The sequence below is a fragment of the Actinosynnema sp. NPDC050436 genome, from assembly GCF_040655415.1.
GTDB lineage: Bacteria > Actinomycetota > Actinomycetes > Mycobacteriales > Pseudonocardiaceae > Actinosynnema.
Map to the genome: position 1 here is coordinate 1 of NZ_JBFAJV010000002.1, position 57,671 is coordinate 57,671.

49 protein-coding genes and 1 rRNA gene (1 of these 50 running past the window's edge) are annotated in these 57,671 nt (G+C 72.3%); 10 read left to right on the forward strand and 40 right to left on the reverse strand.

Translation table 11 applies throughout. From position 1 onward, the window contains the following. Positions 1–158: 158 nt before the first annotated feature. Positions 159–275 (forward strand): 5S ribosomal RNA (gene rrf / locus AB0I60_RS04175). 95 nt (positions 276–370) lie between these two features. Here the strand turns inward: rrf and AB0I60_RS04180 are convergent. After that, positions 371–1,306: an FAD-dependent oxidoreductase gene (locus tag AB0I60_RS04180; RefSeq protein ID WP_360725762.1), complete on the reverse strand. Its 936-nt coding sequence runs from the start codon at positions 1,304–1,306 to the stop codon at positions 371–373. Positions 1,307–1,428: 122 nt separating this feature from the next. Between AB0I60_RS04180 and AB0I60_RS04185 the strand changes: the two genes are divergently transcribed. Continuing rightward, complete coding sequence (locus AB0I60_RS04185) at positions 1,429–1,611, forward strand: hypothetical protein (RefSeq protein WP_360725763.1); 183 nt, start codon at positions 1,429–1,431, stop codon at positions 1,609–1,611. 18 nt (positions 1,612–1,629) lie between these two features. Here the strand turns inward: AB0I60_RS04185 and AB0I60_RS04190 are convergent, their stop codons facing one another. Genes AB0I60_RS04190 through AB0I60_RS04200 form a run of 3 tightly spaced genes read right to left on the reverse strand, consistent with a single transcriptional unit; the run spans position 1,630 to position 3,469 of the window. After that, a complete protein-coding gene (locus AB0I60_RS04190) occupies positions 1,630–2,220 on the reverse strand; it encodes a hypothetical protein (protein WP_360725764.1) in 591 nt (196 codons plus the stop codon). An 8-nt stretch (positions 2,221–2,228) separates the two neighbouring features. After that, complete coding sequence (locus AB0I60_RS04195) at positions 2,229–2,567, reverse strand: nucleotide pyrophosphohydrolase (RefSeq protein ID WP_360725765.1); 339 nt, start codon at positions 2,565–2,567, stop codon at positions 2,229–2,231. After that, positions 2,564–3,469, reverse strand: a complete 906-nt coding sequence (locus AB0I60_RS04200) for an AraC family transcriptional regulator (protein ID WP_360725766.1) — start codon at positions 3,467–3,469, stop codon at positions 2,564–2,566. The genes AB0I60_RS04195 and AB0I60_RS04200 overlap by 4 nt, the downstream gene beginning before the upstream one ends. Positions 3,470–3,540: 71 nt before the next feature. Here AB0I60_RS04200 and AB0I60_RS04205 point away from each other — a divergent pair, with 71 nt between their 5' ends. Then, on the forward strand, positions 3,541–4,335 hold the full coding sequence (locus AB0I60_RS04205; RefSeq protein ID WP_360725767.1) for an NAD(P)H-binding protein: 795 nt from the start codon (positions 3,541–3,543) through the stop codon (positions 4,333–4,335). Here AB0I60_RS04205 and AB0I60_RS04210 read toward each other — a convergent pair. From AB0I60_RS04210 to AB0I60_RS04265, 12 genes are all read right to left on the reverse strand, one after another. After that, positions 4,301–4,948: a class I SAM-dependent methyltransferase gene (locus tag AB0I60_RS04210; protein WP_360725768.1), complete on the reverse strand. Its 648-nt coding sequence runs from the start codon at positions 4,946–4,948 to the stop codon at positions 4,301–4,303. The two genes, AB0I60_RS04205 and AB0I60_RS04210, sit on opposite strands and share 35 nt — an antisense overlap. Positions 4,949–4,992: 44 nt before the next feature. After that, the gene (locus tag AB0I60_RS04215) at positions 4,993–7,104 is read right to left on the reverse strand and encodes a DEAD/DEAH box helicase (protein ID WP_360725769.1); all 2,112 of its coding nucleotides are present in this window, start codon (positions 7,102–7,104) and stop codon (positions 4,993–4,995) included. Further along, positions 7,097–8,416 (reverse strand): BREX system ATP-binding protein BrxD, encoded by a 1,320-nt coding sequence (brxD, locus tag AB0I60_RS04220; RefSeq protein WP_360725770.1) that lies wholly within the window; start codon positions 8,414–8,416, stop codon positions 7,097–7,099. The genes AB0I60_RS04215 and brxD overlap by 8 nt, the downstream gene beginning before the upstream one ends. Then, positions 8,416–11,043, reverse strand: coding sequence for a BREX-2 system phosphatase PglZ (gene pglZ, locus AB0I60_RS04225; protein WP_360725771.1), 2,628 nt, complete (start codon positions 11,041–11,043; stop codon positions 8,416–8,418). The genes brxD and pglZ overlap by 1 nt, the downstream gene beginning before the upstream one ends. Next, entirely contained in the window at positions 11,040–14,705 is a 3,666-nt protein-coding gene (locus AB0I60_RS04230; protein WP_360725772.1) for a hypothetical protein, read from the reverse strand. The genes pglZ and AB0I60_RS04230 overlap by 4 nt, the downstream gene beginning before the upstream one ends. A 127-nt stretch (positions 14,706–14,832) precedes the next feature. Beyond that, entirely contained in the window at positions 14,833–15,339 is a 507-nt protein-coding gene (locus AB0I60_RS04235) for a hypothetical protein (protein WP_360725773.1), read from the reverse strand. After that, positions 15,336–16,100 (reverse strand): hypothetical protein, encoded by a 765-nt coding sequence (locus AB0I60_RS04240; RefSeq protein WP_360725774.1) that lies wholly within the window; start codon positions 16,098–16,100, stop codon positions 15,336–15,338. The genes AB0I60_RS04235 and AB0I60_RS04240 overlap by 4 nt, the downstream gene beginning before the upstream one ends. A 7-nt stretch (positions 16,101–16,107) precedes the next feature. Continuing rightward, positions 16,108–16,419 carry a hypothetical protein gene (locus AB0I60_RS04245; protein ID WP_360725775.1) on the reverse strand — a complete coding sequence of 104 codons (312 nt, stop codon included), beginning with the start codon at positions 16,417–16,419 and terminating at the stop codon, positions 16,108–16,110. Then, complete coding sequence (locus AB0I60_RS04250) at positions 16,416–17,057, reverse strand: hypothetical protein (protein WP_360725776.1); 642 nt, start codon at positions 17,055–17,057, stop codon at positions 16,416–16,418. Before AB0I60_RS04250 ends, AB0I60_RS04245 begins: the two co-directional genes overlap by 4 nt. Before the next feature lie 91 nt (positions 17,058–17,148). After that, complete coding sequence (pglX, locus tag AB0I60_RS04255; RefSeq protein ID WP_360725777.1) at positions 17,149–21,033, reverse strand: BREX-2 system adenine-specific DNA-methyltransferase PglX; 3,885 nt, start codon at positions 21,031–21,033, stop codon at positions 17,149–17,151. 58 nt (positions 21,034–21,091) lie between these two features. Then, on the reverse strand, positions 21,092–21,265 hold the full coding sequence (locus AB0I60_RS04260; RefSeq protein WP_360725778.1) for a DUF397 domain-containing protein: 174 nt from the start codon (positions 21,263–21,265) through the stop codon (positions 21,092–21,094). Then, entirely contained in the window at positions 21,262–22,122 is an 861-nt protein-coding gene (locus tag AB0I60_RS04265; protein ID WP_360725779.1) for a helix-turn-helix transcriptional regulator, read from the reverse strand. The genes AB0I60_RS04260 and AB0I60_RS04265 overlap by 4 nt, the downstream gene beginning before the upstream one ends. A 127-nt stretch (positions 22,123–22,249) precedes the next feature. Between AB0I60_RS04265 and AB0I60_RS04270 the strand changes: the two genes are divergently transcribed. Then, positions 22,250–22,564, forward strand: coding sequence for a hypothetical protein (locus tag AB0I60_RS04270; RefSeq protein ID WP_360725780.1), 315 nt, complete (start codon positions 22,250–22,252; stop codon positions 22,562–22,564). Positions 22,565–22,636: 72 nt separating this feature from the next. Here AB0I60_RS04270 and AB0I60_RS04275 read toward each other — a convergent pair whose 3' ends face one another. The 7 genes from AB0I60_RS04275 to AB0I60_RS04305 all read right to left on the reverse strand — a co-directional run bounded on the left by AB0I60_RS04275 (position 22,637) and on the right by AB0I60_RS04305 (position 31,267). Beyond that, on the reverse strand, positions 22,637–23,416 hold the full coding sequence (locus AB0I60_RS04275; RefSeq protein ID WP_360725781.1) for an ESX secretion-associated protein EspG: 780 nt from the start codon (positions 23,414–23,416) through the stop codon (positions 22,637–22,639). Continuing rightward, a complete protein-coding gene (locus AB0I60_RS04280) occupies positions 23,413–24,684 on the reverse strand; it encodes a PPE domain-containing protein (protein WP_360725782.1) in 1,272 nt (423 codons plus the stop codon). The genes AB0I60_RS04275 and AB0I60_RS04280 overlap by 4 nt, the downstream gene beginning before the upstream one ends. Before the next feature lie 13 nt (positions 24,685–24,697). After that, entirely contained in the window at positions 24,698–25,270 is a 573-nt protein-coding gene (locus AB0I60_RS04285; RefSeq protein WP_360725783.1) for a DUF3558 domain-containing protein, read from the reverse strand. A 5-nt stretch (positions 25,271–25,275) separates the two neighbouring features. Then, positions 25,276–25,644: a PE domain-containing protein gene (locus AB0I60_RS04290; protein WP_360725784.1), complete on the reverse strand. Its 369-nt coding sequence runs from the start codon at positions 25,642–25,644 to the stop codon at positions 25,276–25,278. Between the two features lie 102 nt (positions 25,645–25,746). Next, positions 25,747–29,949 (reverse strand): BREX system serine/threonine kinase PglW, encoded by a 4,203-nt coding sequence (gene pglW, locus AB0I60_RS04295; RefSeq protein ID WP_360725785.1) that lies wholly within the window; start codon positions 29,947–29,949, stop codon positions 25,747–25,749. Positions 29,950–30,116: 167 nt separating this feature from the next. After that, positions 30,117–30,479, reverse strand: a complete 363-nt coding sequence (locus tag AB0I60_RS04300; RefSeq protein ID WP_360725786.1) for a peptidase inhibitor family I36 protein — start codon at positions 30,477–30,479, stop codon at positions 30,117–30,119. A gap of 47 nt (positions 30,480–30,526) precedes the next feature. Then, a complete protein-coding gene (locus tag AB0I60_RS04305; protein WP_360725787.1) occupies positions 30,527–31,267 on the reverse strand; it encodes a DUF72 domain-containing protein in 741 nt (246 codons plus the stop codon). A gap of 44 nt (positions 31,268–31,311) precedes the next feature. On the opposite strand from AB0I60_RS04305, the gene AB0I60_RS04310 reads away from it, so the two are divergent. Further along, entirely contained in the window at positions 31,312–32,046 is a 735-nt protein-coding gene (locus AB0I60_RS04310; protein ID WP_360725788.1) for an arylamine N-acetyltransferase, read from the forward strand. 16 nt (positions 32,047–32,062) lie between these two features. On the opposite strand, the gene AB0I60_RS04315 is transcribed toward AB0I60_RS04310, so the two are convergent. The 6 genes from AB0I60_RS04315 to AB0I60_RS04340 form a co-directional block, all read right to left on the reverse strand. Then, a complete protein-coding gene (locus AB0I60_RS04315) occupies positions 32,063–32,800 on the reverse strand; it encodes a DUF72 domain-containing protein (protein ID WP_360725789.1) in 738 nt (245 codons plus the stop codon). A gap of 159 nt (positions 32,801–32,959) precedes the next feature. After that, entirely contained in the window at positions 32,960–33,412 is a 453-nt protein-coding gene (locus tag AB0I60_RS04320) for a hypothetical protein (RefSeq protein ID WP_360725790.1), read from the reverse strand. A 145-nt stretch (positions 33,413–33,557) separates the two neighbouring features. Beyond that, a complete protein-coding gene (locus tag AB0I60_RS04325; protein ID WP_360725791.1) occupies positions 33,558–35,669 on the reverse strand; it encodes a 3-hydroxyacyl-CoA dehydrogenase NAD-binding domain-containing protein in 2,112 nt (703 codons plus the stop codon). Further along, on the reverse strand, positions 35,666–36,886 hold the full coding sequence (locus AB0I60_RS04330) for a thiolase family protein (RefSeq protein WP_360725792.1): 1,221 nt from the start codon (positions 36,884–36,886) through the stop codon (positions 35,666–35,668). Before AB0I60_RS04330 ends, AB0I60_RS04325 begins: the two co-directional genes overlap by 4 nt. 87 nt (positions 36,887–36,973) lie before the next feature. Next, complete coding sequence (locus AB0I60_RS04335; protein WP_360725793.1) at positions 36,974–37,423, reverse strand: ABA4-like family protein; 450 nt, start codon at positions 37,421–37,423, stop codon at positions 36,974–36,976. Next, positions 37,420–38,316, reverse strand: a complete 897-nt coding sequence (locus AB0I60_RS04340; RefSeq protein WP_360725794.1) for a hypothetical protein — start codon at positions 38,314–38,316, stop codon at positions 37,420–37,422. The genes AB0I60_RS04335 and AB0I60_RS04340 overlap by 4 nt, the downstream gene beginning before the upstream one ends. A gap of 86 nt (positions 38,317–38,402) precedes the next feature. Between AB0I60_RS04340 and AB0I60_RS04345 the strand changes: the two genes are divergently transcribed. After that, entirely contained in the window at positions 38,403–39,077 is a 675-nt protein-coding gene (locus AB0I60_RS04345) for a MerR family transcriptional regulator (protein ID WP_360725795.1), read from the forward strand. A 37-nt stretch (positions 39,078–39,114) separates the two neighbouring features. Here the strand turns inward: AB0I60_RS04345 and AB0I60_RS04350 are convergent, their stop codons facing one another. Together AB0I60_RS04350 and AB0I60_RS04355 are read right to left on the reverse strand one after the other, a co-directional pair. Continuing rightward, positions 39,115–40,365, reverse strand: a complete 1,251-nt coding sequence (locus AB0I60_RS04350) for a ribonuclease D (RefSeq protein WP_360725796.1) — start codon at positions 40,363–40,365, stop codon at positions 39,115–39,117. Positions 40,366–40,432: 67 nt separating this feature from the next. Then, positions 40,433–41,086 (reverse strand): response regulator transcription factor, encoded by a 654-nt coding sequence (locus tag AB0I60_RS04355; protein ID WP_181320591.1) that lies wholly within the window; start codon positions 41,084–41,086, stop codon positions 40,433–40,435. A gap of 317 nt (positions 41,087–41,403) precedes the next feature. On the opposite strand from AB0I60_RS04355, the gene AB0I60_RS04360 reads away from it, so the two are divergent. Next, positions 41,404–42,576: a dipeptidase gene (locus AB0I60_RS04360; protein WP_360725797.1), complete on the forward strand. Its 1,173-nt coding sequence runs from the start codon at positions 41,404–41,406 to the stop codon at positions 42,574–42,576. Between the two features lie 57 nt (positions 42,577–42,633). On the opposite strand, the gene AB0I60_RS04365 is transcribed toward AB0I60_RS04360, so the two are convergent. Next, positions 42,634–43,182: a DUF3000 domain-containing protein gene (locus tag AB0I60_RS04365; protein ID WP_360725798.1), complete on the reverse strand. Its 549-nt coding sequence runs from the start codon at positions 43,180–43,182 to the stop codon at positions 42,634–42,636. An 85-nt stretch (positions 43,183–43,267) separates the two neighbouring features. Here AB0I60_RS04365 and hemE point away from each other — a divergent pair, with 85 nt between their 5' ends. The 3 genes from hemE to hemQ are packed head-to-tail and all read left to right on the forward strand — an operon-like array spanning position 43,268 to position 46,449. Beyond that, the gene (gene hemE, locus AB0I60_RS04370) at positions 43,268–44,320 is read left to right on the forward strand and encodes a uroporphyrinogen decarboxylase (RefSeq protein WP_360725799.1); all 1,053 of its coding nucleotides are present in this window, start codon (positions 43,268–43,270) and stop codon (positions 44,318–44,320) included. Continuing rightward, positions 44,317–45,744, forward strand: coding sequence for a protoporphyrinogen oxidase (gene hemG / locus AB0I60_RS04375; RefSeq protein ID WP_360725800.1), 1,428 nt, complete (start codon positions 44,317–44,319; stop codon positions 45,742–45,744). The genes hemE and hemG overlap by 4 nt, the downstream gene beginning before the upstream one ends. Positions 45,745–45,756: 12 nt before the next feature. Next, positions 45,757–46,449 carry a hydrogen peroxide-dependent heme synthase gene (gene hemQ, locus AB0I60_RS04380; protein WP_360725801.1) on the forward strand — a complete coding sequence of 231 codons (693 nt, stop codon included), beginning with the start codon at positions 45,757–45,759 and terminating at the stop codon, positions 46,447–46,449. A 39-nt stretch (positions 46,450–46,488) separates the two neighbouring features. Here hemQ and AB0I60_RS04385 read toward each other — a convergent pair whose 3' ends face one another. From AB0I60_RS04385 to AB0I60_RS04420, 8 genes are all read right to left on the reverse strand, one after another. Continuing rightward, on the reverse strand, positions 46,489–49,734 hold the full coding sequence (locus tag AB0I60_RS04385; protein WP_360725802.1) for a S8 family serine peptidase: 3,246 nt from the start codon (positions 49,732–49,734) through the stop codon (positions 46,489–46,491). 245 nt (positions 49,735–49,979) lie between these two features. After that, on the reverse strand, positions 49,980–53,201 hold the full coding sequence (locus tag AB0I60_RS04390) for a S8 family serine peptidase (protein ID WP_360725803.1): 3,222 nt from the start codon (positions 53,199–53,201) through the stop codon (positions 49,980–49,982). Between the two features lie 166 nt (positions 53,202–53,367). Further along, positions 53,368–53,841 carry a hypothetical protein gene (locus AB0I60_RS04395; RefSeq protein ID WP_360725804.1) on the reverse strand — a complete coding sequence of 158 codons (474 nt, stop codon included), beginning with the start codon at positions 53,839–53,841 and terminating at the stop codon, positions 53,368–53,370. A gap of 27 nt (positions 53,842–53,868) precedes the next feature. Further along, positions 53,869–54,213, reverse strand: a complete 345-nt coding sequence (locus AB0I60_RS04400; RefSeq protein WP_360725805.1) for a hypothetical protein — start codon at positions 54,211–54,213, stop codon at positions 53,869–53,871. After that, positions 54,210–55,001, reverse strand: a complete 792-nt coding sequence (locus tag AB0I60_RS04405; RefSeq protein ID WP_360725806.1) for a DUF692 domain-containing protein — start codon at positions 54,999–55,001, stop codon at positions 54,210–54,212. The genes AB0I60_RS04400 and AB0I60_RS04405 overlap by 4 nt, the downstream gene beginning before the upstream one ends. A gap of 78 nt (positions 55,002–55,079) precedes the next feature. Continuing rightward, entirely contained in the window at positions 55,080–55,892 is an 813-nt protein-coding gene (locus AB0I60_RS04410) for a TIGR04222 domain-containing membrane protein (RefSeq protein WP_360725807.1), read from the reverse strand. After that, complete coding sequence (locus tag AB0I60_RS04415) at positions 55,849–56,760, reverse strand: TIGR04222 domain-containing membrane protein (RefSeq protein ID WP_360725808.1); 912 nt, start codon at positions 56,758–56,760, stop codon at positions 55,849–55,851. Before AB0I60_RS04415 ends, AB0I60_RS04410 begins: the two co-directional genes overlap by 44 nt. Before the next feature lie 35 nt (positions 56,761–56,795). Continuing rightward, a protein-coding gene (locus AB0I60_RS04420; RefSeq protein ID WP_360725809.1) for a TIGR04222 domain-containing membrane protein crosses the window boundary here: on the reverse strand, positions 56,796–57,671 show its 3' portion. 12 nt of this gene lie beyond the right edge of the window; 876 of the gene's 888 nt are visible here — the last part of the coding sequence; the start codon falls outside the window, past its right edge — the gene reads right to left on this strand; the stop codon is at positions 56,796–56,798.

Sequence of the window (57,671 nt, forward strand, 5' to 3'; positions counted from 1 at the left end):
AACGGCTGGAGTTGACCGGTACTAATAGGCCGAGGACTTGCTCACAAACATGCTACGCATCCACTGTGCGGTTCTGAAAGAACCGAACCGGACCACTCTCTGGTCCAGACGAACGGTCTGGGTTGGTGGGTGCCTACGGGTTGGTAATTTCATAGTGTTTCGGTGGTCATAGCGGTTGGGGAACACCCGGTCCCATTCCGAACCCGGTAGTTAAGCCTTCCAGCGCCGATGGTACTGCACTCGTGAGGGTGTGGGAGAGTAGGACGCCGCCGAACATTTCTTTCCCTCAGGGGCACTCGACACGTCGGGTGCCCCTGAGGGCTTTTTGCGTTACCGCTGCCTTGCCGTGTCGACCGCTGCGGGCAGGTGCTCAGGACAGGTCTTCGAGGATGGCCTCGGCCAGCAGAGTGCCGGACAGCCAGGCGGTCTCCACCTTGGGGCTGCCCCAGGCGTCACCCGCGATCCCGATCCGGTCCTGGCCGTAGTGGAACGGGGCCGCACCGGGTTCGGCGGGACGGGCGAACGTCCAGCGGTGCACGTTCACCGACTGCGCCGGCGGCAGTTCCAGCAGCTCGCGGACGGCGGCCTCGATGTCGTCGTCGGCGGCCGTGGCGTCGGCGACGAACCGGTCGGCGAACTCGGCGGTCGTGTGGGCCACCAGCACGGGAGCCCCGTCGCCGCGCCGGCTCCCGTCGTCGAACAGGGTCGTCAGCACCGGGTGCTCGTTCACGAACGCCCCGGCGAAGTCCCAGCCGCGCTCGGCGAACCGCAGGGTGGCCACGAGGGACGGCAGCCACGCCTGGCCCAGCGCGGCTTGCGCGGTCGGGCGCAGCCCGGGATCGATCAGGCGCACGGCCTGCGGCCCCGGCATCGCCAGCACCACGGCGTCGGTGAGCACGCCGTCCACCCGCGGGCCGGCGTCCACCCACTGGACGAGGTGACCGGTCCGCACGTCGAGCCCGTCCGCCAGGTCCTCGACCAGCGACCGGAGCCCATCCGGGGCGGCCCACCGCTGCGGGCCGGTGGTGCTGCCCCACCCGGACGGCGAGCGCACCGCCATGGTCGACGTCCACGGCCGCGCCAGGCCGGACTCCTGCCAGCGGTCCACCACGGCGGAGAACCGAGGCGACGACACCGTGAAGTACCCCGCGCCGATGTCGGTGGCGCGGTCGTCGTACCGCTTGGTCGCCATCCGCCCGCCGCACACGTGCGCCCGTTCGAGGACGCGGACCGTCGCTCCCCCGGCCGCCAGCGCGCGTGCGCAAGCCACTCCGGCGATTCCCGCACCGACCACCGTCACCTGCACGAACCCATCCTTGCAGAGGCGGTCACGGGTGCGGTTGCCCGTACCGCTGTCCGAGCGACGCGGCCGGCGCGACCGGGTGACGGCGGGGTCCGGCCGCTTGCGGCGTCCATAGCGTGGGCCGCATGGACAGTCGTGGCTGGGACGCTGTGGGTGCGGGGGTGGCTGCGGTGCGCTGGCGACCGCGCAGGAGGACGGGCCGGCACGCGCGGGCGAGGCCGTCGCCGACCTCGCCCACGTGGATCTCCGCGTTACTCGCGCTGATCCTGTTGGTGTCGTTGGTGCTCCTGCTGCTGACCTACCTCTAGCCCCCGTCCGGGCGGCCCTCAGCGGGACTGGAGGGCGTCCACGGCCACGGCCTGCGCGATCACCAGGCGGCGGTCGACCGAGGGGTCCTGGATGCGGATCAGGTACTGGTCGCGCAGCCACGTCTTCTTGTCCACGGTGAAGACCGGTGCGCCGTCGCGGACGAAGTCGAAGTGGTAGCGGAACGGGAACGGCAGGTCGTTGACCAGCGGCAGGAATCCCCAGATGCGGCGCAGCACGGCGATGCCCTGGTGGCGCTCGCGGCCGGTGGCGGTGCCCGCGCCGGGCTGCTCGACGTGCCAGGTGGAGTTCACCAGGGACTTGCCGAAGTCCTTGCGGAACAAACCGATCGGCCGCCCGTCGGCCGCCGTGACGTCGTAGCCGCTGCCGAGGTCGATCACCTTGCGGGCCTTGAAGCCGGCGAGCACCGCGTGCTTGTCCGCGTCGGTGAAGATCGTGACCTGCTCCTTGAACGCCATCCGCTTCTGCTCGACGAACGCGACCAGCCGGCCGGGTGCCCCGTTGCCGTCGTCCGCGAACGCCTCGTAGCGGTTGACCATGACGGTGATCTTCTGGTGCAGGTGGAGCGTGTCCAGGGACTGGAGGTCCACGGTTCCCCTCACTCGACTGGCCGGAGGTCTCCGGTCGGGAAGCGCCGCTCGTTGCGGTCGATCTTGGCGAACGCGGCCTCCACGAGGTCGACGTCCAGCTTGTCCGCCAGGCGCACGAGGTAGTGCATCACGTCGGCGAGCTCGTCGCGGACGTTCCAGGCGAGTTCTTCGTCTCGCATGGCGTCGGCGGCTTCCTCGGGCGTGAGCCACTGGAACAGGTCGGTCAGCTCGCCCACCTCGCCGGACAGCGCCATCACCAGGTTCTTGGGCGTGTGGTAGGTGTCCCAGTCGCGTGCGGCGGCGAACCGGCGGAGCGCGTCGCGCAGGTCTTCGAGGCTGTTGCTCATGCCCGCAGGGCTACCACACGGTGGTCGCTGGGCCGAACGCCGCGTACCCGTTTGAACGCGGTGCTGAACGCGAAGCCGTCCCGGTAGCCGACCGCGCGGGCCACGGAGTGCACGGTCGCGTCGGGTTCGGCGAGCAGGTCGGCGGCGACGGACATGCGCCACTCGGTGAGGTAGGTCAGCGGTGGCACGCCGACCTGGGCGGTGAACCGCTTGGCCAGCACCGCGCGGGAGACCTTGGCGCGGTCGGCGAGGTCGCCGACCGTCCAGGAGACGGCCGGCTCGTCGTGGATCGCGCGCAGCGCCGGGCCCACGACCGGGTCGCCCAGCGCGCGGTACCAGCCGGGCGTGTTGGCCTCGGGCCGGTCGAACCAGTCGCGCAGCGCGAACACCAGCAGCAGGTCCAGCAGGCGGTCGAGCACGCCCTCCTGGCCCGGCTGGTCCTTCGCGATCTCGTCGGACAGCAGGTCGACTGTGGGGCACGGTCCGCACGGCACGACGAAGGCGCGGGGCAGCGCGTGGAGCAGCCGGTCGGAGACGCTGCCCTCGACCTCGTAGCTGCCGGTGAGGATGGTCGCGTCGCCCTGCTCGCCGAGCCGGTAGGTGCGGGTGCCGACGGCCCACTTGGCGCAGCCGGGCAGGGTGGTGTCGAGTTGGAGCGGCGTGGCCGGGTCGTCGGCGAGCACGAACGGCAGCGGTCCCCGGACCAGCCCGATGTCGCCGGCGCGCAGCCGCATCGGCTCGTGGTCGTCGGCGATCAGCCAGCCGTCGCCGCGCGAGGCCATGACGGCGGTCAGCGAGGCCGTTCCGGCGAAGCGCACGGACCACGGCGGCGCCGCGTACGAGCGGCACAGCAGCGCGCTCTGCGCGCGCACCCCGCGAAGCAGGTCGGTGAGAGCGTCCACGAAGACGATTGAACATGCGATCGGGCGTCTCGGCCATGTCCCGCCGGTTCCGGTGTTGGTTGGCTGGGTGCATGACAATCCTGGTCCTCGGAGCGACCGGCAAGACCGGTCGCCGCGTCACCGCCGCCCTAGGCTCCGCCGCCCGCCCCGCTTCCCGCTCGTCCGCGCTGCGCTTCGACTGGGCCGACGAGTCCACCTGGGACACCGCGCTGGCGGGCGCGTCGGCGGTCTACCTGGTGCCGCCGGCGCTGAACCTGGACGCCGCCGAGGTGGCGGCGTTCGTGGCGCGCGCCGTCGCGGCCGGCGTGACCCGGATCGTGCTGCTGTCGGCGCGCGGCATCGACCCGGAGGACGGCCGGGAGGCGGCCGTCCGGGAGTCCTCTGTGGACTGGACGATCCTGCGGCCGACCTGGTTCCACCAGAACTTCACCGAGGACTTCCTGCTGCCGATGGTGCTGGCGGACGAGGTGACGCTGCCGCTCGGGCCGGGCGGGCACCCGTTCATCGACGCGCGGGACATCGCCGACGTGGCCGTCGCCGCGCTGACGCGGGACGGCCACGCCGGTCGGGTCCACGAGCTGTCCGGGCCGGAAGCGCTGTCGTTCCCGGACGCGGTCGCGCAGGTGGCCGAGGCGTCCGGCCGGGACGTCGCGCTGGTCGACGTGCCGGGCGCGGCGATCGCGGAGGCGTTGCGGGCGGGTGGTTTCTCGGAGCAGTACGCGACCGTGCTCGGCCACGCCCTGGAGGCGATCCGGGACGGTCACGACGCCGGGCTGTCCACCGGGGTCCAGGACGTCCTGGGCCGCGAGCCGCGCTCGTTCGCGGACTACGTCAAGGAGTCGGCGTCGTCGGGCGCGTGGGCGTAGCCAGCACGAGCAGGTGCTCCTCGTCCGGCTGGCCCTCGCGGTCAGGCGAGAAGACGGCGCGGTGGGTTTCGAGGACGTCCAGCCCGGCCTGCTCCACGTGGCGGAGCAGGTCGGGCGCGGCGAAGCTGGTGACGTGCACGGTGTGGCCGAGGAACGGCACCTCCAGGCCCTCGACGTCGACCGGCACGGTGATCAGCGCGACCAGGCCGTCGGGCTTGAGCCAGCGGGCGGTGTTCCCGAGCACCTCGACGGCGTCGGCCCGGGTCATCTGGAGGAACGGGAAGAACGCGACGACGGCGTCCCACGAGCCGTCGGCGGAGTCCCACTCGCGGATGTCGGCGTGCACGAAGTCCGCGTCGGGCACCTGCTCGCGCGCGATGGAGACCATCTCGCCGGACACGTCGACCCCGAGCACCCGGTGCCCGGCGGCGGTGAGGTCGGCGGCGACCGGCTTGCCGGTGCCGCTGCCGATGTCCAGCACGCGGGCGCTGTCGGGCAGCCGGTCGAGCAGCAGGCGGATGCCGGTCTCGACGATGGGCGGCCGGCCGAACGCCTCCTCGTAGCCACGGCCCACGGCGTTGAACAGCTCGGCGGCGGTGAGGGGTCGATCCACGTCCGGTACCTCCCAGGGGTGGTTGCGCAGTCCAGTATCGCCGATCATGGTCCCGCTGACTCCCGGACGTGGGTTCGAGGTGCCTCGAGCGAGGCTCGTGCCCCGGCCAGGTCGACCAGGCGCTCCGCGACGGTGGCGATGGCGAGGTCTTCGGGGAGGGCCGCGGCGAACTTCAACCCGGAGACGGCGCTCGGGTTCACCTCCGGCGGGCGTAGCTCGCGTCTCGCCAGGCAGCGGTTCACCTCTTCGACGGTCAGGTCCGGACGGAACCGGAGTGAGTGGTCGCCGATCCGTTGCCGTGGGTCGACCAGTTCGGGCAGCGACGCGTGCAGCGTCCGGTTGGCGGCTGTGCCCGCCCACGTCCACCAGTGCACCTCGCCGGTTGCGGACCAGTCGACCACGGTCCCGTCGGGCGCGGTGTGGGCGCTGTGCCGTTCACGCAGTTCGGCCAGCGCCGACACCGCGCGGCGGGTGAGGTGCACCCCGGCCGGGTCGTGGCCGAGGACGACGTTGCGCACACCCTGGGTGACGTCGTACGACATGCCGCCGCCTCCGCCGCCCCACCGGGCACGGCCCGGCAGATCGGTCGGCTGCACGTGGCACCGCCGTCGTGACCAGTCGATGTGGGTCACCAACCACGTCCGCCCGGCCAGCAACAGCACCCGTGGGCCGTCCACGTCGGCCAGCAGGACCTCGTCGCCGACCTGACCGATCTCCTCGCGTCCGGACAGCACCAGGAACTCCGGCGCTGCGGTGAAGACCGCCGTGATGTCGGAGAAGTGCCGACGGCCGAACCTGCGCTCGGCCTCCGGGCCGACGAAGGCGAGGTCGCCGTCGCGGTCGAGGTAGCCCGCGTCGAGCAGGTGGGCGAAGATCCGGGACGAGTCGTCCCCGAAAACCCGCAGACCCGCCCACCGCTCCCGCCACGTGTGCAGCCCGATCGTGTTCTCCTGCAACGCCGACGCGATGAGCTGTTGGGCGACGATGTGCCTCGGCGAGGGCGGCGCGGTGATCGGCTCCACCCAGCCCGCCGCCCACCGTTCGAGGAGTCCTGCGGCGGTCAGCGCGGACTCCTGGCCCAAGCACAGGACCAGGCAGTTGCGGGTGCTCCCGGGTCGCCGTCCGGTCCGCCCCAGCCGTTGCAGGAACGAGGCCACGGTGCGTGGTGAGTCGATCTGGACGACCCGGTCCAGGTCGCCGACGTCGATGCCGAGTTCGAGGGTCGAGGTCGCGACGATCACGCAGTCCCGCGCCTCGGCGAACGCTTCTTCGGACCGACGCCTCTCGCCTGCGGACAGCGACGAGTGCGAGAGGAACGTGGTCACGTCGTGCGTGCGCAGGGCCGCGCCGAGTTCCTCGGCTCGTCGGCGGCTGTCCACGAAGACGAGCCGTTTTTCGCCCCGGTGCAACGAAGAGATCACCTTCGCCGCGTTGTCGACCGTGCCGACGTGGTCGAGCGTGACCTCCGGGGTGACGGACGAGGTGGCCACGGGCGCGACCACCTCGCGCGGTCGGTGCCGGGCACCGCCCTGGAGCCAGGTCAGCAGTTCGTCCGGGTTGCCGACCGTGGCGGACAGCCCGATGCGCTGGAGTTCACGGCCCGCGAGCCGAGCCAGTCGTTCCAGCAGCGCCAGCAGGTGCCACCCTCGGTCGTCGCCCGCGAAGGCGTGCACCTCGTCCACCACGACGGCCCGTAGGTCGCGGAAGGTCCGCCGGCTGTCGACGTTGACCGACACCAGCATGGCTTCGAGCGACTCGGGTGTGGTGAGGAGGACGTCCGGCAGGTCCCGCAGGATCCGGCGCCGCTGACCCGGGCCGACGTCGCCGTGCCAGACCTCGGCACTGCGCCCGAGCCACCCGGTGTAGCCGGCCAGCCGCGGTGCCAGGTTGTTCAGCAGTGCCCGCAGCGGGCAGACGTAGAGCACCGAGATGCCGGACCACCGTTCCGACGCCATGCGGGTCAACGTCGGCAGCATCGCCGCCTCGGTCTTGCCGCCGGCGGTGGGGGCGAGCAGCAGGCAGTCCGCTCCGGCCAGCACCGGCCCCACCGCAGCCGCCTGGAACGGTCGAAGACCCGGCCAGCGCAGGGTGTTCACCACGTGGTGCTGGACAGCGGGGTGGAGCGCGGCGAGCGCTGCGGTGTCCGGGTCAGACATCGAGGTCGATGTCATCCGCCGACGTGGCGGCGGCTTCCCGCTCGGTGCTGGTCAGCTCGGCTCGTTCGATAGCGACGGTGTAGTCGCCGCGCGGGTCGAAGTCGGGGTGCAGTTCGACGGTGTCGAGCACGTTCAGCACGAGCTTGCGCAGGAACAGCCTCGGGGCGACACCGACTCGCCCCCCGAGGCCGCCGGCCACCGACGTGGCGAAGTCCCGGAGGTAGGCGTCGTCGACCAGGTCCATGATGCGTTGTCCCGCAGGGGACCCGTTCGCGTAGAGGGCGCGTACCCGACCACCCAGTTCGACCAGGCGGTCGAGGGTGAAGCCGGTCAGCCGGACCTGCGGGGCGCGTGCGTTGTCGAACCGGTTGTCCGCGCCGAAGTCGGTGTGCAGCCGATCCGCGAGCGGCGGGAGCAGTTGCACGCCTTGGCGTCCGTCGAAGAAGGCCGGTGTTCCGGTGACCATCAGGTACAGGCCGGGGAAGCGGCCTTTGTCGATCTCGTCGATCAACTGGCGCAGGGCGTTGAGCGCCTTGGCCCGCGCATCACTGCGGACCCGTTGCAGGGTCTCGACCTCGTCCAGCACCAGTAGCAGCCCGGGGTGTCCCGCGTCGCGTAGCACGGTGAGCAGCCCTTGCAGGAAACCCAGGGCCTGGAAGTGGTCGATGTCGCCCTTGACGGCGGCGGCGCGCTTCGCGGACGAGGCCACGTGGGGCTGCCCGGCCAGCCACGCGGCCAAGCCGTCGGCGGTGTCCGTGTCGCCCTCGGCCACCGCTCGGCGGTAGCCGCGCAGGCCCGCTGCGTAGCCGGGGGTGGTCCGGGCCAGTCCGCCCAGCCTCAGCTCCACCAGGTCGTCCACCGCCGAGCCCAGGCGCTGCGCGTCGGACGCGTCGACCTCGCCCTCGGCCAGCACGTCCTCTTCCAGCGCGAACAGCCAGCTGTCCAGCACGGCGCGGAACGCACTGGGTGGTGCGGCGGCCGTCGTCAAGTTCTCGCACAGGCGCCGGTACACGGTTTCCAGCCGGTGCAGCGGTGTCTCGGTCTCCGAGATCTGCACCTCGCTCACCGCCATGCCCGAGGCTTTGGCGCGTTCGGCCAGCCAGCGCGCCAAGAAAGTCTTACCCGCGCCGTACTCGCCGCGCACGGCCTTGAACTCGGCGGCACCCGCCGCGCACGCGGACAACTCCTCGTCCAAGGTGGGTGTCAACCCGTCCAAGCCGACCGCGAACAGGTCCAAGCCGCTTTCCGGCACGGTTCCACGGCGCAGCGCGGCCAACACCGCACGCCTCCGTGCCGGACTGACCGTCGTCATCAGCGCCCCTCGGGAAACTGCTCGTCCAGCAGCTTCTCATTGATCACGAGCGTGCGCCCGCCGTCGATCAGGTCCACGACCGGGAACTGGTCGATGTTCAGCACCCGGCCGAGCGCGGCGACCAGACCGCGGGGATTGCGTCCTGGCGTACCGGCAGCCTGGAGGGCTTCCGCAACCGGCAGTCGGCCGCCGGCTCCGAGCACCGCGTCCACCACGTCGCGGAACACCTCGGCCTTGAGCACCCGGTTGGCTGGCTGCCCGCGGTGGGTGTTGACGAACGTCTCGCCGGCGATCAGCCGGGCACCGCGCGACTCGTCCCGTGCGAACAGGTCCGGCTGGGCGGGTGCGGGCTCTCGCCTGGTCCGGGCCGGCCGGCTGGGCTTGCGCGGTTCCCGGCCCGTCCACCAGTCCGGCTGGCCCTGTGAGTGGACGGCCCAGCCGTCGAGTTCGTCGGTGCCGGGCGGCAACAGCACCACCAGCGGGATGGCGACCTCGGCGAGCGACGCCCCGCCGTGGTAGCCGTGGGACCGGGCTCCGTAGCGGACGGCCTCGGTCGCGGCGAGCACCGCCGTGCCACCATCGACGAGCACTCGTGGCCCCGTCAAGACCACCTCGTCCTCCTGGACCGGGTTTCCCGGCCGCCTCCAGCGGGCCGTGCCGGTCGAGTCGGGGCGGTGGCGCGAGGCGTGTTCCAGCACGTGGCCGTGGTCGCTGGTCAGCACGACGACCCAGCCGTTCTCGGCGGCCCGTTCCAGCAGCGCCGGCAGGTGCGCGACGTCGCGGTAGTCCCATCCCGGGTCGTCGGACTGCCGGCCCCTGGCCAACGCGTCGTCGACGGTGTTCAGCACGACCGCCAGCACCTGGGGTTCCGCCCTCGGGGCGAACTCGGCGTCGAGGTCCGATCCGAGGTCCAGGCCCGAGGTGCCGGCGACCCCGGCCTTGTGCACGACGACGGCCCTGGTGCGAGGTGGCCAGAACGAGTGCTTGGGGAAGGCCCGCCGTTCGGCGTCGGCGTTGCCGCTGGACAGCGAGGCGGTCAGCAGCGACGTGCGGCTGTAAGCCGTTTCGGTCGGGAACGCCGCGAGCACCGCTTCCCGTCCGCCGTCCGCCGACCGCACGACCTCGGTCCAGCCGAGCCTCGGGTTCTCCGCGATCGACCAGGTGATCTCCGCCGCCGCCGCGCCCGACATGCCGTCCACCACGATCAACAGCACTTTGTGCCGGCGCGCGAGCGGGGCGATGACCTCGGGCAGCACGGTCTCCACACCCAGCACGTCGCTCGGCACCGTGTAGGCGGCCTCGGGAAGGGTTGCAGCGAACCGGCTGTCGAGTTCTGCGCGGCGCTTCCCCACCCGGGACGCGATCCGCTCGAACGCCTTGGCGACTTCCGGGGACGACGAGCCGTGGCGGACCCTGATCAGCTCGGCGTCCACCCAGGCCAGGTCTCTCGCGTGCCGCCGCAACGCGTCCGCCGTGGTGGTGACCTCCGGCGGTCGGGATCCCCACCAGCGGTGCAGCCGCACCGCCGCGTGCAGCCTGCGCACCTGTGCGGACTTCTCGTGGGCGTCGTGGTGCGCGCGGACGGCTGCGAGATCGCGGTCGTCGAGAGACTTGGCCGCCCGTTCCAGTCGGGAGGTGAACCCGCTGGGCAGCACACGGCTCACGTAGGCGATGGCCGAACCGTTGAGCTGGGCGAGCAACGTGTCCGCGTGACGGATCCGTGGCCACACGTCCGGGGAGTCGGTGCCGGTGGCGATCTCGACCGCTGCTGCAGCGGCTGCCGCGATCGCCGCACGGCTCGGCCCGTCGGGGCCGAAGCGGGAGTGGGTGAACGCACCGAGCGCGTGTGCTGCGGTCAGGTCGTCCTCCGGGGCGCCGGTCAGCACGTCGGCGACCAGGAGTTCCGCGAGCACGTCGTCGCGCGCTGCGGCCAGCCGCAGCACCACGTCGGCCGCACCGCCCAGCCGCTCCACGAGGTGGGCGGTGATGCCCGAGCGCTCAGCGGGGTCGAGGGCCTGCCAGCGCGTCCGGTTGCTAGCCACGTCCGCTGCCGTGATCAGGGAGGTGAGGTCGAGCGCCGTGGAGTCCACGGACAACCGGGCGCGCACCACGTGCCGGAGGGCGACCTCCCTGCCGAACGACAGCCCCGTGGTGTTCGGCAACTGGCCCGTGCGGGCCAGGTCGACCAGCGCGTCGACCAGCCAGGTGTTCTCCCGACCGCGCAGGCGGGCGTCGAGCTGCCGGACTTTGAGCAGGTCTTGGAGCAGGGTGTACTTGCTGACGTCGTGCAGGTGAGCGCGGTGGAACCGGGCCATGACGGCCTCGCCGAGTTCCCGCTCGCCCCGGTCGGTGAGCACGACGAGCACCTCCTGCCCGGAGCTGCCGTCCGGCGGTGAGGCCAGGGCGTCCAGCACCGACAGCACGGAAGGGCACGGGACGTACCGGACGGGACGGCCTCGGACCTCCCCGGCGCGCGCTCCGTGCCACACGGGCTCGCGGCGGGTGCGCACGCCGATGACGACCCGGCGGCCGGCCGCGTCCGGGTCTCTGTCGAGACCGTCCACGATGTCGGACACCCGGCTGACGACCGCGTTCTCGACAGCGGAGTCGAGGTCTGCCGGCGTCATCGGCGTCCCACGATCCGGTAGGTCACCTCGATGGTCACGTCGGGGTGCTCCTCACCGAACCTCGTCAGCTCCGCCATCACATCGGTCAGCCTGCCGGTCGCCTGGTGCACGCCGTCACCAGGACCAGGTGGGGTCGGGCCCGGTGCCGGAGGTGCCGGCGGCGGGGTCGGGGTCGGTCTGCTGACGAGGGCGATCAGCCTGCGTTTGGCCTGGTCGAGTGCGCGTCGCAGCGAGGTGGCGTGCTCGTTGGCGTTCACGCCCTGCCGCAGCTCGGCCGCGATGTCGGCCGCGGCCGGGTCGTCCAGCACGTCGAAGATCGCCCAGTCCGCGCCGCGCAGCGCCGCGGACACCTCTTCCGCCGTTTCCAGCGAGCGGCTGATCACCATCGGTTCGACGTCGCGCAGGTCGATGGCCGCGATCGCGGCCACCAGCCCGGTCGGATCCGTGACGGTGTGCAGTTCGGTCACCAGGTCGCTCGCGGCCACGGCCGTGGCGTAGCGGCCACGGGGCGCCGACCGGTCCAGGCCCAGACGTGCGCTGTGCTGGTCGAGCAGTTCGACGAGGCCGACGGCCGGCAGGCGCAACTGGTCGACCTTCGCGCGGACCACGCGGGCGAACCGGGCCACCGCCCGAGGCGAGATCACCGTGGTGCGCAGGTCGGTGCCGGTCAGCGCGGCGGCGAGCGCACACGCCCGGTCCCACTGGTCGGGGGTCGGCAGCGCCTGCCGGTAGAGCACCATGTCGTCGGCGACGGCCTCAGGGCTCTCCGGCGGCTCGACCAGGCGTTCGCGGTGTCGCCACGCCCGGTGCGTCAGTTCGGCGAACGTGGCGATGACGAGGTTCTCCACCCGGCGTTCCATGCCCAGGTCGCGCAGCCAGCCGCGCACCACGCGCACCGGCAGGTCGGCGTCCTGCTCGTGTTCTTGCGCGGCTCGCCGCTCCAGCTCATCCGCCCAGTGGCGGCTGAGCACGAACGGTCCGTTGTGCTCCTCGCCGAGCTTGAGCGGGTGGGCGATCCGGCGCAGGGCCTCGCGGTGCGGTCGGTCGACCTCGACCCGGCCTTCCGGGGCGTCGGCGGCGCGTCGGACGATGGTGAGCGTCGTGCGCAGGTCCGCGTCCCGGACGAGCTCACCCTTGCGCTGGGGGTCGAAGTCGGGGTGGTCCGGGTAGGTCATCGAGTGCACCTGGTCGACGAGCGACTTGAGCGCGTCGGCGAACGAGCGGCCGGCGTCAACCCGGGGCGTCACGGTGGCGTCGAGGCTGACCAGGTGGTCGTGCCAGTCCTGGACGATCTCCTCCTTCGGCCTGGTGACCAGGCCGTAGGCGTTCTTGAGCGCTTCACGCAGCTCCGAGTGCAACGACGTCCGCAGGTTGCCCAGCAGGTCCCGGGCGCGTTGCCGGTCCTCCGCCCCGATCGTGCGGGTGTGCTCCTCCAACCTGGTCCGGTCCTGGAGCAGGTACTCGACCTTGATCAACCGGCCGAGCTTGTCCAGCACGTCCGAGGTGAAGAAACCGGGCAGCCACGCCACGGCGGACCGGTTGCCCTTCTCTTCGCGCAGCCGGACCACCCGCTGGTAGTCGTCCGCCGCCGAGTGGCGGTCGGCGTCGAACGGGTAGTCCAACAGCACGCGCCAGCGGTCGTCGTAGGACGGCTCGAACAGGTCGTCCCGCATGTCCTGCTGGTCCCGGACGTTGCCGTAGACGATTTCCAGCGTCCGCCTGCTGCCCCGCCACGCCACCGGGTGCTCGATCGGGGTGGTCCCGGTGTCGGTGACACCCAGCTCGGCGAACAGCAGTTCCCGCACGAGCCTGCGGCGGGCCGGCTGCTGGTCGAGCGTCGTGACCCGCTCCAGGATGGCGTTCACGTTGACGCCGACCAGGTTCAGCCGCACGCTCGGGTCCGCGCCCTCACCCAGCTGGAGTTCGGCGACCCGGCTGGCCCAGCTGCGCAGCCTGCGCACCACCTCGGCGACTTCCTGACCCGGGATGGGAGTGGTGATCGTCCCGTGGTTCAGCGCGGCCAGCCGGCGGGCGGTCAGGTCGCGCAGTGCGTCCACGTCGGGGGCGAGCGCCGCCAAGAGCAGGGTCTTCACCAAGCGGTCGTCGCTGCGGAAGGCCCGGAGGACTCCGGCGTCGGCTTCGGCCTGTCCGGCGACCTGCTCCTCGCGCAGGTCGCGGTCCCTCAGCAGCATCGGTCGCAGGGTGCGCTGGTAGAGCAGCCTGGCTTCGTCGAACTCGTGCTTGAGCTGTTCGGTGAACGGCTGGTCCGCACCGTCCGCGACGGCGTCGAACAGGTCACCCAGCGGGACCAGCTGCCCGAGCTTGATGTCGTCGCGCCGGTTGACCAGGATCTGCCGCATCAGCAGCAGCGCCGTGCGTTCCCGCTGCAGGGCCGACGACACGTGCACGAGGGTGTCCATGAAAGCCGGGCTGAACGGGTAGGTGCGCTCGAACGAGTCACCGTCCCCGCTGCCCAACAGCACGTCCCGCACCGACCCGGGCAGTGCCCCGGTGCGCTGGAACGCCTGCCGGACCTGCTCCTCACCGCCGGGCAGCCTGCGCAGCACCCGCTCCCGCGCGATCACCGGCAGGTTGCGGTCCTCCAGCGTGATCCGCTCGATGCGGCCGTCCCAGTGGTTGAGGCGGTCGTGGAAGGACTGGAGCTCCGCGCCGGTGCGCTCCGCGCCGATGCCGAGTTCCCGCAGGTCGCGCTGACGCGCGATGAAGCTGATGATCGGCGCGGGCCGGTGCGCGTCGCCGGCTTCGACCAGCTTGGCGACCTTCTCGGTCTCCCGGCTGATGAACGCCTGGTCGCCGATCTTGCCCGCGAGCCACAACACCAGCTCGTCCAGGAACAGCACGATGCCGTCGTAGCCCAGCGACTTGGCGTGCCGGCTGATCTCCGCCAGGCCCTGGTCCAAGGGCTTGAACGCGCTGGCCGCGCCGCGCACCGAGTCGACGTAGTTCGGGAAGTACGCCTGCACGACCTTGGTGATCAGGTCGTTGGAGGCGGCGCTGTCGATCGGCGCGTCGAACCCCTCGTCCAGCTTCTCCGGGGTCATCGCCGCGCCCAGGTCGCCCCAGCCGGTGTCGGCGTCGTTCGGGAACCCGGAGAGGAACTGCTCGTCACCGAGCTTCTCCCGCAGCTTCCGCGCGTCATCCAAGAGTCCCTGTGCCCGGTAGACCTGGGGGATGGGAGCTTTCGGCTCGTGCCGGCGGACGTGGTCGACGTAGCCGCCGAGGATGGCGGCTTCCAGGCTCTCCGAGCCGGTGAGGTGGTAGGGCACGAGGAGGAAGCGCTTGTCACCCAGCCAGCGGTGCCGGGTCGTGACCTCCGCCAGGTCGGGTCGGTCCAGCGCCCGGGGGTCGCCGTCGAGCAGGGCGTGCAGGACCGCCATGAAGTGGCTCTTGCCCGAACCGAACGAACCGTGCAGGTAGGCGGCTTTGGAGCTGTGCTCGTCCAGCGCCGACTTGATCAGCTTCAGGGCCTCGCCGTAGGCCACCCTCAACTGCGGGGTGACCACATAACTGCGGAGCGCGTCGTCGCGCTTGGTGTCGACACCCTCGGTGAGCTTGAGGACGAAGTCGCCCCGGTGGACGCCTTCCGGGATGTCGATGAGTTCACGCAGCAGCGGCGCGGTACCCGACGCGGCGGTGGTCACGCTGTGGATCCCCCTGGTTCGTTCGGTGGCGAAACCGACGGTAGCCGTTCACCGTAGCGTTCCGCCCACCGGTCCACGGCCATCGCACTGTCGATATGGGACCGTCGGCAAGGACCGTTTCACAGAGTCACCCGATCGGCGTAGAAGGGCGGAGCGTGGTGCGCCCTGCGGCGAACGCCACGCTTCCGAGCCCGATCACTACCAGCAGGAGCAGGAGGTAGACCCAGTTGGCCGGGGAGATGGGGCCGAACCCGCCGTTCGACGCGAGGCTGATGCCGGAGAGCCTGGCCGCGGCGGCCAGGCCAGAGGACAGCAGGGTGCACGCCCACAGCACCGCAAGCCCTCGACGGGCCTTGCGGGCACCAGCCAGATCGAGGTGCTCGCTCCGGACGTGCACCCGGGCGTTCACCAGCACAGCACCTGCCGAGACGAGTGGGAGGACGCTGCTCGCCCCGAAGATCCACGCTGTGGCGTCCAAGGCATTGCGAGGGGTGCGGAGGCTGAGCCCGACCGCCACCAGCAGCAGCGCCAGGACCACGGCCGCCGCGATGACCACCACGCCGAGCCGGGTGCAGGACGTGCGCATCTCCTGCGCGCGTGACGGGGAGAGCCGGTGCCAGGTCGGGCCGGTCACGACCCGGGCTGCCAATCGGACGGGTCGCCGTCCGCGGCGCTCGCGTCGGAGATGGCGCTGCCATCCGGGGTGGACCAGGTGGTGCCGAGGTCGTGGACCTTCTGCCGGATGGCCGCCTGTTCCATCTCCACGGTGTTCGTGTGCGACTCCATCGTCATGACGGCGGTGACGATCAGGCCGAGTGACACCGACACGACCGTGGTCAGCGCGCCGATGGCTGCCGGGATGCCGACGATCGTGCACGCCAGCGCGATCGCACCGACCGCGCCGACGAGGAACACCGTGAAGGCCAACTTGATCGCGAGCCAGAAACTGTCGATCGCGTTGGCCAGGCCGGCCAGCGAGGTGCGGACCTGGTTCGCCACGTCTTTGATCGAGTTCAGACCGGCGACCTGCGCGGGGATTGCGTCGCGGTAGGCGCGGGACGCGCGACCCTCCCACTCCGCAGTCGTGCGGAGCTTGTCCAGGCCGAGCGTGCCGGCGATGTCGCCGAGCACGTTCCCGACCTCCGAGACCCACTTCTCGCCCACCTGCTTGAGCCGTTCCGAATCGCCCGGCTGGTCCCACAGCAGCCTGACGCGTTCCCAGAACTCCCGAGCCAGGTCCGCCAGTGCGCTCATCCCGCGCTGGATGGGTGATACGAGGTGCTCGAAGCCGACCGGGACCCAGCTGAGCACACCGTTCACCTGCTCGAAGAACTCGCGGATCCGCGCGTCGATGTCCCGTGACTGCTGGTTGGCCTGCGCCGCTAACTCGTTCACGGTGTCCTCACTCGGTGATCTTGTCCAGCGCGTGCATGGTCTCTTCGTCCTCGCGTTCGTACGTGTCGGCGGCGGCTCGCAGCTGGTCGCTGATCAGGAGGAACGTGGCCGAAGCCTGGGCGAGCAGGCTCTCCACCGTGCGGCGGGCGTCGTCATAGGTGCGGTCCAACCCGGCGTCCACGGCCCACTTCGAGATGTCCGCTCCGGTGAGCGCGAAACCGTCGATCGCCGCGCGCGGACCGTCCACGCGGTCGGCCGCCGATTCCCATGCCCGGGCGTCGAACCGCATGGCTTCGAGGGCGACAGCGATATCGGTCATGACGACAGCCCCAATCCGCGCAATAGGGTGTTCGGGTCGCGCGCCAGCGCGTTGAGTTCGGCGATCGCCGGGCTGTCGGGACCTGCGGCGAGGTGCGCGGGCACACTGCGGGCGCGCAGCGCGACGAGCACTTCCCTCAGCTCGGCGATCAACTCGGAATCGCGTGCCTGGTTGGCCCACTGCGGGTCCACCCGCAGGGCCGTGACCCGGCCGCCGTGAGACGTGCCGTGCACGTGACCGCCCCGGCTTTCGATCGACACCGGACCTGTCGCCTCGGCGAGGCGACGCGTGAACGCGGTGAGGTCGGCCGCGACCTCGTCGAGCAGCCGCACGGCGTCCTGGCGGGTGATGGGCCGGTGCGGCGGAGGTGCCGGCGTAGCAGGGGTTTCGGGTGGCTGCTCGACCTGCTTGGCCAAGGCGCGCATCGTCGCCTCGTTCGCTGCGGCCAACGCGGCGTCACCGAGCCGACGCGGGTCCACCAGTCGCCGCCACCCCGAGTCGAGCAGGACCTCGTGGATGTCGGCGGACTCGTCCACGGTGACGGTCACGCCGTCCGCGTGGCCGCTGAGCGGTTCTGCCGGGCGTGAGGCCGTCGGTGGTGGCGGACGGTCGTTCTCGTCGTCCTCCTCGAATCCCAAGCGGAGAACCTCGCCCACACTTCCCCCTGCTGTCGCGTCGAGTAGTCGTTCGACTGCTGACTGTATCGACGGCAGGGGGAGGAGCGCAGCGTTATCGGGCGGAAGGCAGTTCGTAGCGGGTTCCCCGGCGCTGACCGGTTTGGATCAGGTCCCCGCGTTCCACGAGCTGCTTGAGCAGCTCGCGGGCCAGCGTCGGGGACAAGCCGGTGACCTCGGCGGTCTGGGGAGTCGTCAGCGGACCGCTCGCGGCGAAGTCCAGCACCGCGGTGAACTGCTCGGCGGTGAACGCCCTGTCCACCTTGGTCTGCCCGGTCTGCTTGGCGATGGGCCGGCGGGTGCTGCGACGTGGAAGTGGCGAGACGTCGACCTTGGTCGCGGGCCGCCACGTCGCCAGGTCGCTGCGGGCGATGCCGGACTCACCGAGTTGGTTCTCGAGGAAGCCCTCGTAGATCACGTAGGGGGATTCGCCGAAGACCGGGTCCACGTCGCCGTGCCACTGCTTCACCCAGGGCAGCACCTCGTGCAGCCCGGCGAGGAGTGGCGCGAGGCGGTCGCGGTCCCAGCCCTCCTCGGTGTGGCGGTGGCTGATCAGCACCGCGAGCGCGTGCGCCTGCTCGCGGTGGTCCCAGCCCGCCCAGCCGAGCAGGAGGCTGCCGTCGCCGTCCCGCGTCGCGCCCGGGTAGGAGACGAAGCGCTCCTTCGGGACGTCGAGCTTGCCCCGGTGCCGCCAGTAGGAGTTGCGGAGGAAGTCGCCGGAACCGTACTTGGGCGGCACCGGGATCGTGCCGAGTCGGGTCTCGACCTCCTTGCGGACGATCGGGTCCGTGACCTCCTTGCCGAGTTCGGCGGCGATCTCGTCCTCTTGGCGCTGGAGGTCCCAGACGTGCTCCCAGTCGGCGCGCTTGCGGAGACCGGCGGGCTTGTACCGCAGGACGGGGAGGAAGGGGACGTGCTCTTCGTCGACAAGAGCGGCGACGACCTCGGCGAGGTCGACATCCTGGTTGCCGAGCGCATCGGCGGCCCAGATGCGCGCCACATCGGTGAAGGCGGTATCGAGGCGGAGCAGGTCGGTCAGCTCGGAGACGGAGCGCATGGTCGGCTGCTCGGCGCCGTTGACGTCCTCGGCGTACCACAGGTGCCGGGATTCGAGGTGGTCTTGCAGCCACTCGCGGAGGGCGCGTTCCTGCTGCTTGTCCCACGGTTCCACGGACCAGCGGCGCTTGCACTCGGGACGTTCGATGAGCGCGATGTCACGACGCTTGTAGATCAGGTCGATACGTGCCTCGACCACGCGGCGGTAGTCGTCGGGCCAGTGGGTGGGAAGTTCGGTGATCGGGGTGGAGTTGTGGCGGGCAAACCACTGGGTGTCGGTCTCGCCGGCGGCGACGGAGCGCGCCAGGACGATTTCGAACGCCCGTTCGCCGAGGTTGAGGGCGGGGACGGTGGAGGGGTCTGGGATGACGACCTGGGCGGCTTCGGCTTCGGAGAGCAGGCCGTAGCGCTGGTAGACGTCCCAGTCGAGTTCTTCCTGCTCGGCGATCATGCGGGAGCGGAAGGTCGTGTAGTCGTCGTGGGCTTGGAAGAGGAGGTCGCGGGAGGGGGTTTCGGTTTTGGCGACGGCTTGGGGAGTGCTGTCGCTGAGTTGCCGGGCGAGCGTGTCGAGGCGTCGTGCCCGATCGAGCGGTAGGTCGACGGGCAGTGGGAACTGCTCCAACTTGGTGCTGCTGAATTGGTAGAAACGTTCCCACGCCTGAGACTTGAACCCTTCGTTCACTCCTTGACTTCCCTTATCGTGACTCACTTCCTTCAGCCAGAAACAGGCGAGAGAAGTGTTAAGGGTGCCGAGTGTGGCGAGGTAATTATCTTCGTCGTGTATCTTAAGCTTGATCAGAGGTGCTGTCTGCTTGTAAACACTCCCTCCGTGGTCGAGCAGGAAGTGATTATGGGTGGCTACTTCAGCAAACGCTATGGAGAGGGGGGTGGCAATCTTCAGCGGATATAGCTCTCGGAATTCCCACCATTTGAGCTTCGCTATCTCGTCAATAAAGACTCCGAATCTTTTGCGGTGCCTCAAGTTCGTTCGGCTTGCCCACAGGTATTTGATCAGAGGGTAGACGAGGGTGGCATCTTTGCGCTTCAGTTCTTCAGTGTACATCCAGGGAACGTATGACGAAGGCGTGCAAATCCAGTCGCGGACCGAGTCGCCTTTTGCGAATTTTCTAACCGGTGCTACCCTGACGCGATTGAACTGCTGCCTGGCCCCTTCGAATGCCTCGTCTTCTCCGGTGATAGCCGCAAAACCGATTGATTCTGCAATGTCGGCCAGATTTATATTTGTGGAATGCTGTATAGCTTCCTTCAGTATGTTCGCTCCGCCGCCGCTAAGCGACCATGGGTGGAGGTGAAGAGCAGCGCGGGCGAAGTCGGTGACGCTGACCCAGTCCGACTCGCTGCCCACCTGCTCGATCTGATTGGCGATCGCCGTCCACACGATGCCGTTCGCCGGGTCCGCCGGCTGCGAAGGCTCACCACGGATGCCGAGCACCGCTCGTACTGGCTGGCTCCGGTCCGGGGTGCGGCGGCGGCCGACCAGGATCACCGTGGGCGTCCCATGACCGGGGATGAAGGCACCGGACGTGTCGATCACGTGGGTCAGGTCGACCGTCGGGAAGAATTCCTTGATCAGCTTGGTGCCGAACTCGCGTTTCATGAAGCCGTTCGACGTGATCTGGCCGACGTACCCCGACCCCCGGCGGTCCGAGCCGGCCCTGCGGGCCAGGTCGAAGAAGCGCTGTGCGAACGGCACGGTCAGCTGGAACTGCCGGTGGCACGCCGAGTAGTACCGGCGGTATTCGGCGTTCAGCTTCGCGTCGCTCACCGTGATGTACGGCGGGTTGCCGACGACCACGTGGTACGAACCTTCGTCCAGCAGCGTCGGGTAGTCCTCGACGTCCTCGGACTCCAGTTTGATCCCCACGAACTGGTCGAGCCCGGCCAACGTGCCGCTCTTCTTCGCCAGCAACGAATCTCCGATGGCGACGGTGACCGCCCAGCGCTGACCCGCCGCCTGGTCGATCGTCCGCACGCCCGCCAGTCGCCATGCGGCCAACGTCAACCGGAACCGCGCGATGGCCACCGCGTAGGGGTTGATGTCGACGCCGTGCACCGAGTCCAGCGCCTTGCGGGCGATCTCGGTGTCGCTCAGGTTGAGGTCCTGTTCCCGCCACGCCTTCGCCAACCGCTCGAACGCGCCGAGCAGGAAGTGGCCGGAGCCGCACGTCGGGTCGATCAGCCGGAAGCCCTCCAGCCCGAACTCGTCCAGGGCCGGGGTCAGCGTGTAGTCGAGGATGAACTCCTCGACGAAGTCCGGCGTCTGGAGCAGCGCGTACTTGTCCTTCGCGGCCTGTGACATGTCCTGGTACAGGTCACCCAGGAAACGCGTGTCCCACGTGTCGTCGCGGAACTCGTGCACCAGCGAGCCGTCCGGCCTGCGCGTGCGCCAGAAGCCGATCAACGCCTTCGCGCCGTCGTGGGACATCGGGATGAGGTACGCGGGGTTGTGCTTGCGGTCGAACAGTGCCTCGCCCGCATCGCTGCGACGCAGCGAGTCGAAGGTCTGCTCGACCCAGTCCGCGTCGGTGGCGTGCGGTTGCTGCCGGAAGAACGCGCCCTGCGCGTCCTCCGCCTCCGCCAAGCGGTCGCCCGGGCCCGACAGCATCGGGCGGACGAGGTTGTTGTCCTCGCTCCACCGCACGAACACGGTGCCGAGCACCCATGCGACGGCTGCCTGGGTGACCTGCTCGCCGATGAACGTGCCCAACGTCGCCGATGTCAGCGCTGCCTCGTGTCGCGCCGTGAGGTCGGCCAGGACCCCGGGCTCGCGGTCGACCTGTTCGCGGAGGTCGTTCTCCAGGATCAGCACCTGCTTCTGCAGGTCTGCCAGCAGCACGGAGCGATCGAGATAGGGCGTCGTCACGAGGAGCCAGAGTAGGGGAGCGGGGTGGGCCGGGTGCCGGAACCACCCCGCAGTCCGCTCAGTCCCTCTTGAGCGACCGTACGAACGCGCGGAAGGCCGGCGCAGAGATCACGATGTGGCCCGAATCCGGGTGCTTCGAGTCCCGCAAACCGGTTGCCGGCCCGGGTGACACCTCCACGCAGTTGCTGTCATTCCCGCTGTAGCTGCTCTTCCGCCATTCGGACGCGGTCATCGGAGTTCCTCCTCGCTCGCGGTGAACTCGCGCGCGATGGACGACATCAGGTCGACTGAGCCGGCCTCGTCCAGCGCCACGGTCGTCAGCTTCTCAACTGTCAGCCTATAGAGCGCGACCAGTGCCGGGTCGTCCAAGAACAAGCCGGTTGTCCGATCTTCGACGTGCACTACCGGTCGGTCGGCCGGGAAATCGAGGATGACGAACTGGCCCAGCAGGCCGGCGTGCCCGGCCACCGCCGCCGGGATCACCCGGACGGAGGTGTTCGGGCGCTCGGACAGATCGGCCAGGTGGCGCAGTTGCCGTGCCATCACCTTCGGGCCGCCGATCGGCAGGCGGAGCGCGGCCTCGGTGAGGATCAGGTTGACGGCGGGTGGCGTGCTGCGGGCCAGGATGGCCTGGCGGGCCATCCTCCTCCCCACCCGGACCTCGATGCTCGGCTCACCCTCGTCCACCTGGATGGCGGAGATGATCGCGTGCGCGTACTCCGGTGTCTGCGCGAGCCCCGGGACGAGCATCAGTTCGAAGTCGGTGATGACGCTTGCCCGGGTCTCGAAGTTCAGGTAGGTGCGGCTCTGCACCGTCGGGTTGGCGGCCTCGACCAGGCCCGAGCCGTCACCGCCGCGAGCGCGGTCCAAGAGCCTGGTGCGAGTCGGGCCGATCACCCCGAGCACGGCCAGGATCGCGGAGACCTCCTCGGGCGTTGCGTCCCGCTTGCCGTTCTCCAGCCGGCTGACCGTGCTGATCGAGACGCCGAGCGCGGTGGCGACGTTTTGCAGGGTCAGCCCGGCGTCCCGGCGCAGCCGTTCGAGTTCGAAGCCGATTCCCCTGGTATTGACCCCGGACTGTTGCTTCACGAGATCTACTCCTTTGCAAGGGTTGAGAAAATATGGGGATGAAATAGTTCTCCGGTCCGGAAATCTCACCCGATGGAATGAGCGTAGCGCCTTGCGCGCGAGAATCGTCGGTGCAACTCTCGAAATCATGAACGGAATAGCGGTGGACGAACTGATCTGTGAACACCTGGCCGTGGTGCTGATCGGCGTCACCGACGGCTCGGACGATCTGGCCCTGGCCGTGGCACGGTCGGAGACCAACCGACTGGTGGAGGCACTGGCCCTGTGCCTGAACGGCCACCCGCTCGACGGCGCGGGTCGCTGCGGGACCTGCGGCACAGCGGACTGCGTGCTGCGCCAGGACATCCGGTCGGTGCTGCGGCCGGTGGGCGACGGTCCGCGCACGTCGGCCGAAGAAGACGTGCTCTGGCTCGCCGCGTACGGTCTCCGCGATGACGCCTGAGAAACCCCTCGGTGAGATGGAGGTGGCGGAACTCCTGGCCAACCAGGTCGACCAGGAGCCCGCCGAACGCGCTCAGCCGGTGGCGGACAGCAGTTCCGACACGGAGTGAACCAGCCGTTGGTGGTCGGCCGGGCTCAGGGTGGACCAGTCCCGACCGTCACCTGACGGGCGTCGGGTGAACTGCCAGCGACCTTCTGCGGTGTCGTAGAACGACACCGCGTACGGACCCCGGACCCGTGGTCCGGGGCTGCCGTTGCGCAGCGGCCGGACCGCCGTGCCGAACTGCCCCATCCGCGTCACACCGCCCAGGACCGAAGCGATCTTCTGCGCGTCGGGACGTGGAACGCCGTTGTCCCGCAGGGCCATCTCCATCCTGGACGCCGACGTGCCGGCGACTGAAGCGGCCTTCTCCAGATCGGCCGCGAGCACGCTGATCGAGCGTGAGCGGGGAGCCTGGTGCGCCGGTAGCAGCGACACCACGGCGTCGGCCAGACCGCTCTCGTCGATCCGGTGCAGGGCCAACGCTTCCGTTGTCAACGTCGCGAGTACGGCGTGCCCGCGCCGGGCCGCTGCAACCGCGCGGACCCGCGGGCCGTCGTCCAGGCGGAGTCGGGCGTCGACCTCCCGGTCGGGGCGGGCCAGCAGTTCCAGCCACCCCGCCAGCCTCGGGTCGAGGTCGCCGCGCTCGACCAGACCCCGTGCGGCCAAACCTCGCCACGCGTCGGCCAGCAGCGTTCGGCGCTCGTCGGAGGTCGCACCGTGCGAGGGGATCGTCAAGATCGTCGGGTACTCGCCCAGCTTCAGGTGCTCCCAGCACAGGTCGAACTCCAGCCGGGACAGGGCGAATCTCACCGGTGGTCGTCCCCGATCACCGGGGGCGCGACGTTCGGCAGGCTCTCCTCGCCCCAGACGTCCGCCAGTTCCTCCAGGTAGGGGGCGGTCTCGTGCTCGATGTCATCCTCACCCCGGCCGCGCTGCGGGGCCCCTGCCACGCCGCCTGCCACCGGCGACACGCCTGCCGCTGCACGAACGTGGCCGCCGGCCGTGCCCGCGCGGGGGGATTGGGTGTCCGGTGCGACGCCCGACGAGTGGCCGGGTCCGAGCGGCTGGCCCGGGGGCGTGGGTGCGCCGCCACCGAACCGGGGCGTGCCTCCGGTGTGCGAGCCGCCTGCGGGCGGGATGTGTGGCGTGCTGCCCGGTGGTCTGCGGTCGCGGGTGTAACGGGGAGCATCAGCGGGCGGACGTGGCGGATTCGGCCGCACGACCTGTTGTTCCCGTCGCCCCGGAGGGCCGGGCAGCGGCCGGTAAGCCGGCGGCTCCCCCGGCGGCGTCGGTCCGGGCGTGGGGAGAGGTGGTGTCGGTGACGGCGTCGGCCGGGGCGCGACTTCGGAGGGAGGCTGGGCCACCGAGGTGTGCACGTCGTCGCCAGACGAGAAGGTCGGCGGCGCAGTGATCTGGGGTTGCGCAGACTGCCGTTGCGAGGCGGAACTCGTGTCCGTCGAACCCAGGTCGGAGAAGCGCGGCGCGTACTGGTCGTGCGCCTCGGGCTGTGCGAAGGTCGGCTCGGCCACCCGAGTGGCGACCTGAGGTGGTGGCACGAACTCGCCGAGTGCGTCGACGGCGGAGGCGGCGTCGTCCCGGTACCCGTTCATCACCCGGACTGCCTGGCGCTTGGCTTCGTTCGCCGCGCTCTCCTGGACGTCCTGGTCGGTCAGCCCGCCGACGAGGTGCTGGAACCCCGCCGGAATGCCCCAGTAGTCGTCGTTGGCGGTGGACGTCACCTGCACCGGTTCCGGCATCGCCGTCTTGGCGCCTCCGTAGTAGGAGGTCTGTGCGGAAAAGGCGTCGTGCGTCTTGACGCCGGCCGTGCGCAGGTCCTCGGCCCACGTCACCAACGGCGCGGAACTCGCGCTGAACTGCTCGCCGGCCGCACCGATCCAGACCGCCCGCGCGTCGCGGATCGCCGACTCCAGGTTCGACTTGGCGTTGCCCATGACCGCCCGGAAGCTGTTCCACGCGTCGTCCACGGTGCGGGCAGCGGAGTGCCCGGGACCGGCGTGGATCTTGTCGTAGAGCGCGCGGTGCGACTGCGCGTCGAAGTTGTGCTCACCGATTCCCATCAGCGGCCCCCTCTCACTTCAGCAGGTTCTGCATCGCGGCCTCGGCCAACCGGCGGGCTCGATCACACGGCTCGGGGAAATTCTCCGGCTTGTCGGTGACCAGGGAGAACCCGGCGGCCAGGTACTGCCCGGCGGCCGTGTCGACCAGCACGTCGCACCGGTTGGGGTTCAGCGTCGTGGTCAAGGTGACGGCCCTGAAGCCCGCGATCGGGTCGATGTCGGCCGGCTTGCCGACGTGGTTGCCCTCCGTCCACACCTCGATGCCGTCCGCCGTGACCGGCACGATCAGGTTGGACGCACCGTTCACCGTCCAAGCGCAGCCGGTTGCCTTGAGCGTCGGCACGTCCAGGGGCTGACCGGGGCGGTCGATGCTGAAGCTCGTCAGCTGTGCGGGTGTCAGCAGGTCGCACGGCTTTCGGCCGTCGAGCGTCACATCGCGAGGCCGGGCGTGGGACGAGGTCGGCGTGGACGACGTGGTGGCTGTCGTTGCGGTCGGGTCGGGCCGGGGTGTGCCGCCCTCACCTGAACAGGAGCCGAGCACGAGCACGCACGCGAGAGCCGGTACCGCGAACAGAGATCGTCGCATGGTGGTCAGAGCCCTCGGTTCCGCTCATGCATGACATCGGTGTTGACGTCTTCCACCAGTCGATATGTTCGCGCGGCGCTTTCGAGCTGTTCGATGTTGCGGGTGAGTTCGACCAGGAACAACCTGGTGACCTCGACGGCAACCGCTGCGTTGCCCACGAAAGTGCCTGCGGCATCCACGGACACTTCGTCGGTCGCCACCGCCGTCTGGCCGATGAGACTCCACTCTTCCCGGGTGAGGAAGTCCTGCACCTCGTCCCGGACCTCTTCGTACTTGGCCTTCAGCGCCAGGACCTGGTCCGGTGCGACCTGCATGGCCACCGGGGCGGCGGCTGGAGCGCCCGCTCCGCCGCCGCCGTCCGCCACGAACGGCATGATCCCCTCTTCCTGCGCCGGTCACGTAGTGCTCAGCAGTTGTCGCTGTGCGTGTGCACGAGCGGGCGCGCAGGAGTCACGTGCCAGAGCGGCACGTGACTCTCAGCCCGCTTGCGGGTGCAGTATTCCGGTCGGCGGCCAAGGAGATCGGGCGATGATCCATTCCTCCGGTGAATTCACCCTGATGACGTAACCATTGATGTGAGGGGCCTTCGTCTCGTCTTCCGCCGGGCACAGCAGCACCACCGTGTCCGGACCGGCCGGGCCACCCGCCGTCCGGCCGTAGCGTGCGCGGTCGCAGAGCTTCTCCAGCAGCGCCTGGGCGGCCGGGTAACGACCCAGCGGCGTCAGACCGTCCAGCGCCAGCACGTGGCGGCCCGTCCAGTCCGCTTCCAGCCGCTGGCACGCCTGCTCCACCACCCGGTGGAGGTTGAGTTGGTCGTTGCTGCCCGCCTCCGCCGCGTCCGCGCGCAACACCCGGTCGAAGTCCGGGATGCGCAACTCCCGGGCGACCTCGCGCAGAGCGGCCACGAACGCGGTCGTCGCGTCCACCACGGGCAAGCCGAGGGCGAGTTCCACCGCAGCCCGGGCACGAGCCCACCGCTTGAGCCGGACGGTGACGACGCGGATGCCGCCACGCCGGGCGACGTCGGCCAACCGCGCGTCCACGTCCCCTGCGGCCGTGCCCTCGACCAGGGGGCGGCTCACCGAGCCCGTGGACGACGTCAGGTCCGGTGTGACGGCGGTGAGCCGGGGCTCGGGCGGACCGAATCGCTCGCCGTCCCACCGCACCGAGAAACCTGCTTCGACCAGCAACTCCTTCAGCGCCCGCCCGGTCGGCAGCCGGTCGAGGCCGGGGAACCGGTTGTCGACCCGCCGCTGCACCGCTTCAGCGCTCAGACCGTCCGCCGGCAACCCGGCACCGGCCTGTGACAGGCGCAAGGCCCGCACCGCCGGCAGGTCACGCGGGTACAGCTCCATGCGCACGTTGGACAGAACCGCCCCGGACCCCGCCGCGGCCAAGCGCACCAGCCGCTTCTCGTCGAACGCCTCACCGAACCGCTCCCCGCACGCGGCCAGTTCGCGCACCACGGCGGTCGGCGTGGGCAGGGGGTCCTGCGCGGCGAGAGCGGTCGCCGCGTCCGCCAGAGCGGTGGCCAGGCCGAGCAACGCCTCGTCCGACGGCGTCTCGACCGGCTCGTCCTGGCCGACCTGCAACGCCACCAGCAGGCGGTCGTGGTGCCTGCGCAGCACCAGCCTCCTCTCCTCCCGGATCGAGTCCACCTCGTAGACGGCGCGGAGCACCGCGTACGCGTACGCGGTGCGCAACCCGGGGTCCGTCATGTCGGCGAAGCCGTGCTGGGCGAGCAGCAGCTCGGCGAGTTCCTCTGCGGCGGCCACCCGGCGCAACGACGTCAGCGCGTCGACCACCTCGTCGAGCACGCCTTCCAGCACATCCAGCTCCGACCACGCCTTGCGGCGAGCGGTCAGCACCTGGGCAATGCGCCCCGGCGTCACGTTCGTGCGGTCGGCCACCGCCCGGTTGGTCGGCCACCGGGTGGCGGGCAGCGTTCCGTCCGTGTCCGGCAGTCCCAGCAGCAAGCGGCTGATCGCGGCCTGCGTGTCGTTGCGTCGCTTGGCCGTCGGCAGCAGCAGCGGGACGAGTGCGTCGAGCGGGAGGCGGGCGGGATCCCCGACCTCCGGCAGCGGCAGCGGGCGCATCGCGCTCGGGTCGGACACCAACCGGGTGCGCCACGCGGAAATCCGGTCGAGCAGTTCGGTCCGCGTCTTCCGGCTCAGCCCGCGCGCTCGGCGCACCTCGTTCAGCCGCAGGTCCAGCAGGTCGCCGACCGTGTTCGCGCCCAGCCTGTTCGCCACGGCCACCGCGCGCAAGGTCAAGCCGGCCGCGTCGAGCGCGGTGTCCAGACCCGCCCGTTCGGCGGCTTCCTGCCGCAGCTCGGCCGGGTCGTCCGAACCGGACGACGAGATCGCGGCGGGACCGGTCTCGTCCAGCGCGGTGAACACCTGCCGCCACGCCTCGCGCATCTGCGAGGCGGAGGTGAACCGCTGCTCGGCGTCGCGGTGCAGCGCCTTGCCGAAGAAGGTTCGCAGCGGCTCGCGGAGGCCGGCTTCGAACAGCTCGCTCGCGATCGTGGCCGGGTGGCCGTGGAACTTCGGGTTGGTGCCGTCGTCACCCCACGTCGGCAGTTCCAGGCTGGCCATCTCGTGCAGCGTGACGGCTGCGGCGTACCGCTCGCCGTGTGCGTCGTAGCCCGGCCGCCGGTCGGTGCCGAGGAACGGGTCCAGGTAGCCGCGCGTACCCGCCTGCACGTCGTTCGGCGGTGCGCCCGCCAACGAGAAGTCGAACAGCACCAGGGCCTGCCCGGTCTTCGGGTGACTGCGCAGGCCGAGGTTGTCCGGCTTGATGTCGCGGTGCACGACACCCTTGCGCTCCAGGTAGGACAGCGCGTCGAGCAGTTGGTCCCCGAGCAGTTGGAGCTTGTCCGGCAACAGGGCGCCCTCGTCGCGCAGCACCTGGGCCAGCGAGCGCTCCCCGGCGTAGTCGATCTCGATCGCGTGCCGGCTGCCGAGGGGGAACAGGCTCCGGCGCAGCACGACGATGTGGTCGTGGCGCAGGTGCTCCAGCGAGTGCGCTTCGTCGACCAGCCGGTCTTCCGCCTCGGCCGACCGGGACACCTTCACGACGGTGTCGATGCCGTCGTGGTCGACCAAGTACGCACGGGCGGTCGCGCCGGTCCCCAGCACCTTGCGCACCACGTAGTCGGAGTCCGCGAGGCGCTGGCCGAGGCCGGCGTCCCACGGGTCCTCCCGTTCGGTGCCGGTGACGTCGATCCGGGTGGCGTCGGCCAACTCCTCCAGGAACAGCGCGAGGTCGGGGAACCTGTCGGCCACCACGGGGGTGGTGGCCAGCGCGATCACCGCGTCCAGGTCGTCGGGGATGCTGTCGTCGGCGGCTTGAGGGTGCAGGCCGTCGTGGCCCTGGGCCCGGTCGGCGGGCGCGGCGGGGGCCTGCCCGGTCAGCACCAGGTAAGCGATGGCCCCGACGCCGAAGACGTCGATCGCGACCGTGCCGTCCGGGTCGTCGGTGAAGTCCGGGGCGAGGTAGGGCGTCGCCGCGGACTCGATGTGCGCGGCGGCACCGCTGCTGGGGCGCAGGCGGTGACCGGTGGTCGGCCCGGACAGTCCCCGTGCGGCTGCCTGCCACTCGCCCACCTGGAGTTGCGGCCGGAGCCAGTCACCACCGGTCGGCTGGACGATCACCGCGCGCGGTGACAACGCCCGGTGCACCAGCCTGCGCTCGTGGGCGTAGTTCACCGCCTCGGCGAGCTGTCGCACCAGGTCCAGGCGGGTCGGCAGGTCGAGCGCAGCGTGGTGCTGCGCGATGTAGTGGTCCAACCGGATCGCCTCCGGTTGCTGCTCCAGCAGCAGCGCCGGCCCCAACTCGTGCGCGACGAAGTCGACCGGTCGCAGCAGGCCGGGGTGCCGGATGCCCTGGCAGGCCCGGAACTCGCGCTCCGCCGCAGCCCGGATCGACTCGCGCTTGTCCCGGTCAGCCTCGCGCTCGTAGAGGTAGATCCGCACCCGGCGGTACTCGCCAGGCATGTCCTCCCGGGTCGCGTGGTGGTCCTGCCAGGTGGGGCCGCTCTCGTAGGGGCGCGGCTCGATCTGCCACGCGCCGACGGTGACGCTGCGCCGCGTCGGGTGGATGCCGATGCTCCGGAGCAGGCGGGGCAGCGCGATGAAGAACTCCGGTGGCACGGGCGAGCGGCTGACCTGGCCGGTGAGCAGGTCCGAGCCGATCCTCGCCAGGGGCGTGCCGTGCTCGGGGCCGTAGACCCCGTGCCGCTGCGACTCGCTCAGGCGGCAGTCCAGCCCCGCCTCGGACAGGAACACCGCCGCGGCGACGTACGGCACGTGCACCCCGTCCCGGCGCGCGGCCTGGAGCAGGAGGCTCTTCAGCTCCATGGCCTTCTGGTTCGCCAGTGCCAACGGGTTGTCGAACGTGCGCACCCGACCGTTGGGGCGGTGCTGCACCCAGATGTTGTTCTGGTTGGTCAGCTTGCCCTGGAGGCTCTTGATCTCGATCAGGTGCAGCCCGCTCGGTGTGGTGACCAGCAGGTCGACTTCACGGACGTGCCCGTGCTGGGAGGTGAAGGTGAAGTTCGACCACGCTTCGAACGGGTGGCGGTCCGGGAGCAGTTCGCGGACCTGACGCAGTGCGGCGCGCTCGTGGCCGAACGCCGACTGCGTGATCTCGTGCCACCGCTTCGAATTTTCATCCACTTGGGCTTCGCGCCTCCCTGCCCGCCGATCAGTCCGGCCCATCGTGCCAGGTCCGCGCTCGAACCGGGTCCGTCATCCGAACGGAGGAGGCACAGAGACCCACCGAGCTCGTGCACCTGACCACCGGGGCCGGGCACTTACTCCTGCTGGGTATGCCGAGTCCGACCTCACGGGCCCCAGACCTGGATCGCGCGGACCACGAACGGGGCGTCGGGGACGTAGGTGCCCTTGCCCGGGTAGGTGGTGAACTCCGCCTCGGTGGAGCAGGTGGCCCCTTGGAACACCGAGGCGTCGCGGGTCAGGTTGTTCACGAACGAGCGGGCCACCAGGTCGTCCTTCAGGGGGATGCACTCGTTCGGGTTGGCCGTTTCCAGGTCCAGGCGTTGCAGCGCGCCCGTGTAGTTCGTGCCCGACCACGCGCAGAACTCGCCCCGGTCGCAGGTGGGGGCCGGTTGTTGGGCTGTGGCGGTGCCGCTGGAGACCAGGGCGGCGGTCGTGATCGTCAAGGCGGTCAGCAGGCTCTTCGTCATCGCCGGGCACCTCCGACCCGAATTGTGGGGCGGACCGCCGGGATCGGCTACTCGGGGGCCAGCCGCGCGGCCAGCGCCTTCGCGTCGCGCGGGGCCATCGCCTTGGCGTCGTTGTCGAAGTACGCGTACACGTCGCGGGTCTGCGACCAGGCGCGGATCTTCGCAGCCCACCGGTCCAGGGACTCGTCGGTGTAGCCGCTGGTGTACAGCTCCTCGTCGCCGTGCAGGCGGACGTAGGCGAAGTCGGCGGTGACGGCGTCCAGCTCGATGAACGTCCGCGCCGTGTCCGCGACGACCGACGCGATGCCGTGCTCCTCCAGCAGCGGGAGGAAGCGCGGGTCGCGGAAGGAGTCGTGGCGGACCTCCAGCGCGTGCCTGAGCGGCCTGCCGTCGTGCGCGCGGGGCAGGACCGCGAAGAAGTCGGCGAGCAGGGCCGGGTCGAACCGGAGGGTCGGCGGGAGCTGCCAGAGGAACGGGCCCAGCTTCGGGCCCAGGGTCAGCACCCCCGACTCCAGGAAGCGGGACAGGGCGTCGTGGGGGTCGCGCAGGCGCTTCATGTGGGTGATGAACCGGCTGCCCTTGATGGCGAACACGAAGTCGTCCGGGGTCTGCGCGGACCACTTCCGGAAGCTCTCCGGCTTCTGCAGGGCGTAGAACGTGCCGTTGACCTCCACCGAGTCGAACTCGCCCGCCAGGTGCGCCAGCTCCTGCTCGTGCGGCAGCCCCTTCGGGTAGTACACCCCGCGCCACGGCGGGTACGTCCAGCCGCTCGTGCCGATCCGGATCACAGAACCATTGACCTCCACGGGGGTGCGGGGTGCAAGTTGGCCCCATGGACACCGCCACCGTCGACGCCTACCTGGACCGGATCGGCGCGACCCGCGCCTGCACGCTCGTCGAGCTGCACGAACGCCACCTGGCCTCGGTGCCGTTCGAGAACCTGGACATCCACCTCGGCGAACCCATCGCGCTCACCGGGGACGCGCTGGTCGACAAGGTCGTCCACCGCCGCCGGGGCGGGTTCTGCTACGAGCTCAACGGGGCCTTCGCGGCGCTGCTGACCGCGCTCGGGCACCCGGTGGAGATGTTGTCCGCCAAGGTGTTCGCCGACGGCGTGTTCGGGCCGCCGTTCGACCACCTGGCGCTGCGGGTGGGCGACCTCCTGCTGGACGTGGGGTTCGGGCGGTTCGCCGTGCGACCGCTGGACCTGGCCGACCGGGCCGACCAGACCGATTCGGAGGGGGTGTTCCGGCTGGTCGACACGCCCGAGGGCGACCTCGACGTGCTGCACGGCGGCGTGGTGCAGTACCGGCTGGAGCTGCGGCCCCGCGCGCTGGAGGAGTTCCGGGCGACGTGCTGGTACCAGCAGACGTGGCCGGGGTCGCCGTTCCGGCGCGGGGCCCGGTGCTCGCTGCCGACGCCCGGCGGCCGGGTGACCGTGGCCGGCGACCGGCTGATCGTCACCGAGGGCGACGAGCGGTGGGAACGGGTGCTGGACGACGACGGCATCATCGCGGCGCACGCCGAGCACTTCGGGATCGTGCTCGACCGCGTGCCCCGGCTCTGACGCGACCGAGTGCGGGCTAGGTGAGCAGTGCGGCGAGCGCGCGGGCGTCGTGCGGGGCCGCGCCGTGCATGGTGTTGTCGAAGTAGACGAACACGTCGCGGTCCGCCGACCACGCGCGGACCCTGTCCGCCCACCGGTGCAGCGCCTCGTCGGAGTACTTGCTGACGTACAGCTCGCGGTCGCCGTGCAGGCGGGCGTAGGCGAAGCCCGCCGTCGGCTCGTCGGGTTCCGGGAAGCGGCCCGCCGACTCGGCCGCGACCAGCGCCACGCCGTGGTGGGTCAGCAGGTCGGTCACCTCGGGCACCAGGAACGTGGGGTGCCTGATCTCCAGCGCGTGCCGGACCGGCGGGCCCGGCAGGTGGTCGAGGAACGCGGCCAGCCGGTCGGGCCGGTGCGGGAGCGTCGGCGGCAGCTGCCACAGGATCGGGCCGAGCTTGTCGCGCAGCTCCAGCACGCCGGACCCGAAGAACTCGTCCACCGCGTCGTCGGCGTCGCGTAATCGGCGGAAGTGCGTGATCTCCTTGTGCGCCTTGACCGCGAACACGAAGTCGTCGGGCGTGCGGTCGTACCAGGACTGGTAGTGGGCGGGTTTGTGCAGGCCGTAGAAGGGGCCGTTGAGCTCGACGGTGTTCAGCGTCCGCGACAGGAACTCCAGCTCCAGCCGCTGCTGGAGGCCGCGCGGGTAGAAGTCGCCGCGCCAGCGCGGGTACCGCCAGCCCGAGGTGCCGATCCGAATATCACCCATGGTAGTCAATTGTGCCCGCGTGGGTGACGGTCGAAACGTGACCCGTGCCCGGGGCGGGGGTGGCGCGGTCGTCCCGGTGGCGCCGGACGCCACCGGGACGACCGCTTCGTACCGCCCGGCCTCCCGGCGGTCGGGCGGTCTTCCCGTGGGCGGGAAGTCGGTCCCCCGTCAGAAGCCCGCGCCGTCCAGCGCGCCGGACACCACGCGGTCGACCTTGTCCTGCCGGGGGTCGCGGGCCAGGGCCGCCGTGCACGGGCACTGGGCCAGGTCGTTGCCGCACAGGTAGACGCCCAGGACGCGGAGGCTGCGGGCGGTGTGGCGGAGGCGGGCCGCGCCCCGCAGGCGCACCTGGCCGTAGACGGCCTTCGCGAGCTGGTACGGGGCGCCGGGGCCGAGGTCGACGCACGCCTGGCTGTCCAGCTCCTCCGCCACGTGCGCCAGCGGCCGGCAGCCGCACGCCTTCGCCGAGCGCACCAGGCGCTGGTCGAGCCGGGCGACGAGCCTGCGGGCCACCTCGTCCCGCCAGGCGCGGTCCGCGCGCAGGTAGGCGACCAGTTCGTCCACCCGGACCGGGTCCGGCAGGGGACGTCGGGCGCGGGCTCTTCGGCGGTGCGGCGTCATCACACCAAGATCGACCAAGACCCACCGGTATGAGCATTGCTCACCCGCCTGCCAGGCCGAGACACACGCTCGGGTGACGGGCTCGTAACGCAGTGCGCCCGGCCCTCCCGTGGGGGAGGACCGGGCGCACGACGAACCACGCAGGTCAGGCCGGTACGGAGGCCACGCCGGGGGCGAGGAACCGCTTGCCCGTCACCTTCTCGGAGATACCCGACCGGTCGAGGTACGGGGTGATGCCGCCGAGCCAGAACGGCCAGCCGGCACCGAGGATCATGCACAGGTCGATGTCCTGCGCCTCGGCGACCACGCCCTCGTCGAGCATCAGCCGGATCTCCTCGGCCAGCGCCTCCAGCGCCCGCGCCTTGACCTCCTCACCGGTCAGCGGTTCGTCGCCGAACTGCCACAGCGCCTGCACCTCGGGGTCGACGGTCTGCTTGCCGGCGCTGTCCCACTGCCACACGGCGTTCTTGCCCGCCGCGACGAACGCCTTCATGTTCTCCGACACGCCGAACCGGTCGGGGAACGCGCCGTGCATGGTCTCCGCGACGTGCAGCGCGACCGGTGCGCCGACGAGCTGGAGCAGCACCAGCGGCGACATCGGCAGGCCGAGCGGCTCGGTCGCCCGGTCGGCCACCTCGAACGGCGTGCCCTCGTCGACGGACTTCACGACCTCGCCCATGAAGCGGGTCAGCAGCCGGTTCACCACGAACGCGGGCGCGTCCTTGACCAGCACGGACGACTTCTTCAACTGCTTGCCCACGGCGAACGCGGTGGCCAGGGTCGCGTCGTCGGTCTGCCCGGCGCGGACGATCTCCAGCAGCGGCATGATCGCCACCGGGTTGAAGAAGTGGAAGCCCACGACCCGCTCGGGGTGCTTGAGGCCGGCGGCCATGTCGGTGATCGACAGCGACGAGGTGTTGGTGGCGAGCACCGCCTCGGGCGAGACGAACTGCTCGACCTCGGCGAACACCTTGCGCTTGACGTCCAGGTCCTCGAACACGGCCTCGATGACGAAGTCCGCGTCCGCGAACGCCGCCTTGTCCAGCGACCCGGTCACCAGCGCCTTGAGCCGGTTGGCCTTGTCCGGCGACACCCGGCCCTTGCCCAGCAGCTTGTCGACCTCGCCGTGCACGTAGCCGACGCCCTTGTCCACCCGCGCCTGGTCGACGTCGGTCAGCACGACCGGCACCTCCAGCCGGCGGGCGAACAGCAGCGCCATCTGCGAGGCCATCAGGCCCGCGCCGACGATGCCGACCTTGGTGACCTTGCGCGCCAGCGACCGGTCCGGTGCGCCCGCCGGCCGCTTGGCCCGCTTCTGCACCAGGTTGAACGAGTACAAACCGGCCCGCAGCTCGTCGCTCATGACGACGTCGGCCAGCGCCTCGGTCTCGGCGGCGTAGCCCGCGTCCAAGTCGTTGGCGCGCGCCAGTTCCAGCAGTTCCAGCGCCTTCAACGCGCCCGGCGCGGCACCCTTGGTCTTGCCCTCGACGATCGCGCGGGCGCGGGCCACGGCGGCGTCCCACGCCTCGCCCCGGTCGATCTCGCGGCGGGCGGGCGTCACGTCGCCGCGCACGACCGAGGCCAGCCACCGCAGCGACTGCTCCAGGTAGTCCGCCGAGTCGAACAGGACGTCCGCGATGCCCAGGTCGAGCGCCTGCTTCGGGGACAGCATCCGGTTCTGGTTCAACGCGTTCTCGAAGATCACGGTGACCGCGTCGTGCGCGCCGATCAGGTTCGGCAGCAGCTGCGTGCCGCCCCAGCCGGGGAACAGGCCGAGGAAGACCTCGGGCAGCGCGATGGCCGCCGCGTTGGACGCCAGCGTCCGGTAGTGGCAGGACAGCGCCAGTTCCAGGCCGCCGCCCATGACCGCGCCGTTGACGAACGCGAAGGTCGGCACGGTCGACTCGGTGAACTTGCGGAACACGTCGTGGCCGAGCCGGCCGATCGCGAGCGCCTGCTCCCGGCCGGACGCGTTCTCCACGGCGCTCAGGTCCGCGCCCACCGCGAAGACGAACGGCTTGCCGGTCACCGCGATGGCGGCGGGCGACGCGGCGACGGCCTCGTCGAACGCCGCGCCCAGGCTCACCAGCGACTGCGGGCCGAAGGTGGACGGGCGGGTGTGGTCGTGGCCGTTGTCGAGGGTGATCAGGGCGACCTGCCCGGTCACGCCCGGCACGGTCACCAGCCGCGTGCGGGCGTGCGTCACGACCTCGTCGGGGAAGAGGGCCTTGGCCTCGTCGGCGGTCAGCGCGGTCACTTGGCGTCTCCGTTCCAGTGGGGGTTCTCCCAGATGACCGTGCCGCCCATGCCGATGCCGATGCACATGGTGGTGATGCCGTAGCGCACGTCCGGGCGCTCGGCGAACTGGCGGGAGAGCTGGGTCATCAGCCGCACGCCGGACGAGGCGAGCGGGTGGCCGGTGGCGATCGCGCCGCCCCACTGGTTGACCCGGGGGTCGTCGTCGGCGATGCCGAAGTGGTCGAGGAAGGCGAGCACCTGCACGGCGAACGCCTCGTTGATCTCGAACAGGCCGATGTCGTCGATGGTCAGCCCGGCGCGCTTGAGCGCCTTCTCCGTGGCGGGCACCGGTCCGACGCCCATGACCTCGGGCTCGACGCCCAGGAACGAGTAGCCGACCAGCCGCATCCCGACCGGCAGGCCCAGCTCGCGGGCGGTCTCCTCGTCGGCCAGGATGCAGCCGGTCGCGCCGTCGTTGAGGCCCGCCGCGTTGCCCGCGGTGACCCGGCCGTGCGGGCGGAACGGGGTCTTGAGCTTGGCCAGGTCCTCGACGGTGGTGCCGGGGCGCGGCGGCTCGTCGGCGGTGGCCAGGCCCCAGCCGTGCTCGGCGGACCGGGTGGCGACCGGCACCAGCTCCGGGCCGATCTTGCCGTTCTTCACCGCGTCGGCGTACTTGGCCTGGGACGCCGCCGCGTAGGCGTCGGCGCGCTCCTTGGTGATGGCCGGGAACCGGTCGTGCAGGTTCTCCGCCGTGGAGCCCATGACCAGGGCGGAGGGGTCCACGATCTTGTCGGACAGGAACCTCGGGTTGGGGTCGACGCCCTCGCCCATCGGGTGCCGGCCCATGTGCTCGACGCCGCCGGCGACGACCACGTCGTACGCGCCGAAGGCGATGCCGCTCGCGGCGGTGGTGACGGCGGTCATCGCGCCCGCGCACATCCGGTCGACGGCGTAGCCGGGCACGGACTTGGGCAGGCCCGCCAGCAGCGCGGCGGTGCGGCCGATGGTGAGGCCCTGGTCGCCGATCTGGGTGGTGGCCGCGATGGCGACCTCGTCCACCCGCTCCGGCGGCAGCTCGGGGTGACGCCGCAGCAGTTCGCGGATCACCTTGACCACCAGGTCGTCGGCACGCGTCTCCGCGAAGATTCCCTTGGGGCCGGCCTTGCCGAACGGCGTGCGCACGCCGTCCACGAAGACCACGTTCCGAACGCGTGCCGGCGCTACTGGTGCGGCCACGGCGTCTCCTCCACTTGTGGTGACGGTTCGATCCACCGGCCGGGGGACGCGACTCCTACCGATCGGTAACCCCAACTCTAGCCCAGGTTACTCGTCGGTAACCACCGTGGTCGCCCTGTCGGGTGTGTCACAGAACGCCCGGACGGCCAGGAACAGCGCGAACCCGAACGGCGAGAGGACGATCGTGAACAGCAGCAGCGGTCCCATCAGCAGCGGGTGCAGGCCCACCCGGCGGCTCTCCCGGTACATCCAGGCCCCGACCAGCAGGTCCCACGCGAGCACCTGCGCCCACACCGCCGACGTGCCCCACGCCGTGGTCAGGAACTCCCTCACCCCGTCCAGGTCCGGATCGCTCATCGTCGCCCACAACTCGGGCAGGTGTCCGACGACCAGTGCCGTGTACACGGCCAGCGGCGGCACGGCGATCAGCGGCGACGACGCGATGCGCGCCGTCGTGCGCCACTTCGGCGCGAAGATCATCAGGCCCCAGAACGGGACGGTCAGCCAGAACGCGAGGTCGAACAGGAACCCGGTCACGCGGCCACGACCTCCTTCGCGGCCGGCGCCGGCGCCGGACGTGCCCGCAGTGCCCACCACCCGGCGGCGCCCGTCGCCACCACCAGGCCGAGCAGTGCCAGCAGGGTCGTGCCGTCCGGGCGGAACAGCGGCTGGCCGCGCAGCGCCTGCCACAGCACCAGCGCCACCAGGCCCGCGTAGGACAGCGCCAGCACCCACACCAGCCTGGGGTTCGCGCGCCGGCCGAACGCCGTGGTGAGCAGCGGGACGACCTGGAGGGCGTGGATGCCGACGAAGTGCGGCACCCGCAGGTCGCCGCCGGCCGTGCTCCAGCCGGTGACCGGCAGGTACGGGCCGCCGTCGGGCAGGCCGACGGTGTGCGCGCCCACGATGCCCGGCACGTCGGTGGGCCCGGTCATCAGCGCGCCCAGGGCGAGCCCGACCAGGCCGAGCACCAGGCCCAGCCGGATCGCCAGGCCGGCCGTGCGGTCGGTGAACCGCGACCGGAGCAGCGCGGCGGCGATCAGCGCGTGCATCACCCACACCACCGCGATGGTCACGCCCATGACCTGGAAGAGGGTCGCGTCGAACGGGGTCAGCGCGTTGAAGTGGCTCTGCCTGCCGCGCACGACCTGGCCGACCACGATCACCATTTCGAGGGTGCCCGCGACCGCGACGACCGTGCCCGCCCACCACGTGGTGCGCCGCAGCCGGGTGGTGAAGGTGAGCATCCAGGCCAGGGTCACCCCGTAGAGGGCGAGGGAGACGCCGAACTTGAACGGCTTGAACCAGATCGGGGACCCCACCAGAATGCGGTCGTCCAGCACCAGGCCGAGCAGCGAGACGAGGGTGACGGCGGTCATGAGCAGGGTGAACAGCGCCAGTGGCGGGTGCTGCCTGAGGAAGCGGGGCACGGTCGGCTCCTAGTTGTGGATAGCAACACTTTCTACTATCGGATAGCTACAGTATCCATACTGAGAGCCGTCTCAGGAAGAGGGCCATGCGCATCGCTGAGCTGAGCCGCCGGACCGGCGTGCCCGTGCCGACGATCAAGTACTACCTGCGGGAGGGCCTGCTGCCCGCCGGTGAGCTGACCAGCCCCAACCAGGCCCGGTACGGGGAGGCGCACCTGCACCGGCTGCGGCTGGTGCGCGCGCTGGTCGAGGTCGGCGGGCTGTCCATCGCGGCCGTGCGCGACGTGCTGGGCGCGCTGGAGGACCCGGAGAAGTCCCTGCACAAGGCGATGGGGACGGTGGAGACCGCCGTCGCCGGCACCGGGGCGACCACGGACGACGAGGTGGCCCACGAGCAGGCGCGCGAGTTCGTCACCCGGCAGGGGTGGGGCTACCGGCCCCGGTCCGACGCGTTCCAGTCGCTGGTGTCGGTGCTGGCCACCGCGCGGGACATCGGCCTGGACTCGTTCCCGGCGCAGCTCGACGGGTACGCGCGGGCGGGCACCGCCCTGGCCGCGCAGGACCTGGACTACGTGCTGTCCGCGCCCACCAAGGACGCGGCAATGGAGGTCGTCGCGGTGGGGACGGTCCTGGGCGACGCGGCGCTGGCCGCCGTGCGCCGCCTCGCGCGCCGCGAGATGTCCGTGCGGCGCGACCGGGGCGAGCGGGAGCCGGGCGGCCCCGGGTCGCCCGAGCGGGAGTGCGCCGACGACGACAGGTGAACCGAGGGGGCCGCCCGGGTCGGGCGGCCCCCGCCGGTCAGCTCGTCGTGCGGGGTGCCGAGAGCGCCGCTGCCAGCGGTTCGGCGGTCAAACCGATCTGCCACTCGCGCGCCCCGCCCTCGCGCAGCACCGAGGCCACGGCCCCGGTCGAGAGGTCCTCGGGCGGCTGCCAGCAGGTGCGCCGCACCAGGTCGGGCAGCAGCAGGTTCTCCACCGGCAGGGTGTTCGCCTCGGCCACGGCGGTCAGCGCCGTGCGGGCGGCGGCCAGGCGGGCCGCCGCGGCCGGGTCCTTGTCCGACCACCGGTTCGCCGGCGGCGGTCCTTCGTGCTGCTGGGAGGACTCGGGCAGCTCGGTGCGCGGGAGGGCGGCGGCGCGGTGCAGCGCACCCAGCCACACGGCGACCATGCGGCGCTGCGCCCGGCCCCGGAACACCGGGAGGGCCAGCAGCCCCGCCTCGTCGGGCGGGTTGCGCACGGCGGCCTCGACCAGCGCGCTGTCCGGCAGCACCCGGCCGGGTGCGATGTCGCGCTCCCGGGCCAGCGCGTCCCGCGTCTCCCACAGGGAGCGCACGGCCGCGAGCTGGCGCGGGCTGCGGATGCGGTGGATGCCCGAGGTGCGCCGCCACGGTTCCGCCCTCGGTCTGGGCAGCGGTGCCGTGCGGGCCGCCTCGAACTCCTCCCGGGCCCAGCCGAGCTTGCCCTGCTTGTCCAGCTCGTCCTCCAGGACGTCGCGCAGCTCCACGAGCAGCTCGACGTCCAGGGCGGCGTAGTTCAACCAGTCCTCGGGAAGGGGACGGCGCGACCAGTCGGCCGCGCCGTGCCCCTTCTCCAGCCGATAGCCGAGCAGGCGCTCCACGAGCGTGCCCAGCGCCACCCGTTCGAAACCGGCCAGCCTGCCCGCCAGCTCGGTGTCGAACAGCGCGCTCGGACGCAGGTCGAGTTCGGCGAGGCACGGCAGGTCCTGGGACGCCGCGTGCAACACCCACTCTGTCCCGTCCAGCGCCGCGACCAGCGGGTCGAGCCGACCGCCCAGGGCGATCGGGTCGACCAGCACGGTCCCGGCACCCGCCCGGCGCAGTTGCACCAGGTAAGCGCGTTGCGAGTAGCGGTATCCCGAGGCTCGCTCGGTGTCCACCGCAACCGGACCGGTCGCCCCGGCGAGCGCGTCAGCGGCACGCCGGAGCGCCTGAGCGTCGGCCACCACCGGCGGAACCCCATCAGCGGGTTCCGTCAGCGGGACCGGATCAGCTCCGGTTGGTTCGGTTGGCTCGTCGGAGGGTACGTCCACGGCGGAAGACCCTACGACGAACGCACCACTCGCGGGTGTGTTCGGCCCGTTCAGTGTGGCGACCCGGTCAGCGGATCACGCCGGCACGCATGGCCAGCGCGACCATCTGAGCCCGATCCCCGGTGCCCAGCTTGCGCCCGATCCGCGACAGGTGGGACTTCACCGTCAGCGCGGAAAGGCTGAGCGCTTCGCCGATCTCCTTGTTGCTCTGGCCATCGGCGACCAGCTGGAGGACCTCGACCTCACGCGCGGAGAGCTCCCGCGGCGTGTTGTCGGTGCCCGGCACGCGGGTGCCCGCGGCGAGCACGGGCGCGACGCTCGGATCTGCGTAGACGCCGCCGTCGAGGACCCTGCGCACCCCGTCGGTGACCACCATCGGCGAGGCGGACTTCAGGAGGTACGCCTGGGCGCCCGCCTGGAAGGCCGACCTGACCGCGTAGGGGTCGTCGGAGGACGCGAGGACCACGATGCGGGGCCAGCCCTGGGCACGGAGTTCCGTGACCAGGTCGATGCCGGTGCCATCCGGCAGACCCAGATCGAGGATCGCGAGATCGCACGGTCCGGTTGCGAGTGCCCGCGCCCGAGCCTCCGCGACCGAAGCCGCCTCATGCACTGTCCCGGCTCCCATCTGGGTGAGCCGAGCCGATATCGCCTCCCTCAGCAGTGGGTGGTCGTCGACCACCAGCACTGAAAAAAGCTCCTCCCGCGGGTGCGGGACCATGTTCGCCGGCAACGTGCCGGCTGGCGTGGTACGAACGGCCTGACCTAAGCCGACGGCAGCCACGTCACTACCTCCCTGGAGTCGGTCGTGCCCCCCGACCGGCACCGGGACTTTCGTCCAATCAGCCGCGCCACTGATCGACCGAAAGTGGTGTCGTCTGGGGCAGCGTAGCCGCCCAAGCGGGTCTACGGGACGATCAATCGGGTATCTATCCCGAATGAGTTGTCACTGATGGCCCCTGCTGTCACACGATCGGTGGACAACTGGATAGGGCGGGTAACGCGAGTCCCTCTCACGACGACACAGAGGAGTTGCCGGTGGCGAGCACCACACTGCGAGGCCGGGCCGAGGATCTGCTGGCCCGGGTACCCCTCGTCGACGGTCACAACGACCTCCCCTGGGCACTCCGGGAACTGGCCGGCGAGGCGCAAATCGGTGAAAAGTCAACGGCCGGCGACGGGTCTTCAGGTGCCCGACAGGTGGACCTCCGGGTACTCCAGCCCGCCCTCCAGACCGACTTTTTGCGGTCTCGGCAGGGCCGGTTGGGGATGCAGTTCTGGTCCGTGTGGGTCCCGTGCGCCCTGGCGGGCGACGCAGCCGTGACCACCGTCCTGGAGCAGGTCGAGTTGGTCCGGGAGCTGTGCGCGCGCTACCCGGACGTCCTGGGCCTCGCCACGACCGCCGATGAGGCCGAGGAGGTCTTCCGGTCGGGCCGGATCGCGTCCCTGCTGGGCGCGGAGGGCGGGCACAGCATCAACTCGTCGCTGGGCGCGCTCCGGGCGCTGCGCAGGCTGGGCGTCCGCTACATGACGCTCACCCACAACGAGAACACCCCGTGGGCCGACTCCGCCACCGACACCCCGGAGCACGGCGGCCTGACGCCCTTCGGCGTCGAGGTGGTGCGCGAGATGAACCGCGTCGGCATGATCGTCGACCTCTCGCACGTCGCCGAGACCACCATGAACGCCGCGCTGGACGCGTCGACCCGGCCGGTGCTGTTCACCCACTCGTCCTGCCGGGCGGTCGCCGACCACCCGCGCAACGTGCCGGACGCGGTCCTGGAGCGGCTCTCGGCCAACGGGGGCGTGTGCATGATCACCTTCGTGCCCGCCTTCGTCTCGCCCCGGCACACGGCCTGGGACCAGCGGATGAAGGAGGCCATGGCGGAGGCCGGGCTCCGGCACAACGACCTGGAGGCGCGCGAGCGGTTCCAGCGGACGTGGGACGTCGAGCCGCCCGAGGTCACGCTGGACGACGTGGTCGCGCACGTCGAGCACGCGCGCGAGGTCGCCGGCATCGACCACATCGGCCTCGGCGGCGACTACGACGGCGTGCCGACCCAGCCCACGGGCCTGGAGGACGTCTCCGGCTACCCCGACCTGATCGGGGCGCTGCTGGGGCGCGGGTGGAGCGAGGACGACTGCGCCAAGCTCGCCGGGGCCAACGCGCTGCGGGTGCTGCGCGACAACGACTCCGCGCACGGCTGGTGAGGACGCCCCGGGACGGTCGGCGCCGGCCGTCCCGGGCACTCCCGCCGGCGGGCGGGGTCAGCGCAAGGTGCTCACGCCGACCGGCGGCAGGCCGACGGCCGTGGCCATGACCTCGTAGAACGCCGTGCCGTGCGCGGCCAGCTCCGCGTCGCGCGCGGTCCACGACGCCCGCAGCTCCAGGTCGTCGGTGCGGGCCGGGCCCGCGATGTCGCCGAACCTGGCCGACGACGTCTGGGTCACCGTGCCGCCCAGCGCCAGGAACCCGGCGTCCGCCAGTTGCAGCGCCTCCACCAGCCACGACCACCCGACCTCGGGCAGCAGCGGGTCGGCGGCCAGCTCCGGGTCCAGCTCCACCCGGACGTAGGCGACCAGCCGGAACACGCCGGACCACGCCTCCACGCCGTCCGGGTCGTGCAGCAGCACCAGCCGCCCGGTGGACAGCTCGTCCGACGGACCGGTGGCCTCGGCCGTCAGCGCGAACGCCCAGGGTGCGAGGCGCTGCGGCGGGCGCACCTCGGTGGGCTCCAGCTCGGGTCGGGTTCGCACCGACTTGAGCGTCGCCACCGCCCGCCGGAACAGTTCGGGCTCAGCCGCCAGTCCGGTCACACCACGGACTGTATGCCCCTAAACCCCGTTGAGTGAGCGCGGCACGCCGGGACCCGGCACCGGGCGGAGGGGCCGCCGTGGGAGCATGGGACGCGAGATGAGCGACAACACCACCGCACCACTGCTGGTCGCCGCGCGCGGCGGCGTCCCGGCGCGCACCCCGGTCTGGTTCATGCGGCAGGCGGGGCGGTCCCTGCCCGAGTACCGGAAGCTGCGCGCGGGCACGTCGATGCTCGACGCGTGCCTGGACCCGGAGATGGTCTGCGAGATCACGCTCCAGCCCGTCCGCCGGCACGACGTGGACGGCGCGATCCTGTTCTCCGACATCGTGGTGCCGCTCAAGGCGGCCGGTGTCGACCTCGACATCGTGCCCGGCACCGGGCCGGTCGTGGCCAAGCCGATCTCCGGGCGGGCCGACGTGGACGCGCTGCCCGTGCTGGAGGCGGAGCAGGTCCAGCCCGTGGCCGACGCGATCGGGCTGCTCAACTCGAAGCTGGGCGACGTGCCGCTGATCGGGTTCGCGGGTGCGCCGTTCACGCTGGCCTCCTACCTGGTCGAGGGCGGGCCGAGCAAGAACCACGAGCGCACCAAGGCGCTCATGCACGCCGACCCGGAGCTGTGGCACCTGCTGCTGGGCCGGATCGCCGACCTCACCGCCGAGTTCCTGCGGGTGCAGGTGGCGGCGGGCGTGAAGGCCGTGCAGCTGTTCGACTCCTGGGCGGGCGCGCTGTCCGAGCGCGACTACCGCGAGTTCGTGCTGCCGCACTCCGCCCGCGTGCTGGGCAGCATCACCACCGTCCCGCGCATCCACTTCGGCGTGGGCACCGGCGAGCTGCTGCCCGCCATGCGCGAGGCCGGCGCGGACGTGGTCGGCGTCGACTGGCGGGTCCCGCTGGACGTGGCCGTGCGCCGGCTGGAGGCCGCCGCGCCGCACCTGCCCAAGCCGGTGGTGCAGGGCAACCTGGACCCGGCGCTGCTGTTCGCGGGCGACGCGGCGCTGCGCCGCGAGGTCGACCGGATCGTCGAGGAGGGCCGGGCCGCCGCCGGGCACATCTTCAACCTCGGCCACGGGGTGCTGCCGGACACCGACCCGGACGCGATCACCCGGGCCGTCGAGTGGGTGCACCGGGCACGATGAGCGCGCTGCACGTCGCGGTGGTCGGTGGCGGCGTCTCCGGTCTGGTCGCCGCGCACCGGATGCGCTGCCTGCTCGGGCCGACCGCCCGGATCACCGTGCTGGAGCAGACCTCGCGGCTGGGCGGGAAGCTGCGCACCGACGAGGTCGGCGGGCTCGCCTGCGACGTGGGCGCGGAGGCGTTCCTGCACCGCCGGCCCGAGGCGGCCGAGCTGGTCGCCGAACTCGGCCTGGCCGACCGGCTCGTGCACCCGACCGGCGTGCCCGCGACGATCCGCGCGGGCGGCGAGGTCCGCCCGGTGCCCGCGCACACCGTGCTGGGCGTGCCGGCGTCGGTCGAGGCGGTCCGCCAGGTGCTCAGCGCCGAGGGGCTGCGCCGGGTGGCGGCCGAGCCGGCGCTGCCGCCGGTCGAGCTGGCCGGCGCGGACGTCGCGGTGGGCGCGCTGCTGCGCGAGCGGTTCGGCCCCGAGGTGGGCGACCGGCTGGTCGGACCGCTGCTGGGCGGCGTCTACGCGGGCCGCCCGGACGCGCTGGGCCTGCGCGCCACCATGCCGCAGCTCGCCGCCGCGCTGGACTCAGGCGTCGGCTCGCTGCTGGCCGCCGCCGCGACCGCGATGCCCGCCCCGCCCCAGCCGCACGGCCGCCGGCCGCCCGTCTTCGGCACCCTCGCCGGCGGGCTGTCGGCCCTGGTGCAGCGGCTGGCCGAGGCCGCCTCGGCGGAGGTCCGGCTGGGCCTGCCGGTGCGCGGGCTGGTCCGCCGCGAGCACGGCTGGCGGCTGGAGGTCGGCTCCGCGACCGCGCCCGCCCACCTGGACGTGGACGGCGTGGTGCTGGCCGTGCCCGCGCCGGCCGCCCGCAAGCTGCTGGCCGACGCGGTGCCCGCCGCGTCCCGGGCCCTCGCCGGCGTCGAGGTGGCGTCGATGGCCGTGGTGGCGCTCGCGCTGCCGCCGGGCACCGCGCTGCCGGACCGCTCCGGCGTGCTGCTGGCCGAGGGCGAGCGGTACGCGGACGGCACCCCGTTCACCGCCAAGGCGTTCACCTTCTCCAGCCGCAAGTGGGCGCACCTCGCCGGCGGCCCGGTCCTGGTGCGCGGCAGCGTCGGCCGGCACGGCGAAATCGAGTCGCTGCGCCGTGACGACGAGGACCTGGTCGCCTCGGTCCGCGCCGACCTGGCCGAGCTGACCGGGGTCACCGCCGTGCCCGTCGACGTGGCGGTCACCCGCTGGGGCGGCGGGCTGCCGCAGTACGGCGTGGGCCACCTGGACCTGGTGCGGCGCGTCGAGGACGCGGTGTCCGGGGTGCCCGGGCTGGCCGTCGCCGGCGCGACCCTGCACGGCGTCGGCGTGCCGGCGTGCATCGCCACCGGCGACGCGGCGGCGGCCCGTGTCGCCGCCCACGTGCTCGGGCGGGTGCCCCGGCCCGGGTGAGAGGATGGGGCCATGGCCCGCCTGAACTACACCGAGCTCAACGACACCATCCGCTACACCATGTGGTCCGTGTTCCGGGTGGAGCCCGGCCGGCTGCCCGACGAGCGCGGCCCCGCCGCCGCCGAGGCGCAGGAGTACCTCGACGGGCTGGAGGCCAAGGGCGTCGTCGTGCGCGGCGTGTACGACGTGGCGGGGCTGCGGGCCGACGCCGACTTCATGGTGTGGTGGCACTCGGAGGAGATCGAGCAGGTCCAGGCCGCCTACACCGGCTTCCGGCGGACCGCGCTGGGCCGCGCGTCGGTGCCGGTGTGGAGCCAGGTCGCGCTGCACCGGCCGGCCGAGTTCAACCGCAGCCACATCCCGGCGTTCCTGGCCGGCGAGGACCCGCGCAAGTTCATCTGCGTGTACCCGTTCGTGCGGTCCTACGAGTGGTACCTGCTGCCCGACGAGGACCGCCGCCGGATGCTCGCCGACCACGGCAAGGAGGCCCGCGACTACCCGGACGTGCGGGCGAACACCGTGGCGTCGTTCGCGCTGGGCGACTACGAGTGGATCCTGGCGTTCGAGGCCGACGAGCTGCACCGGATCGTGGACCTGATGCGCCACCTGCGCGGCACCGAGGCGCGGCGGCACGTCCGCGAGGAGATCCCGTTCTACACCGGCACCCGGGTCGCGGCCTCCGAGCTGGTCACCAACCTGCCGTGACGGGGAGGGGGCGTCCCGCGCGGGGACGCCCCCCACCGCTCACTTCCGGATCTTGTACGCGCGGATCACGGTGTGCTCGAACGTGTTGCCCCTGCTGTCCGAGCCCTTGACCCGCAGGGACGCGAAGCCGCCCGCCGCACCGTTGCGCACCAGTGCGGTGCGCCCGGCGACCGGGACGTCCTTCCACGTCTTGCCGTCGTCGAACGACACCGCGACGTCGAGGTCGCGGACCCGGCCGTTCGGGCCGCCCTCCTGCTGGCGCACCACGAGCGGCACCCGCAGCACCCGGTTCGCGGGCGCGCTGCCCTCCGCGTCCAACTCCGGCGCGAACTTGGCCGTGGTCAGCGCGACCGGCTCGAACGCCGTGCCCGGCACGGTGTCCGAGCGGAACGTCCACCGGCCCGACACCGAGGTGGACAGCTCGGTCGCGTCCGCGACCGGCACGGCCTCGGTCTCCACCGCGAAGTCACCCGGACCCGCCGGGACCCGGAACAGCCCGCCGGTGCTGGGCACCTCGTTCACCTTCACGCCGTTGCGGTAGAGGGTGGTCCGGGCGGAGGCGGTGGCGAAGTCGCCGCTGTTGCCGTCGTGGTCGCTCCACAGCGGCACGCCGAACCCGAGGTCGTCGCCCGCCCGGGCCGCGTACAGGGGGCCGTCCGTGCCGAGGCCGGGGGAGAGCACGGGCTGGAAGTACTGCCGCTGGTAGTCGCGGCCCGCCCGGTGCTCCTCCCGGTCGGACTGCTGCCTGCCCTCGCTCCGGCCGTTCGCGTCGACCCGCAGGGCGATCCACGTCCACACCAGGCCCTTGGTGGTGATGTAGTCGATCGCGCGGCCGTCGGGTCCGGGCGGGGACAGCACGGTGCCGCTGAAGCCGCCCTCGGGCGGGAGCGGGATGCCGCCGAGCCGGTGGCCCTTGCCCGCCGGGGTGCGGGACACCTGGTGCTCCACCTCGGCCAGCTCGCGCTTGCCGGGCGCGCGGGTGAACCCGTCGGGCGCCTTGCCGTACTCGACCCACGCGAGCCGGTAGTTGACCGGGGTCTCGCCGACCGGCGTCCCCGACCCCTCCGAGTGCACGGTGGTGTTGAACTCCTGCGCGGGCACCGCCCGGCCGAGGTGGCCCAGCGACACGGCGGAGCCGAACCCGCCGAAGAAGATCGAGGCGGCACCGACCCTCGGCTGCCCCTGGTAGGTGCGGGTGAAGCCGATGTCGCCCACCTTCTCCACGGCGGCCGGGTCGGGGTAGGTGATCCGCACCGGCTTGGCCTTGCGGGCGTCCACCGCGACCGTGGTGTTGCCGGCCACCTCCAGCAGCGGCTGCACCAGCAGCGCCGCGTTCGAGGTTCCGGTGTTCACGCTGTTGTGCAGGAAGTACGCGCCCTTGGGCAGCCGGACCTTGGCCACGCCCGCATCCCGTGCCGGGAAGGCGAAGGTGTTGTTGTCCAGCCCGGCGATCAGGGTCGTGCCGGTGCCGCCGGGCTTGCCGTCGGCGTCGGTGTAGTTGAGCACCAGGTCGTAGCTCTCCACCTCGCGGCTGATGCTCAGCGCGGTGCGCAGCCCGGTGGAGGTGACGACCGCGCCCGTGTAGACGCCGTCGAGCGTGCCGACCCGGGAGTCACCGGTGACGGTGACCTTCGCCGTGCCGCCCGCCGGGACGGTGACCTCGGGCTGGCTGACCGTGAACAGGCCGGCGGGTGCGGGCTTGCCGTCCGGGCCGGTCGCCTCCACCGCGAGGTCGAGCGTGGCGGGGGTGGTGCCGGCGTTGCGGTAGGTCAGCTCCCGGGTGACCGGGACGTCGTCGTCGTGCGGCCACGCCTGGAGGCCGAAGCCGAGGCTGACCGGGTCGGTGGTGACCGCCGTGGTGATCGCCCTGGCCAGGTCGACCCGGCCGGAGCCCTGGTCGAATGCGCCCAGCCCGGGGTTGTGCCGGGCCGACGCGGTGAGCGCCGCCTTGATCTGCGCGCCGCTCCAGTCCGGGTGCTGCTGGGCCAGGACGGCCGCCGCGCCCGCGACGTGCGGGGTGGCCATGGACGTGCCGGAGATCGCCACGTGCGTGTCGTCCACCGGGTTGCCGATGACGCCGGTGGAGGACTTGGCGGCGGCGATGTCCACGCCGGGGGCGGTGATGTCGGGCTTGATGCCGCCGTCGCCGGCGCGCGGGCCCTTGCTGGAGAACGGGGCGAGGTCGTCGTCCCGGTCGACCGCGCCGACGCTGAGCGCGGCGTCGGCCGTGCTGGGCGAGGAGACCGAGCCGGGTGCCCCGGAGTTGCCCGCGGCGACCACGAACAGGGTGCCCTTCTCGGCGGAGAGCCGGTTGATCGCCGCTTCCAGCGGGTCGACCTCCGGGGTGTCGCCGCCGCCCAGGCTGAGGTTGACGACGTCCGCGCCCTGGTCGGCGGCCCACTGGATGCCGTCGAGGATCCAGGACTCGGCGCAGCCGTTGGTCACGCACACCTTGCCGTCGAGGATCTGGGCGTCCGGCGCGATGCCCCGGTACTTGGCGTGCCGGCTCGCGATGGTGGCCGCGACGTGCGTGCCGTGGCCGACGGCGTCGGTGTTGTCGGGGTCCTCGGTGAAGTTGGACTTGCCGGTGACGACGCCCGCGAGGTCGGGGTGCGCGGCGTCGACGCCGGTGTCCAGCACGGCGACCTTGACGCCCTTGCCGGTGTACCCGGCGTTCCAGGCGGTCGGGGCGCCGATCTGCGCGGCGCTGCGGTCCAGGCTGGTCTTGCGGACGCCGTCCAGCCACACCTTGTCGACGCCGGGGTCGGCGACCAGGGCGTCGAACAGGCCGGTGATCCCGGCCTTGGGCGCGCGGGCGGCGACCGCGCCGGCGGCGGGCAGGTCGCGGGTGACCTGGAGGCCGGCGGCGGCCCGCAGGCGCGTGCCGTCACCGGTCAGGATGAGCGGCACGTGGTCGCGCCGGGCGTCGTCGTACCCCGCTTCGGCGAGGCCGGTGACGTCGAACAGCCGGGGGTCGAGCCTGCCCCGGGCCAGCGGGTCGGCGGCGTCGTCCGGGACGACGTGCAGCCGCCCGTCGCGCCGGTAGGTCTGGAACCGGGCGTTCGCGCGGCCCTCGCCCCTGATGACCGACTCCAGCCGGTCACCGCTGAACAGGACCCGGTCGCCGGTCACGAGGGTGACCGAGGCGGCCCTCGCCGGGGCGGCGGCGGGTGGTGCGCCGGCCGTGGCCGGGCCGGGCGCGGCGGTGACCGGCCCCGTCCCGGCGGCGAGCAAGCCGACCGCCAGAGCGGCGGCCCCCCATGCGCCACGCTTGTTCGATCTCAACGCAGATACCTCCCGAATCTGGTTGGGCGCGCTGTGGCACGCGCGTCGGGAGGCGTGCCGGCACCCGGCCGCGGCGGATAACCAGATGTGACGAAGCCCCCCAACAGCCTCGACGCTATCCACCCCTCAGGGTGTGTTCAGCGTCTCATTGAGGGATGTTGTGCGACCGGATCGGGGGTTTCGGGTGTCACGCACCGTTCCCGGTTGGTGCGGAAGAGTGCCCGGCGAACCGGGCACCACCCGCCTCAGCCGATCTTGTAGGCGCGGACGACGGTCAGCTCCGAGGTGTTCCCGTCCCGGTCGGACGCGGTCGCCCGCAGCGAGGCGAACCCGACCGCGTCGGGGTTGGCGACCCGCGCGACGCCATCCGAGACGGGCACCGGCACCCACGTCCCGCCGTCGTCGAACGACACCTCGACGTCGAGCCGCCCGACGCCGTCCGCCGCCTGCTGCTGCACCACCAGCGGCACCGGCAGCACCCGGCCGCGCGGCGCGGTGCCGGCGGTCAGCGCGGGCGCGAACCGGACCACGGTCAGCGGCAGCGGCTCCCCGCCCGGCGTGGTGTCCGAGCGGAACGTCCACGCCGCGCCGACCTTGGTGCTGAACCCGGAGACGCCGGCCGGCCGCGCGGCCTCGGTCTCCACCCGGTAGCGGGCCGGGCCGGCGGGCACCGCGAACCGGCCGCCCGCCGGCTGGTCGGTCTCGCCGACCAGCACCCCGTCCCGGAACAGCGCGGTGCGCGCCGACGACACCACCGAGCTGCCGCCGTTGCCCGCGCCGTCGCCGAACAGCGGCACCGCGACCCCGATCTCGTCGCCGGTGCGGACCAGGTGCTTCGTCCGGCCCGGTGGCAGCACGGGCGCGAAGACGGGTTCGTTGAACCGCTCCTCGGCCCGGGAACCCCGGCGGTAGGAGCGTTGCGGCCCGGCCAGCGCCACGGCGGTCGACCCGTCCGCGGCGGTCTGCTGGAAGCCCCAGGTCCACTCGACCCCGTCGGTCACCCGGTCGATCGCGGCGCCGGTCACGGTCGGCAGCCAGCCCCACCCGGTGATCCCGCCCGGTCCGGTCGGGTTGCCCACGTGGGCGTGGGTCGAGCCCTCCGGGCCGGTGCCGAACGCCGTGCGCACCTCGGCCAGGTCGGCGGCCGGCACCGCGCGGGCGAACCCGGTCGGCAGCCGGCCGTGCAGCGCCCAGGAGAACCGGTAGGTCACCGGGGTCTTGCCCTCGGGCGTGCCCTCCAGTTGCGCGCCGAGCAGCACGGTCAGCTCGTCGCCGGGCAGCTCGGGGCCGTGGTGGCCGATCGACACGTCCGGGCCGAAGCCGCCCAGGTACGCGGTGCTCGCGCTGACCAGCCGGTCGCCGCGCCGGCGGGCCGTGGTCACGTCGCCGAGCACCTCCCGCGCGGCCGGGTCCGGTGCGGTGACCCGCACGGGCCGGGCGGTGCGGGCGTCCACGACGACCGTGGTGTCGGCGGTGACGGACAGGTCGGGGCGGGGCAGCAGCGCGACCTTGCGGTCGGTGGTGACGTCCGCGTTCACGAAGTACTCGCCCCGGGGCACCCGCAGCGACGCCTTGCCGTCCGCGCTGAACAGCAGGACGAAGGTGCTGTTGTCCAGGCCCATGACCGAGGCGTAGTAGTGCTCGGCCGGGTGCCCGCGCGCGTCCACGAACCGGAACGTCACGTCGTAGCTCTCGATCTCCCGGTTCACGCTCACCGGGGTGCGCAGCGGGGTCGGGCCTCCGGTCGCCACGACCGCGCCCGCGTGCACGCCGTCGACCGCCGTGCGGCGCGTGTCGGCGATGACCGCGACCGTCGAGGTACCACCGGGCGGCACGGTGACTTCCGCCGGGGACACCGTGACGACGTCGCTCGCCTTGCCGTCCGGCGACGTCACGGCGGCGGAGAGCCGCAGCGCCAACGGGGCGCTGCCGGTGTTGCGGTACACGACCGTCCGGGTCACCGGGGTGTCGTCGTCGTGCGGCCACTTCTGCAGGCCCATCGCCAGGTTCGGCGGGTCGGCGGTCACCTCGGTGGCGATCGCCCGGCCCACGTCGACCCGGCCCGCGCCCTGGTCGAACGCGGTCAGCGCCGGGTTGGGCCGGGCGGACGCGACCAGCGCCGCCTTGAGCCGCGCGCCGGACCAGTCCGGGTGCCGCTGCGCCAGCAACGCCGCCGCGCCCGCCACGTGCGGCGTGGCCATCGACGTGCCGGACAGCGCCACGTGGGTGTCGTCCACGGGCGTGCCGATCGTGCCGTGCGCGGCCTTGGCCGCCGCGATCCCCACGCCGGGCGCGGTGACGTCGGGCTTCACCCCGCCGTCACCGGCCCTCGGGCCGCGACTGGAGAACTCCGCGATGCCGTCCGCCCGGTCCACCGCGCCCACGGTCAGCGCGGCGTCGGCGCTGCCGGGGGAGGAGACGGTGCCGGGCCGTCCCGCGTTGCCCGCCGCGACGACGAACAGCGCCCGCGCGGACAGCGCGTCCACCGCCGCCTCCACCGGGTCGGTGTCGGGGGTGTCGGGGCCGCCGAGGCTCAGGTTCACGATGTCCGCGCCCTGCTCGACCGCCCACCCCATGCCGGCCACGATCGCCGACTCCGGGCAGCCCGAGGCCGCGCACACCGTGCCGTCCAGCAGTTCCGCGTCCGGCGCGACGCCCCGGTACCTGGCGTGCCGGCTCGCGACGGTGGCCGCGACGTGCGTGCCGTGGCCGACGGTGTCCCCGCCCTGCCGCTGCCCGGTGAACACCGCCCGGCGGGTCACCCGCCCGGCCAGGTCGGGGTGGGTGTCGTCGATCCCGGTGTCCAGCACGGCGACCGTCACGCCCCGGCCGGTCAGCCCGGCCTGCCACGCGGCGGGCGCGGCGATCTGCGCGGTGCTGCGGTCCAGGGTCGGCCGGCGCAGCCCGTCCAGCCACACCTTGCGCACGCTCGCCCTCGACACGAGCGTGCGCCAGGTGTCGGCCGCCCGGTCGGCGGGCACCTCGGTGGCGAACGCGCCCACCGGGTCCAGCGTCGCCGTGCGGGGCAGGTCGGCGTCGCCGACGACGATGAGCGGGATGGTCGGGCGGCGGTCGTACCCGTCGGCCAGCAGGGCCGTGACGTCGAACAGCCGGGGGTCGAGCCGGCCCTCGGCCAGACCCGGGACCGCGTCGCGCGGCACCACGTGCAGGTGGCCGTCGCGGCGGAAGGTGTGGAACGCGGTGCGCTCCCGCCCGGGGCCGCCGGTCGGCGACCCGACCCGGTCACCGTCGACGACGATGCGGTCGCCGGTGACCAGGGTGATCGCCCGGCCGCCGGTCACGCCGGGTGTGGCCCAGGTCGGACCGTCCGGGCCTCGGGCGGTGCGGTGGTCGCCGGTCGCGTCGCCGCCGGCGGGAGGGGGCGGGCCGCCGGCCGCCGGCGCGGCGGTGACGAGGCCGAGCAGTGCCAGCGCGACGCACGCGACGCGCCCGCGTGGGGGTGTCAACGGAACTACCTCCCGGTGGTGTGCCGCGCGCGGCGGATCGCACAGCCGGAAGGGCTCGACCACCCGGGGTCGCGGCGACGGCACCCCGGGGTGACCGGAACCCAGGACCCGCCCGACGCTAGCCCGTCCGGGCGGCGGCGGGCACCCGCTGTTCGTCCGGTGTCGGCTACCGCTGGACCACCGAGCCGTCCGCGCCCACCCTGAGCGCCAGCAGCGGTTCGCCGGGGTCGCAGTGCGGGCCGTTGGGGTAGGACTTCTCAGCGGTGGCGGTCAGCTCGCGGTCCACCACCGGCAGCCCGGCCGCGTCGAGCAGCTTCAGCCGAACGGTCACCTGCTTGGCGGGCATTCCCGGGATCGGCGCGGTGCCGAGCTTCCACTCGGCCGGCCCGGCGCTGGTGGCGCAGGCTTCCGACGTGCCACCCGTGCACGCGGGGCCGGCGGCCGGGTAGGCCGGGCTGAGCACCAGGTCCCGGGTGACGCACCGGCCGTCCCAGCACACCTCGACCGTGCCGGTCTGCGCGGCGAGCAGCCGCACGTCCAGCTCGACGCCGTCCGGGGCGCCCATCGCCGTGCACACCTGCTCGTGCCCCGCGCCGCACGCCGCAACCGGGAGCAGGACGGCTAAGAGTGCTCTCCTCATGTCCGTGAAGACGGAACGGGCGGGCGGTCAGGTTGCCCGCCGCCACCAGCGCCGCTTCCTCGGTGCGGCCAGCTCGCCGCGCTCGGTGGCCCAGGCGGCGAACGCGGCGGCGTCCTCCCGGAACCGGCTGCCGGTGCGCCGGGGGTGCGCGCGGGCGTACTCGTCGAACAGCGGCCGGAAGCGCTCGCCCAGCTCGGCCGCCACCTCCGGGCCGAGCGCCGCCACGATCCCGCGCCGCTTGTTCAGCAGCGACCGCGCCTCGACCCGCAGCCGCTCCCGGTCGAACCCCTCCGGCGGCGGCCCGCCGCCCATCAGCGCGTGCAGGAGTTCGGCCTGCGCCGCTGCGAGCCGGTCCCGTTGCGGCTGGGTCACGCCAAGACCGCCCGGATGGCGGCCAGCTCCCCGGCCAGCTCGGCGTCGGCCGGGTAGTCGTCGTCCCGCTCCAGCAGCACGCCCGGCGGGTCGACCCGGTCGCGGAGCTGCCGGAGCACGTCGAGCACCTCCGGCAGCACCGCGTGCGCGTGCGTGTCGTGGTAGACGCCCTGGTGCTCCTGGCCGCCGGCCACGTGCACGTACGCCAAGCGCTCCAACGGGATCTCGTCCAGGAAGCGGCCCACGTCGGTGCCCAGGTTGCGGGCGTTGGCGTACAGGTTCGCCACGTCGACCAGCAGCAGGCAGCCGGTGCGCTCCACCAGCTCGGCCAGGAACTGGCCCTCGGTCAGCTCGCCGTCCGGCCACTCCAGCAGCGCCGCCACGTTCTCCAGCGCCAGCGGCACCGGCAGGTCGGCCTGGGCCGCCTGCACGTTGGCCACCAGGACGTCCAGCGCGTCGCGGGTGCGCGGCAGCGGCATCAGGTGGCCCGAGTCCAGGCCGCCCGCGCGCACGAAGCACACGTGGTCGCTGACGAACGGCGCGTCCAGCGCCTCGGCGAGCGCGCCGAGGTGCGCGACCCGCGCGGCGTCCACGGGCTCCGCGCCGCCCAGCGACAGCGACACCGCGTGCGGCAGGACGGGCAGGCCGCGTTCGCGCAGCAGCAGCACGGACTCCGGCAGGTGCCCGACGTGCAGGTTCTCCGCGACCACCTCCACGAAGTCGACGTCGAGCTGCTCCACCGTCAGGTCGATCTCCGGCCGCCAGCCGATCCCGACACCGAGTTTCATGCGCGCCACCCCATCACACCCGGCCGGGCATCCACCACGGCCGCCCTCCCACCGCCGCAGCGGGCGGGCTCGACCAGGTCAGTCGCCGCCACCGCCACCGCAGCCGCCACCGCACGACGAACCGCTGCTGCTGCCGCACGACGACCCGCCGTCCGAGCCCGACGCGCTGCCGCAACTGCTGCTGGAACAGCTCCCGCACCCGCTGCCGCTCGACGCGCTGCCACCGGACTTGCCCCGCTGACGCCGCTTCAACGTCGCGGCGGCCCGGGGGCCGATGCCGAGCACCTCCCACACCAGGTGCCCCTCGATCTTGCCCAGCAGCCCGTGGAAGGCGACCATCTCGACCCGGTTCCGGGTCGTCGCAGCCTGCTTGAGCCGCTGCACCGCCGCCCGCCCGGCCCCGGTCAGCGGCCGGGCGACCCGCCCGAGCAGGAAGCCGAGCAGGACCACGGACAACAGCACCGGCGTGGTCGCCCCGAACTGCACGACACCGGCGATGCTCAGCACCACGGCCACGATCGCGCCGATCACGAGCACCCGCCGCACCGTGCGCAGCGCCGAGAGCGAACCCGGTGCCCGGACGAGACCGCGCTCGGTCAGCTGCCACCGCAGCCCGCTCGCGTCCGAGCTGCGTGCCACGTGGGTCACCACGTCGCCCAGCGCCTGCGGCAGGGACTGCAACACCGCGTGCTGCAGCGGCGTCCACGCGCGGTGCCTGGTCTGCACCGCGCTGACCAGGCCCTCGCGGGAGATCCGCACCGCGCCCGCCTCGACCAGCGTCACCACCGCGACCTCGGCCGCCCGACCGGGCCCGCCCGCGAGGAACCCCAGTTCCTCCGGCCGCAGCTCAGCCGCCGAACCCGCCGAAGTCGGCGTCCGGGAAGTCGCCACCGTCGTCCCCTCCCAACCACTGCGAGGCAAGCCACCCGCCGGCGAGCCAGCCGCCCGCGACGAGCAGTCCGTTGCGCTTGCGCCAACGCCGGGGCTCGACGACGACCGCCGGCCGCCTGCGTCGGGGAAGCGCCTGCTCGGACGTCCCGGCGTACCCGATCGGTTCCGCCGTCTCACCGTCGAACACCGCCGTGTCCGCGCGGCGCGGCCCCGGTTCCGGACGGGGGGTCGCGGCCGGGCGCACCAGGCCGTAGCGGGCGGTCACCTCGGCCGGGTCGACCGGTGCGAGGCCGGCCGTGGCCCGCTCGTAGGTCCGCGCGCCGTGCCGGGTCCGCACCGGGGGCGGGCCCAGCAGCAGCACCACCGCGAGCAGTGCGGCGGCGGTCGGCAGGGTGGCGGTCTGCCAGCCGGCGGGCGCGGTGGCGAACCCCACCACCGCGAGCGCCGTCAGCGGCAGCACCGCGAGCACCGCCCGCACGAGCCGCCGCTTCGGCGACACCAGCAGCCCGGCCGCCACCAGCCCCTGGCCGATCCGCCGCGCGGGGCGGGAGGTGGCCGCTTCCACCAGCAGCCCGTCCAGGTCGCGCGGCTCGTCCAGCCGTGCCAGCAGCACGTCCTGCAACGCGGTGGAGGGGCCGGGTTCCGGCGCGGGCACGGCGCTGACCGCACCGCCGGACAGCCGGGCCCGGTTGTCCGCGACCAGCCCGGCCACCGCCACCTCGGCCGCCCGCACCGGGCCGCCGCCGAGGTAGCCGACCTCCTCGAAGGTCGGCGGCCGGACCGGCGCGGAACCGGTGACCCGCTTCAGCCGCAGGCCGAGCAGGACCGCGAGCACCAGCGCGGGTCCGTACCACCACAGGAAAGCCATGGCCGCCAGCCTAGGAGCCGTGGGCTGTGCGCGGGCTAACCGCCGCCTCCGCCGCAGCCGCCTCCGCCGCCCCCGCCGCCGCACGAGGAACCGCCGCCGCCGCACGAGGACGAGCTGCCGCACGACGACCCGGCGGCGATGAAACCGCCGGAGGCCCCGGCGGTGCGGGCCGCGCGGCTGCCCGGGTGCCGGCGGGCCGCGACGCGCAGCGGGATGTTCGGGTGCGCGTTGAACCCGTCGAGAGCGACCGGCCAGACCTCCCCGGCCCGGCCGGTCGCCCCTCCACCCCCCGGGTTCCCGCCGGCGCGGGCCGAGCTCACCGCAGTGCTGCCCCACGCGGTGGGGGTCACCTGCTTCGCCTTGCGGAACAACCAGATCAGCACGCCGGTGAGCACGAGCTGCAACGTCAGCCAGCCGACCGGTGCCCCGATCACCAGGCCGTTCACCCAGCGCACCACGCCGACCGCGAACAGCAGCGCCATCGGCAGCACGCTGCGCCCCAGCCGGCGCTTCGCCACCCCGGGCGGCACCAGGTGCCCCCGCTCCACCAGGCGGTCGCCGACCGCGTCCGCCACGCCCTGCTCGGTCACGGAGGTGATCAGCAGGGTGAGCGTGCGGTACTTGTAGCGGGTGGCGTCCGCGACGACGGCCCGGTCGACCGGGCCGTGCACGACGGGCTTGCCGACCACGCTCACCGAGCCGTTGCGGGCCGGGCGCAGCGCGTCCGAGGCGATCAGGGCGGCGACGGCGGTTTCCACCACGCGGCGCGGACCGCCGGTCAGGTACGCGATCTCGTAGGGGCCGAGCACGCCTGCGGGGGCGCTTCCCCGCGTCCCCCGCAGGCGCACTCGGACGGCGATCGCCCACGCCACCGTGACGGCGAGCGCGATCCAGTACAGCTCCAGGAACTC

Excerpts from the sequence above, each read along its gene's own strand:
- AB0I60_RS04280 (WP_360725782.1), bottom strand. The coding sequence starts at position 24,684 with ATGGGAATCGGTGAGCACAACTTCGACGCGCAGTCGCACCGCGCGCTC.
- AB0I60_RS04205 (WP_360725767.1), top strand. The coding sequence starts at position 3,541 with ATGACAATCCTGGTCCTCGGAGCGACCGGCAAGACCGGTCGCCGCGTC.
- AB0I60_RS04320 (WP_360725790.1), bottom strand. The coding sequence starts at position 33,412 with ATGACGCCGCACCGCCGAAGAGCCCGCGCCCGACGTCCCCTGCCGGAC.
- AB0I60_RS04215 (WP_360725769.1), bottom strand. The coding sequence starts at position 7,104 with ATGTCTGACCCGGACACCGCAGCGCTCGCCGCGCTCCACCCCGCTGTC.
- hemQ (WP_360725801.1), top strand. The coding sequence starts at position 45,757 with ATGGCCCGCCTGAACTACACCGAGCTCAACGACACCATCCGCTACACC.
- AB0I60_RS04260 (WP_360725778.1), bottom strand. The coding sequence starts at position 21,265 with ATGACCGCGTCCGAATGGCGGAAGAGCAGCTACAGCGGGAATGACAGC.
- AB0I60_RS04290 (WP_360725784.1), bottom strand. The coding sequence starts at position 25,644 with ATGCCGTTCGTGGCGGACGGCGGCGGCGGAGCGGGCGCTCCAGCCGCC.
- AB0I60_RS04300 (WP_360725786.1), bottom strand. The coding sequence starts at position 30,479 with ATGACGAAGAGCCTGCTGACCGCCTTGACGATCACGACCGCCGCCCTG.
- AB0I60_RS04285 (WP_360725783.1), bottom strand. The coding sequence starts at position 25,270 with ATGCGACGATCTCTGTTCGCGGTACCGGCTCTCGCGTGCGTGCTCGTG.
- AB0I60_RS04270 (WP_360725780.1), top strand. The coding sequence starts at position 22,250 with ATGAACGGAATAGCGGTGGACGAACTGATCTGTGAACACCTGGCCGTG.
- AB0I60_RS04345 (WP_360725795.1), top strand. The coding sequence starts at position 38,403 with ATGCGCATCGCTGAGCTGAGCCGCCGGACCGGCGTGCCCGTGCCGACG.
- brxD (WP_360725770.1), bottom strand. The coding sequence starts at position 8,416 with ATGACGACGGTCAGTCCGGCACGGAGGCGTGCGGTGTTGGCCGCGCTG.
- AB0I60_RS04310 (WP_360725788.1), top strand. The coding sequence starts at position 31,312 with ATGGACACCGCCACCGTCGACGCCTACCTGGACCGGATCGGCGCGACC.
- AB0I60_RS04185 (WP_360725763.1), top strand. The coding sequence starts at position 1,429 with ATGGACAGTCGTGGCTGGGACGCTGTGGGTGCGGGGGTGGCTGCGGTG.
- AB0I60_RS04405 (WP_360725806.1), bottom strand. The coding sequence starts at position 55,001 with ATGAAACTCGGTGTCGGGATCGGCTGGCGGCCGGAGATCGACCTGACG.
- pglZ (WP_360725771.1), bottom strand. The coding sequence starts at position 11,043 with ATGACGCCGGCAGACCTCGACTCCGCTGTCGAGAACGCGGTCGTCAGC.
- AB0I60_RS04415 (WP_360725808.1), bottom strand. The coding sequence starts at position 56,760 with ATGGCTTTCCTGTGGTGGTACGGACCCGCGCTGGTGCTCGCGGTCCTG.
- hemE (WP_360725799.1), top strand. The coding sequence starts at position 43,268 with ATGGGACGCGAGATGAGCGACAACACCACCGCACCACTGCTGGTCGCC.
- AB0I60_RS04355 (WP_181320591.1), bottom strand. The coding sequence starts at position 41,086 with ATGGTCCCGCACCCGCGGGAGGAGCTTTTTTCAGTGCTGGTGGTCGAC.
- AB0I60_RS04245 (WP_360725775.1), bottom strand. The coding sequence starts at position 16,419 with ATGACCGATATCGCTGTCGCCCTCGAAGCCATGCGGTTCGACGCCCGG.
- AB0I60_RS04195 (WP_360725765.1), bottom strand. The coding sequence starts at position 2,567 with ATGAGCAACAGCCTCGAAGACCTGCGCGACGCGCTCCGCCGGTTCGCC.
- AB0I60_RS04395 (WP_360725804.1), bottom strand. The coding sequence starts at position 53,841 with ATGAGGAGAGCACTCTTAGCCGTCCTGCTCCCGGTTGCGGCGTGCGGC.
- hemG (WP_360725800.1), top strand. The coding sequence starts at position 44,317 with ATGAGCGCGCTGCACGTCGCGGTGGTCGGTGGCGGCGTCTCCGGTCTG.